Annotated in this window: 48 protein-coding genes, 2 tRNA genes and 2 other RNA genes (2 of these 52 only partly in view); 33 read left to right on the top strand and 19 right to left on the bottom strand. The window is 58.0% G+C overall.

The features are described 5' to 3' along the window. Both ispE and lolB read right to left on the bottom strand, forming a co-directional pair. A protein-coding gene (ispE, locus tag KFZ77_RS11035; RefSeq protein ID WP_264384204.1) for a 4-(cytidine 5'-diphospho)-2-C-methyl-D-erythritol kinase crosses the window boundary here: on the bottom strand, positions 1-792 show its 5' portion. It extends 78 nt beyond the left edge of the window; 792 of the gene's 870 nt are visible here — the first part of the coding sequence; the start codon lies at positions 790-792; its stop codon lies off the left edge, out of view. Next, entirely contained in the window at positions 789-1,412 is a 624-nt protein-coding gene (gene lolB / locus KFZ77_RS11030) for a lipoprotein insertase outer membrane protein LolB (RefSeq protein ID WP_264386180.1), read from the bottom strand. Before lolB ends, ispE begins: the two co-directional genes overlap by 4 nt. 200 nt (positions 1,413-1,612) lie before the next feature. On the opposite strand from lolB, the gene hemA reads away from it, so the two are divergent. Genes hemA through kdsA form a run of 6 tightly spaced genes read left to right on the top strand, consistent with a single transcriptional unit; the run spans position 1,613 to position 6,931 of the window. Then, the gene (gene hemA, locus KFZ77_RS11025; protein WP_264384203.1) at positions 1,613-2,869 is read left to right on the top strand and encodes a glutamyl-tRNA reductase; all 1,257 of its coding nucleotides are present in this window, start codon (positions 1,613-1,615) and stop codon (positions 2,867-2,869) included. Between the two features lie 44 nt (positions 2,870-2,913). Next, positions 2,914-3,996 carry a peptide chain release factor 1 gene (gene prfA / locus KFZ77_RS11020; RefSeq protein ID WP_264384202.1) on the top strand — a complete coding sequence of 361 codons (1,083 nt, stop codon included), beginning with the start codon at positions 2,914-2,916 and terminating at the stop codon, positions 3,994-3,996. After that, positions 3,996-4,841 (top strand): peptide chain release factor N(5)-glutamine methyltransferase, encoded by an 846-nt coding sequence (gene prmC / locus KFZ77_RS11015; RefSeq protein ID WP_264384201.1) that lies wholly within the window; start codon positions 3,996-3,998, stop codon positions 4,839-4,841. The genes prfA and prmC overlap by 1 nt, the downstream gene beginning before the upstream one ends. A gap of 3 nt (positions 4,842-4,844) precedes the next feature. Continuing rightward, the gene (locus KFZ77_RS11010) at positions 4,845-5,234 is read left to right on the top strand and encodes a SirB2 family protein (protein WP_264384200.1); all 390 of its coding nucleotides are present in this window, start codon (positions 4,845-4,847) and stop codon (positions 5,232-5,234) included. A 3-nt stretch (positions 5,235-5,237) separates the two neighbouring features. Then, on the top strand, positions 5,238-6,047 hold the full coding sequence (gene sirB1 / locus KFZ77_RS11005) for an invasion regulator SirB1 (protein ID WP_264384199.1): 810 nt from the start codon (positions 5,238-5,240) through the stop codon (positions 6,045-6,047). Positions 6,048-6,076: 29 nt separating this feature from the next. Further along, positions 6,077-6,931, top strand: coding sequence for a 3-deoxy-8-phosphooctulonate synthase (gene kdsA, locus KFZ77_RS11000; protein ID WP_031523606.1), 855 nt, complete (start codon positions 6,077-6,079; stop codon positions 6,929-6,931). 49 nt (positions 6,932-6,980) lie between these two features. Here kdsA and chaA read toward each other — a convergent pair whose 3' ends face one another. Further along, positions 6,981-8,075, bottom strand: coding sequence for a sodium-potassium/proton antiporter ChaA (gene chaA, locus KFZ77_RS10995; protein ID WP_264384198.1), 1,095 nt, complete (start codon positions 8,073-8,075; stop codon positions 6,981-6,983). A 272-nt stretch (positions 8,076-8,347) separates the two neighbouring features. Here chaA and chaB point away from each other — a divergent pair, with 272 nt between their 5' ends. The 8 genes from chaB (at position 8,348) to KFZ77_RS10955 (ending at position 20,639) form a co-directional block, all read left to right on the top strand. Beyond that, entirely contained in the window at positions 8,348-8,578 is a 231-nt protein-coding gene (gene chaB, locus KFZ77_RS10990) for a putative cation transport regulator ChaB (protein ID WP_031523610.1), read from the top strand. A gap of 199 nt (positions 8,579-8,777) precedes the next feature. Then, positions 8,778-9,437, top strand: coding sequence for a gamma-glutamylcyclotransferase (locus tag KFZ77_RS10985; RefSeq protein ID WP_031523612.1), 660 nt, complete (start codon positions 8,778-8,780; stop codon positions 9,435-9,437). Positions 9,438-9,599: 162 nt separating this feature from the next. Beyond that, positions 9,600-10,799: a nitrate regulatory protein gene (locus tag KFZ77_RS10980; RefSeq protein WP_406678772.1), complete on the top strand. Its 1,200-nt coding sequence runs from the start codon at positions 9,600-9,602 to the stop codon at positions 10,797-10,799. Positions 10,800-11,022: 223 nt separating this feature from the next. Beyond that, a complete protein-coding gene (locus KFZ77_RS10975; protein WP_264384196.1) occupies positions 11,023-12,288 on the top strand; it encodes a CmpA/NrtA family ABC transporter substrate-binding protein in 1,266 nt (421 codons plus the stop codon). Continuing rightward, positions 12,285-13,169 carry a nitrate ABC transporter permease gene (gene ntrB, locus KFZ77_RS10970; protein ID WP_264384195.1) on the top strand — a complete coding sequence of 295 codons (885 nt, stop codon included), beginning with the start codon at positions 12,285-12,287 and terminating at the stop codon, positions 13,167-13,169. Before KFZ77_RS10975 ends, ntrB begins: the two co-directional genes overlap by 4 nt. A gap of 10 nt (positions 13,170-13,179) precedes the next feature. Then, a complete protein-coding gene (locus tag KFZ77_RS10965) occupies positions 13,180-13,968 on the top strand; it encodes an ABC transporter ATP-binding protein (protein WP_264384194.1) in 789 nt (262 codons plus the stop codon). Between the two features lie 9 nt (positions 13,969-13,977). Next, positions 13,978-18,036, top strand: a complete 4,059-nt coding sequence (gene nirB / locus KFZ77_RS10960; protein WP_264384193.1) for a nitrite reductase large subunit NirB — start codon at positions 13,978-13,980, stop codon at positions 18,034-18,036. Further along, a complete protein-coding gene (locus KFZ77_RS10955; protein WP_264384192.1) occupies positions 18,033-20,639 on the top strand; it encodes a nitrate reductase in 2,607 nt (868 codons plus the stop codon). The genes nirB and KFZ77_RS10955 overlap by 4 nt, the downstream gene beginning before the upstream one ends. On the opposite strand, the gene KFZ77_RS10950 is transcribed toward KFZ77_RS10955, so the two are convergent. Further along, complete coding sequence (locus KFZ77_RS10950; RefSeq protein ID WP_264384191.1) at positions 20,640-21,191, bottom strand: YbhB/YbcL family Raf kinase inhibitor-like protein; 552 nt, start codon at positions 21,189-21,191, stop codon at positions 20,640-20,642. It lies immediately after the preceding gene. A gap of 178 nt (positions 21,192-21,369) precedes the next feature. On the opposite strand from KFZ77_RS10950, the gene KFZ77_RS10945 reads away from it, so the two are divergent. Then, on the top strand, positions 21,370-22,779 hold the full coding sequence (locus tag KFZ77_RS10945) for a YchO/YchP family invasin (protein WP_264384190.1): 1,410 nt from the start codon (positions 21,370-21,372) through the stop codon (positions 22,777-22,779). Position 22,780: 1 nt separating this feature from the next. On the opposite strand, the gene narL is transcribed toward KFZ77_RS10945, so the two are convergent. Together narL and narX are read right to left on the bottom strand one after the other, a co-directional pair. Further along, complete coding sequence (gene narL / locus KFZ77_RS10940; RefSeq protein WP_031523625.1) at positions 22,781-23,431, bottom strand: two-component system response regulator NarL; 651 nt, start codon at positions 23,429-23,431, stop codon at positions 22,781-22,783. Beyond that, positions 23,424-25,220, bottom strand: coding sequence for a nitrate/nitrite two-component system sensor histidine kinase NarX (gene narX / locus KFZ77_RS10935; RefSeq protein WP_264384189.1), 1,797 nt, complete (start codon positions 25,218-25,220; stop codon positions 23,424-23,426). The genes narL and narX overlap by 8 nt, the downstream gene beginning before the upstream one ends. A gap of 313 nt (positions 25,221-25,533) precedes the next feature. Here narX and KFZ77_RS10930 point away from each other — a divergent pair, with 313 nt between their 5' ends. The 5 genes from KFZ77_RS10930 to narI all read left to right on the top strand — a co-directional run bounded on the left by KFZ77_RS10930 (position 25,534) and on the right by narI (position 33,996). Then, positions 25,534-26,922, top strand: a complete 1,389-nt coding sequence (locus tag KFZ77_RS10930; RefSeq protein ID WP_264384188.1) for a NarK family nitrate/nitrite MFS transporter — start codon at positions 25,534-25,536, stop codon at positions 26,920-26,922. Positions 26,923-27,333: 411 nt separating this feature from the next. Next, entirely contained in the window at positions 27,334-31,080 is a 3,747-nt protein-coding gene (locus tag KFZ77_RS10925) for a nitrate reductase subunit alpha (protein ID WP_031523631.1), read from the top strand. Beyond that, positions 31,077-32,612 (top strand): nitrate reductase subunit beta, encoded by a 1,536-nt coding sequence (narH, locus tag KFZ77_RS10920; protein ID WP_031523633.1) that lies wholly within the window; start codon positions 31,077-31,079, stop codon positions 32,610-32,612. The genes KFZ77_RS10925 and narH overlap by 4 nt, the downstream gene beginning before the upstream one ends. Then, positions 32,609-33,319, top strand: coding sequence for a nitrate reductase molybdenum cofactor assembly chaperone (gene narJ, locus KFZ77_RS10915; RefSeq protein WP_264384187.1), 711 nt, complete (start codon positions 32,609-32,611; stop codon positions 33,317-33,319). The genes narH and narJ overlap by 4 nt, the downstream gene beginning before the upstream one ends. Further along, a complete protein-coding gene (narI, locus tag KFZ77_RS10910; RefSeq protein WP_031523636.1) occupies positions 33,319-33,996 on the top strand; it encodes a respiratory nitrate reductase subunit gamma in 678 nt (225 codons plus the stop codon). The genes narJ and narI overlap by 1 nt, the downstream gene beginning before the upstream one ends. A 168-nt stretch (positions 33,997-34,164) precedes the next feature. On the opposite strand, the gene KFZ77_RS10905 is transcribed toward narI, so the two are convergent. The 6 genes from KFZ77_RS10905 to KFZ77_RS10880 form a co-directional block, all read right to left on the bottom strand. Next, a non-coding RNA gene (locus KFZ77_RS10905) (RtT sRNA) lies at positions 34,165-34,295 on the bottom strand. A 46-nt stretch (positions 34,296-34,341) separates the two neighbouring features. Next, positions 34,342-34,426 (bottom strand) — tRNA-Tyr (locus tag KFZ77_RS10900). Positions 34,427-34,479: 53 nt separating this feature from the next. Beyond that, positions 34,480-34,610, bottom strand: a non-coding RNA gene (locus tag KFZ77_RS10895) — RtT sRNA. Positions 34,611-34,652: 42 nt separating this feature from the next. Further along, positions 34,653-34,737, bottom strand: a tRNA-Tyr gene (locus KFZ77_RS10890). 161 nt (positions 34,738-34,898) lie between these two features. After that, positions 34,899-35,741: a formyltetrahydrofolate deformylase gene (purU, locus tag KFZ77_RS10885; protein WP_031523638.1), complete on the bottom strand. Its 843-nt coding sequence runs from the start codon at positions 35,739-35,741 to the stop codon at positions 34,899-34,901. A gap of 54 nt (positions 35,742-35,795) precedes the next feature. Beyond that, on the bottom strand, positions 35,796-36,254 hold the full coding sequence (locus KFZ77_RS10880) for a YchJ family protein (protein WP_264384186.1): 459 nt from the start codon (positions 36,252-36,254) through the stop codon (positions 35,796-35,798). A gap of 368 nt (positions 36,255-36,622) precedes the next feature. On the opposite strand from KFZ77_RS10880, the gene rssB reads away from it, so the two are divergent. The 3 genes from rssB (at position 36,623) to KFZ77_RS10865 (ending at position 40,109) form a co-directional block, all read left to right on the top strand. Next, a complete protein-coding gene (gene rssB, locus KFZ77_RS10875) occupies positions 36,623-37,636 on the top strand; it encodes a two-component system response regulator RssB (RefSeq protein WP_031523641.1) in 1,014 nt (337 codons plus the stop codon). Positions 37,637-37,835: 199 nt separating this feature from the next. Then, complete coding sequence (galU, locus tag KFZ77_RS10870) at positions 37,836-38,744, top strand: UTP--glucose-1-phosphate uridylyltransferase GalU (protein WP_031523643.1); 909 nt, start codon at positions 37,836-37,838, stop codon at positions 38,742-38,744. 24 nt (positions 38,745-38,768) lie between these two features. After that, positions 38,769-40,109, top strand: coding sequence for a UDP-glucose dehydrogenase family protein (locus tag KFZ77_RS10865; RefSeq protein ID WP_031523645.1), 1,341 nt, complete (start codon positions 38,769-38,771; stop codon positions 40,107-40,109). 420 nt (positions 40,110-40,529) lie between these two features. Here KFZ77_RS10865 and hns read toward each other — a convergent pair whose 3' ends face one another. After that, the gene (gene hns, locus KFZ77_RS10860; RefSeq protein ID WP_031523647.1) at positions 40,530-40,943 is read right to left on the bottom strand and encodes a histone-like nucleoid-structuring protein H-NS; all 414 of its coding nucleotides are present in this window, start codon (positions 40,941-40,943) and stop codon (positions 40,530-40,532) included. 545 nt (positions 40,944-41,488) lie between these two features. Here hns and tdk point away from each other — a divergent pair. Beyond that, entirely contained in the window at positions 41,489-42,091 is a 603-nt protein-coding gene (tdk, locus tag KFZ77_RS10855; RefSeq protein ID WP_264384185.1) for a thymidine kinase, read from the top strand. Between the two features lie 64 nt (positions 42,092-42,155). Here the strand turns inward: tdk and adhE are convergent, their stop codons facing one another. Further along, positions 42,156-44,834, bottom strand: a complete 2,679-nt coding sequence (adhE, locus tag KFZ77_RS10850) for a bifunctional acetaldehyde-CoA/alcohol dehydrogenase (RefSeq protein WP_264384184.1) — start codon at positions 44,832-44,834, stop codon at positions 42,156-42,158. A 480-nt stretch (positions 44,835-45,314) separates the two neighbouring features. Here adhE and KFZ77_RS10845 point away from each other — a divergent pair, with 480 nt between their 5' ends. From KFZ77_RS10845 to KFZ77_RS10815, 7 genes are all read left to right on the top strand, one after another. Then, positions 45,315-45,962, top strand: coding sequence for a YchE family NAAT transporter (locus KFZ77_RS10845; protein WP_031524033.1), 648 nt, complete (start codon positions 45,315-45,317; stop codon positions 45,960-45,962). 780 nt (positions 45,963-46,742) lie between these two features. After that, positions 46,743-48,374: an oligopeptide ABC transporter substrate-binding protein OppA gene (oppA, locus tag KFZ77_RS10840; RefSeq protein ID WP_264384183.1), complete on the top strand. Its 1,632-nt coding sequence runs from the start codon at positions 46,743-46,745 to the stop codon at positions 48,372-48,374. 111 nt (positions 48,375-48,485) lie between these two features. Next, positions 48,486-49,406, top strand: coding sequence for an oligopeptide ABC transporter permease OppB (gene oppB, locus KFZ77_RS10835; RefSeq protein ID WP_264384182.1), 921 nt, complete (start codon positions 48,486-48,488; stop codon positions 49,404-49,406). 13 nt (positions 49,407-49,419) lie between these two features. Continuing rightward, positions 49,420-50,328: an oligopeptide ABC transporter permease OppC gene (gene oppC, locus KFZ77_RS10830; RefSeq protein ID WP_264384181.1), complete on the top strand. Its 909-nt coding sequence runs from the start codon at positions 49,420-49,422 to the stop codon at positions 50,326-50,328. An 11-nt stretch (positions 50,329-50,339) separates the two neighbouring features. Further along, a complete protein-coding gene (oppD, locus tag KFZ77_RS10825; protein WP_031524041.1) occupies positions 50,340-51,353 on the top strand; it encodes an ABC transporter ATP-binding protein in 1,014 nt (337 codons plus the stop codon). After that, positions 51,350-52,354, top strand: coding sequence for a murein tripeptide/oligopeptide ABC transporter ATP-binding protein OppF (gene oppF, locus KFZ77_RS10820; protein ID WP_264384180.1), 1,005 nt, complete (start codon positions 51,350-51,352; stop codon positions 52,352-52,354). Before oppD ends, oppF begins: the two co-directional genes overlap by 4 nt. A gap of 17 nt (positions 52,355-52,371) precedes the next feature. Next, positions 52,372-53,244, top strand: coding sequence for an ion transporter (locus tag KFZ77_RS10815; RefSeq protein ID WP_264386179.1), 873 nt, complete (start codon positions 52,372-52,374; stop codon positions 53,242-53,244). 21 nt (positions 53,245-53,265) lie between these two features. On the opposite strand, the gene KFZ77_RS10810 is transcribed toward KFZ77_RS10815, so the two are convergent. Both KFZ77_RS10810 and cls read right to left on the bottom strand, forming a co-directional pair. Next, positions 53,266-53,595, bottom strand: a complete 330-nt coding sequence (locus KFZ77_RS10810) for an HI1450 family dsDNA-mimic protein (protein WP_031524046.1) — start codon at positions 53,593-53,595, stop codon at positions 53,266-53,268. Between the two features lie 36 nt (positions 53,596-53,631). Next, entirely contained in the window at positions 53,632-55,092 is a 1,461-nt protein-coding gene (cls, locus tag KFZ77_RS10805; RefSeq protein ID WP_264384179.1) for a cardiolipin synthase, read from the bottom strand. Positions 55,093-55,236: 144 nt separating this feature from the next. Between cls and KFZ77_RS10800 the strand changes: the two genes are divergently transcribed. Next, positions 55,237-55,410 (top strand): YciY family protein, encoded by a 174-nt coding sequence (locus KFZ77_RS10800; RefSeq protein WP_152548411.1) that lies wholly within the window; start codon positions 55,237-55,239, stop codon positions 55,408-55,410. Positions 55,411-55,477: 67 nt separating this feature from the next. On the opposite strand, the gene KFZ77_RS10795 is transcribed toward KFZ77_RS10800, so the two are convergent. Then, complete coding sequence (locus tag KFZ77_RS10795; RefSeq protein WP_031524050.1) at positions 55,478-55,774, bottom strand: YciI family protein; 297 nt, start codon at positions 55,772-55,774, stop codon at positions 55,478-55,480. Between the two features lie 212 nt (positions 55,775-55,986). Here KFZ77_RS10795 and tonB point away from each other — a divergent pair, with 212 nt between their 5' ends. Further along, a complete protein-coding gene (tonB, locus tag KFZ77_RS10790; protein WP_264386178.1) occupies positions 55,987-56,715 on the top strand; it encodes a TonB system transport protein TonB in 729 nt (242 codons plus the stop codon). A gap of 31 nt (positions 56,716-56,746) precedes the next feature. On the opposite strand, the gene yciA is transcribed toward tonB, so the two are convergent. After that, positions 56,747-57,148, bottom strand: a complete 402-nt coding sequence (yciA, locus tag KFZ77_RS10785) for an acyl-CoA thioester hydrolase YciA (RefSeq protein ID WP_264384178.1) — start codon at positions 57,146-57,148, stop codon at positions 56,747-56,749. Positions 57,149-57,286: 138 nt separating this feature from the next. Continuing rightward, on the bottom strand, positions 57,287-57,671 hold the 3' portion of the coding sequence (locus KFZ77_RS10780) for a DUF6056 family protein (protein WP_264384177.1). The gene runs 1,169 nt beyond the window's last position; only the last 385 of its 1,554 coding nucleotides appear in the window; its start codon lies beyond the right edge, outside the window; its stop codon occupies positions 57,287-57,289.

Raw genomic sequence — 57,671 nt, 5'->3', positions numbered from 1 at the left:
CCACTCCGGGACTTGCTCAAGCACCTGTCGGGCAGCGGACTCGGTGTCAAATTCAGCAAACACACAGGCTCCGGTGCCGGTCAGGCGCGACGGCGCGTATTCTAACAGCCAGGAAAGCGCGGCATCAACCTCACGAAAACGTTTTCTTGCGATAACCTCGCAATCGTTGGCAAATTCACAATTTAGTAACGTTTCAATTGACCTCACCGGCGTGTTACGCGGCAGGTCGGGATCGTTGAAGATGAGCGGCGTGGCGATACTGACGCCGGGGTGTGCGACCAGATACCATTTTTCCGGCGGCGCAACCGGGCTCAGCACTTCACCCACCCCTTCCGCAAAGGCGGCGTGGCCGCGCACGAACACCGGTACGTCAGCACCGAGGCGCAGACCGAACGCTGCCAGCTCATCGACGCTAAAACCGCATTTCCAGAGGTGGTTGAGCGCTACCAGCACCGTGGCCGCGTTAGACGAACCACCGCCCAGCCCGCCACCCATCGGCAAGCGTTTCTCAATGCCAATGTCTGCGCCCCAGGCCTCGGTATCCATCCCGCGCTCGCACCCTTTGCTGATTAACAGCCGCGCCGCGCGAACAATAAGATTGTCTTCATCTGCGACACCTGCCACCGGATTCAGCAGCTGCAGCACGCCATCAGCGCGCGGCTCAATATCAATATCGTCCCCGTAATCGAGAAACTGAAACAGCGTCTGCAGGTTGTGATAGCCGTCTTCACGACGGCCAGTGATATAGAGAAACAGGTTCAGTTTTGCCGGAGAGGGCCAGCGCGTCATCATTTAACGTTCCAGTTATCCATCTTCAGCTTGATGCGCTGGTCGCCCTGGCGCAGTTCCATGTTGGATGGCAGGGCCGGCTTAACCTGGGTGTTGTAGTCGCTGTAGGTCACCGTCCAGTCTTTACCGCCCTGGGTGTAGTTCACTTCGCTCAGGCGATAGTTACTATCGAGCTTATAATCCGTGGCATCGCCCGGCAGACCCAGCATCCACTGGCGCAGGCTGTTGATCGGGATCGGCATACCGGTCAGCTTGCCGATCATCTCTTCGGCATCGGTAGCGGTGTAGCGCTGGCCTTTGTTGTCCACCAGCTGCACGTGGCCCGGCGCGGCATCAAGCTGCAATTCGGTGCTGCCCAACGGGTTGGTCAGCAGCAGACGGTAGCGCTCCGGCGAGGTTTGCTGCCAGTTGAAGCGGGCATACACCTTTTGCTTGTCGGAAAGATAAGCGAAAGCGCCGCGGGTATCGTACTGGGAAATGCGCGCCACCTCAGCCTGGTGCTGACGCCACTGCGGGCTGTCCGGACTCTGACCTGGCCCTTTCGGCGCAGTGGTGGTACAGGCGGTAAGCACAAGTGCTGCCAGCGGCAACAGGCGGAGCAGTCGGGTATCGGCAATGGTCATAATGACAGCAAATCCTTGAAATACGTTGCGGTTGTAACCTTTCATGCTAGCGTCCGGGCGGGCGGGCGTCTATGTTCTCATTGTCCTAAATCATTAAATTAACGATTACTCCAAAAGGGGTGATTACCTTTTATTGACGCAACGCATCCTGTATGATGCCCCGGTCTAACCTTATCAACGCTGGTACTATTCCCGCTCACATGACTCTTTTAGCACTCGGTATCAACCACAAAACGGCTCCTGTCGCACTGCGAGAACGCGTTACGTTTTCGCCGGACACGCTCGACCAGGCGCTGGAAAGCCTGCAGGCGCTGCCGATGGTGCAGGGTGGGGTCGTGCTGTCGACCTGTAACCGCACCGAGCTGTATCTGAGCGTTGAAGAGCAGGATAATCTCCATGACCAGCTGGTGCGCTGGCTGTGCGATTATCACAATCTTGATGAAGAAGATGTGCGCAACAGCCTGTACTGGCACCACGATAACGACGCCGTCAGCCACCTGATGCGCGTTGCCAGCGGTCTGGATTCCCTGGTGCTCGGCGAGCCGCAGATTTTGGGCCAGGTTAAAAAAGCCTACGCCGACTCCCAGCGCGGCCACAGCGGTGCCAGCGAGCTGGAGCGCATGTTCCAGAAGTCATTCTCCGTCGCCAAGCGCGTGCGGACCGAAACTGACATTGGGGCCAGCGCGGTCTCGGTGGCCTTTGCCGCCTGCACCCTGGCGCGCCAGATTTTTGAATCACTCTCTACCGTCACGGTGCTGCTGGTCGGGGCCGGTGAAACCATTGAGTTGGCTGCCCGCCACCTGCGCGAGCACAACGTGAAGCGCATGATCATCGCCAACCGCACCCGCGAGCGCGCTCAGCGTCTGGCGGATGAAGTGGGGGCCGACGTGATTGGCCTGGGCGAGATCGACGAGCATCTGAAAGACGCCGACATTATTATCAGTTCCACCGCCAGCCCGCTACCGATCATTGGTAAAGGCATGGTTGAACGCGCCCTGAAAGCGCGCCGCAACCAGCCCATGCTGCTGGTGGATATCGCCGTGCCACGCGACGTTGAGCCGGAAGTCGGCAAGCTGACCAGCGCCTATCTCTACAGCGTCGATGACCTGCAGGCGATCATTTCCCATAACCTTGCCCAGCGCAAAGCCGCCGCGATTCAGGCGGAAACCATTGTTGCGCAGGAAGCGAGCGAGTTTATGGCCTGGGTTCGCGCCCAGAGCGCCACCGACACCATTCGCGAGTATCGCAGCCACGCGAACCTGGTGCAGGAAGAATTAACAGCCAAAGCGCTGGCCGCTCTGCAACAGGGCGGCGACGCGCAAGCCATTATGCAGGATCTGGCGCGTAAACTGACCAATCGCCTGATCCATGCCCCAACCAAAGCGCTTCAGCAAGCCGCCCGCGACGGCGACGACGAACGCCTGCACATTCTGCGTAACAGCCTCGGGCTGGATTAGCACTTTCCCACTTTCATACTAATAACAAGGGTGATTTACCGCCTATGAAGCCTTCTATCGTTGCCAAACTGGAAGCCTTGCAGGAACGCCATGAAGAAGTTCAGGCGCTGCTGGGCGATGCCGCCACGATTGCCGATCAGGACCGTTTCCGTGCGCTCTCTCGCGAGTACGCGCAGCTGAGCGACGTATCGGCCTGCTTCCTGCAGTGGCGTCAGAGCCAGGAAGACATCGACACCGCGCAGATGCTGCTGGACGATCCGGAAATGCGCGACATGGCGCAGGAAGAGCTGCGCGATGCGAAAGCAAAAAGTGAAGCGCTGGAGCAGCAGCTTCAGGTGCTGCTGCTGCCCAAAGATCCCGACGACGAGCGTAATGCCTTTATTGAAGTACGCGCCGGGACCGGCGGCGACGAGGCCGCGCTGTTTGCCGGCGATCTGTTCCGCATGTACAGCCGTTACGCGGAATCCCGCCGCTGGCGCGTCGAAATCATGAGCGCCAACGAAGGCGAGCACGGCGGCTATAAAGAAGTGATTGCCAAAATCAGCGGCGAAGGCGTTTATGGCCGACTGAAGTTTGAATCCGGCGGCCACCGCGTGCAGCGCGTGCCGGCGACCGAATCTCAGGGTCGCATCCACACCTCCGCCTGCACCGTGGCGCTGATGCCGGAGCTGCCGGAAGCCGAGCTGCCGGACATTAACCCGGCGGACCTGCGCATCGATACCTTCCGCTCCTCGGGCGCGGGTGGGCAGCACGTTAACACCACCGACTCCGCGATCCGTATTACCCACCTGCCGACCGGCATCGTGGTGGAGTGTCAGGATGAGCGCTCCCAGCACAAAAACAAAGCCAAAGCGCTGGCGGTACTCGGGGCGCGCATTCGCGCCGCTGAAGTGGCAAAGCGTCAGCAGGAAGAGGCGTCTACCCGTCGCAACCTGCTGGGCAGCGGCGATCGCAGCGATCGCAACCGCACCTACAACTTCCCGCAGGGGCGCGTTACCGACCACCGCATCAACCTGACGCTCTACCGTCTGGATGAAGTGATGGAAGGCAAGCTGGATGCGCTGATTGAGCCGATTGTGCAGGAGCATCAGGCAGACCTGCTGGCAGCGCTGTCTGACCAGGAATAATGGACTACCAACGCTGGCTACAGTCCGCGGTCGCGGCGCTGGCGGGCGGTGAAAGCCCGAAGCGCGATGCCGAAATTTTGCTGGGATTCGTTACCGGCAGGGCGCGCACCTTTATTCTCGCTTTCGGGGAAACCGAACTCGACGCCGACCAGCTGACGCAGCTCAATGCGCTGCTGGTGCGGCGCGTTACCGGTGAACCGGTGGCGCACCTGACCGGCATGCGCGAGTTCTGGTCACTGCCGCTGTTCGTCTCGCCCGTAACCTTGATCCCCCGTCCCGATACCGAATGCCTGGTTGAGCAGGCGCTGGCGCGTCTGCCCGCTACGCCTTGCCGTATCCTCGATGCCGGCACCGGCACCGGGGCGATTGCGCTGGCGCTGGCCTCGGAACGCCCTGACTGCGCCATTACCGGCGTGGATCGCATTCCCGAGGCGGTGGCGCTCGCGCAGCGCAACGCGGAAAACCTGCACATTGCCAATGCCACCTTTTTGCAAAGTGACTGGTTTGGCGCACTTTTTTCCCAACGATTTGATATGATCGTCAGCAATCCGCCCTATATCGACGCGCAGGATCCCCATCTGCAACAGGGCGACGTGCGCTTTGAGCCGCTCAGCGCGCTGGTGGCGGAGGACGACGGGCTGGCGGATCTGGCGCGGCTGGTCGACGAAGCGCGCGCCATGCTCACCCCCCGCGGCTGGCTGCTGCTGGAGCACGGCTGGCAGCAGGGCGCGGCGGTGCGGCAGCTGCTTAACGATGCCGGATACGATGAAGTAGTCACCTGCCGGGATTACGGCGGGAATGAGCGTCTCAGCGCGGGGCGCCGGGCCGATCAACAGGGAGTCTGAGTAATGTCGACGTTTTTGGCCGTAAAATATCTGCATATCGCCACGGTGGCGATCTCCATCAGCCTGTTCGTGTTGCGTTACTGGTGGCAGTACCGCGACTCGCCGCTGCGCTTACAGCGCTGGGTGCGCATCGCGCCGCACCTCAATGACACCATCCTGCTTCTCACCGGCGTAGTGCTGGTCATCTGGACCCGCTACTACCCGTTCACCGCGCACGGCGCATGGCTGACGGAGAAGCTATTTGGCGTTATCATCTACATCGTTTTAGGTTTTATTGCACTTGGCAAAGGCAAACGCCGCCAGCAGACGCGCTGGTTTGCCTTCCTGCTGGCGCTGGTGGTGCTCTATATCATCCTTAAACTCGCCATCACGCAAATACCGTTACTGGGGTAAGTAATGAAGTCGTTAGCTGATTTCGAATTCAATCAAGCACCGCTCTGCGAGGGCATGATCCTGATTTCACAGCTTGTCAGGGAGGATTTTCCGTCCCATGAGGTCTTTGACGAGCTGGAGAAGCTGGTGAAGCTCGCGCGGGAAGAGATCTGCGAAGGGCAGCATCAGGACCTGCAGCTCGAAAAACTGCTGTCGCTGTTTTACGGCGCCTGGGGCTTCAAGGATGCCCGGGGCGTGTACCGCCTCTCCGACGCGCTGTGGCTCGATCAGGTGCTGAAAAACCGTCAGGGCAGCGCGGTGTCGCTGGGCGCTATTTTATTGTGGATTGCCGGGCGGCTGGAGATCCCGCTGATGCCGGTGATTTTCCCCACCCAGATGATCCTGCGCGCTGACTGGATGGACGGTGAAATGTGGCTGATCAACCCGTTCAACGGCGATACGCTCGACGAGCACACGCTGGAAGTGTGGCTGCGCGGTAACATCAACCCGGTCGCCCAGCTGTACGATGAAGATCTCGACGAAGCAGAAAACGCGGAAGTGATCCGCAAAATGCTCGACACGCTTAAATCCGCGCTGATGGAAGAGCGGCAGATGGAGCTGGCCCTGCGCGCCAGCGAAGCGCTGTTGCAGTTCAACCCGGAAGACCCGTATGAAATCCGCGACCGCGGGCTGATTTATGCCCAGCTCGAATGCGAGCATGTGGCGATTAACGATCTGAACTATTTTATTGAGCAGTGTCCGGAAGACCCGATCAGCGAGATGATTCGGGCGCAGATCACCACTATTGCGAATAAGTCCATCACGCTCCACTAATTACCGGTTACATCTGATAAGGCGATTTTATGACACAGAAAGTGGTTAGCATTGGCGACATCAAGGTCGCAAACGACCTGCCGTTCGTCCTGTTTGGCGGTATGAACGTGCTGGAGTCTCGCGACCTGGCGATGCGCATCTGCGAGCATTACGTTACCGTCACCCAGAAGCTGGGCATTCCTTACGTATTCAAAGCGTCCTTTGATAAAGCCAACCGCTCCTCCATTCACTCCTATCGTGGCCCGGGCCTCGAAGAGGGGATGAAGATTTTCCAGGAGCTGAAGCAGACCTTCGGCGTGAAAATCATCACCGACGTGCACACTGCTGAGCAGGCGCAGCCGGTTGCCGACGTGGTGGACGTGATCCAGCTTCCGGCCTTCCTTGCGCGTCAGACCGATCTGGTGGAAGCGATGGCGAAAACCGGCGCGGTGATCAACGTTAAGAAACCGCAGTTCGTCAGCCCGGGCCAGATGGGTAATATCGTCGATAAGTTCAAAGAAGGCGGTAACGAGAAAGTGATCCTGTGCGATCGCGGCAGCAACTTCGGTTACGACAACCTCGTCGTCGATATGCTGGGCTTCAGCGTGATGAAGAAAGTGTCCGGCAATTCTCCGGTGATTTTCGACGTAACCCACGCCCTGCAGTGCCGCGACCCGTTTGGCGCTGCCTCCAGCGGTCGTCGTGCGCAGGTCACCGAGCTGGCGCGTGCCGGCATGGCAACCGGCCTGGCCGGTCTGTTTATCGAAGCGCATCCGGACCCGGAAAACGCCATGTGCGATGGTCCGTCCGCACTGCCGCTGGCGAAGCTTGAACCGTTCCTGAAACAGATCAAAGCCATTGACGATCTGGTGAAAAACTTCGACGAGTTAGATACCTCGAAGTAATAAAAACCCCGCCGCGGCGGGGTTTTTTTATGGCCTCAGTAAACTGCCGTCAGGCGAAAATTGTCATCAGATAAGCAATAAACAGCGCCAGATGTGCCGCCCCGTTCAGCACGTTAGTGCGTCCGGTGGAGAACGAGATGTGGCACAGCAGCAGCGAGGCCAGCATCACAATCATCTCCGGCGCGCCGAGCGCAAAGATAAGCTCGTTGCCGGTGAGCATCGCAATCAGCGTAACCGCCGGAACGGTGAGGGAGATCGTCGCCAGCACCGAACCGAAAAACAGGTTCATTGCGCGCTGCACCTGGTTGTTCAGTACCGCCCGTAGCGCGCCAAGCCCTTCCGGGGAAAGAATTAACAGCGCCACCAGGAAACCGGTGAAGGAGACCGGCGCATTCGCCCAGCCCAGCAGCGACTCCAGCGGATTCGCATTCATCTTAGTCACGGTGATCACCGCAATCAGATGCACCACCAGCCACGCCGAGTGCCAGAGGTTGCTGTGCGCCGACGGCTTGCCGTGATGCGGGTCGTCGCCCTCGTCCTCATGCTCATACACAAACAGGCTCTGATGGGTGCGGGTCTGGATCAGCAGGAACACGCCGTACATCACCGCGGAAATCAGCGCTACCAGCAGCGCCTGGCCCATAGAAAAATTACCGCCCGGCAGCGCCATCGGGAACACCAGCACAATAATCGCCAGCGGGAACAGGGCAATCAGGTACTGCTTGATGCCGAACAGGTTCATGTACTGGGTCGCAAACTTACGCCCGCCGAGCAGCAGCGCGAAACCTACCAGACCGCCGGTGACGATCATGATGATGGAGTAGAGGGTGTCGCGCATCAGCGTCGGCGCGGCGTCGCCGGTCGCCATCAGTGCGGAAATGAGGCTGACCTCAAGAATAACCACGGAAAGGCTTAAGATCAGGGAGCCATAAGGTTCACCCAGACGATGCGCCAGCACGTCGGCATGGCGCACCACGCTGAAGGCGCTGCTCAAAATCGCCACCAGCGCCAGAATATTAATCCCGATCACCACTGGCAGTGACTGGCTGGATCCCCACAGCGCCAGCACCACCAGTGCCAGAACCGGGAAGAGGAGGGTAGTCTCCTTATGACGGGTTTTCACCGCCTCGTGTGTTGTTGGCATCCTGTTTCTCCATATGCGCAGGTTTCAATCAGTATAGTCAGTCCTGTAAACCCCTTTACAATAGCAAACTGACACATTTTACCCGTTAATATTTACAGATTTTTACGGGTTACGTTTGCTTTTCGTTTAAAGGGCGCATAATGGTGAGTATCAGGAAAATTAACATTATAAATCATCATATTAAAATAATATTTCAGTCATAAATCACTTGCGTTGGCGGGGCGCTGCTTCCTGTACCACACTTAACCTTTACCCCACAAAAGGAGGCTGTCATGCCCTATAAATCGAAAAGCGACCTGCCGGACAATGTCACTCACGTTCTGCCTGCCCATGCCCAGGAAATTTATAAAGAAGCGTTTAACAGCGCCTGGGACCAGTATAAAGACGAGGAGGACCGCCGTGGTGATGCCAGCCGGGAAGAGACCGCCCATCGCGTCGCCTGGGCGGCGGTAAAGCATGACTATGAAAAAGGCGACGACGACAAGTGGCATAAAAAGAAATAGGCAGTGAAACGGGCGGTAATCGTCCGTTATGCAGCCATTGCAAAATGTGATGATAAAAAGTGCTAACGGAGGGGTGCGGTCTTATTGCCAGCGCCCCGTTAATTGCATAAGGTCATCAGATACCGCGCAGTGTGCGGTATCTCAGCCTGGAAGGCGCATTACGGTAATTGCAGGGAAGCCGCAGTGGCGGAGGTGTAAAATGTTAACGCGTGATTTTTTAATGAAGGCCGACTGTAAAACGGCATTTGGTGCCATCGAAGAGTCCCTGCTCTGGTCATCCGAGCAGCGCGCGGCGTCAATGAGCGCCACCCTGGCCTGTCGCCCTGACAGCTCCCCGGTCTGGATCTTTGGCTACGGCTCGCTGATGTGGAACCCGGCGCTGGAGTTCGACGATTCCTGCACCGCCACGCTGGTGGGCTGGCACCGCGCGTTCTGTTTACGTCTCACCGCCGGACGCGGTACTGCCTGCAAGCCCGGGCGCATGCTGGCGCTGAAAGAGGGCGGGCGCACCACCGGCATCGCCTACCGCATCCCGGAAAGCGCGCTGGAGGATGAACTGACGCTGCTGTGGAAGCGGGAGATGATCACCGGCTGCTATCTTCCTACCTGGTGCAGGCTGGAACTCGACGATGGCCGCACGGTGAACGCCCTGGTGTTCATCATGGACCCGCGTCATCCGCAGTATGAAGCCGATACCCGCGCCCAGGTTATCGCTCCGCTGATCGCCGCGGCGAGCGGGCCGCTCGGCACCAACGCCCAGTATCTGTTTTCGCTCGACACAGCGCTCAGGCAGCTTGGCATGCAGGATGCCTCGCTGGACGATCTCATCGGCCACGTGCGGGCATTGCACCAGGCGTAATCTCGCCTGCCAGCCCTCTCTGTTACGGAGAGGGCGTCCGGCACTGCACCCGAAATGCCCTGCCCAAAACACGATCTTCCCGCAGCGTATCACTCTTACTTAGCCTGCCCCGGCACGCCTTTTGCTTGTCTGTAGCTCTGATCCCTACTGAGCGACCCGACGATGACCCATACGGCACCCCCGATGACCGACGCGCTGGCCTGGTTTCATGCTGCCCGCCAGCGGCAACGCGCCACGCTGCATCAGCTGCGCCTTGTCGCAGAGTGGTCCGGACAGATAAGCCACCTGGTGCACATGCTGCAGCGCGAGCGCGGAGCGTCCAACGTCTGGCTCTGCTCCGGCGGCACGCTCTATCAGCAGGAGCGCCGCCTTTGTGCCGAGCTGACCGAAACCCGGCGTCAGGCATTTCTCATGCTGCTGAATGACGATACGCCGCCGTTCAGCAGCGTGCTTTGCACCTCGCTGGCCTGCGCCCTCTGGTATCTCGACACGCTGCCCGCGCTGCGTGAACGTATTCTGACTCAGGACATTGCCCCGGCCGCGGCGATGGCTGGCTTCAGCCGTGTGATCCGCCACCTGCTCAATTTCATCGTACAGGCCAACGATACCGTCGATAACCCGCCGATCGCCCGGCAGCTCACGGCGCTCTACAGCCTGATGCAGGGCAAGGAGCTGGCCGGGCAGGAGCGGGCGCTGGGGGCCATTGGTTTTACCCGGGGCGAGTTTGACGATGCCCTGCGCCAGCAGCTGGTGGATCGCATTGACGGTCAGCAGCGCTGCTTCGATACCTTCCTGACTCTGACCACGCCGGGCCAGGCCAGCGCCTTTCAGGCATACTGTACTGCGTCCCGGGAAACCGAACGGCTGCGGCGTCTTGCCTGTACCCGTTTACCCGGCGGGAACAACCCGGCGGATCTGGCGCTGCGCTGGTTCGCGTTGCAAACCGAGCGGCTGGACAGCCTGCGCCAGCGGGAAGAAGCCCTGATTGCCGGACTGGTGCGGGAAACGGAAGCCCTGCTGCGCGATGAATCGCAGGAGGAGAGCTTCGCGCACTGGCTGGAGCAGCACGCCGATGATGAGGTGCAGACCCCGCCGGGCGGCGACCTGATTGCCCTGGTCCGGGACCAGGCGCGGCAGATTGCGGCGCTGTCGCACCAGCTCGCCTCGCTGGAGGCCACCCTGAGCGAGCGTAAAACCATCGACAAAGCCAAAAGCCTGCTGATGCAGCACCGGGGCGTCAGCGAGGAGCAGGCCTGGCAGCAGCTGCGCAAGCTGGCGATGGACCAGAACCGGCGCATGGTGGAGATCGCCACCGCGATGCTCAGCGTCGGGTCGCTGCTCGACGTACCCCGTAAGGAGTAGTTGCACAATCAGTGGGCATTTCGTGAACGCTGATAGTGCACTGAAGGCCTGAGCCCGCCGTCACCCCGCCATAAACGGCGGCCCGCATTCTGGCACAGCCATTGCATTACCTCTGTACAACATAATTTCTGCGCCTGGCCAACGGCGGTCGGGCGCAGAAACGGATAACGGCGTCCTGCGGTGAACTTCACCGCCGGGCGCTTTTTTGTTTTCAGGGGGCTGTATGGACCATTCGCCACGAGGATTCACCCGCCGCCGGCTGTTACAGGCTGGCGCGGCGCTGGGCGGCGCGATGCTGCTGCCCGGTGCCATCACCCACGCCTGGGCTGCCGGATCGGATGCCCCGGAACTGACCACGGTGCGGGTCGGCTTTATTCCGCTCACCGATTGTGCACCGGTGATCATGGCGGCGCTCAAAGGCTTCGATAAGAAGTATGGGATCAGCATTGTGCCGAGCAAAGAAGCGAGCTGGGCCGCGGTGCGCGATAAGCTGGTCTCCGGCGAGCTGGACGCGGCGCACATGCTGTACGGCATGCTGTATGGTCTTGAGCTGGGTATCGCCGGGAAAACGCACCCGATGGCTAACCTGATGACCCTCAATCAGAACGGGCAGGCGATCACGCTCTCCACCGACCTGCTGGACAAGGGGGTAAAAGATGCCGAAGGACTGGCGCGCTACGTCGCGGCCAGCGCGCCGGGCACCCACACCTTCGCCCACACCTTTCCGACCGGCACTCACGCTATGTGGCTCTACTACTGGCTGGCGGCAGCGGGTATCCATCCGTTCAACGATGTGCGCACCGTGGTGGTTCCGCCGCCGCAGATGGTGATGAACATGCGTATTGGCAACATGGTGGGGTTCTGCGTCGGCGAGCCGTGGAATGCCCGCGCTATCAACGACCGCATCGGTTTTACCGCCGCCACGTCCCAGGCGGTGTTCCCGGATCATCCGGAAAAAATCCTCGGCACCCGTGCAGCCTGGGTGGAGCAGCATCCGCACACCGCCAGGGCGCTGGTGGCCGCGGTGATGGAAGCCGCGCGCTGGATCGATGCCAGCCCGCAGAACCGCCGGGAAACCGCCCGCGTGCTGGCAAAGCGCGCCTGGCTCAATACCAAAGAGCAGTATCTCACCGGACGCATGCTCGGGGAGTACGACAACGGGGCCGGCGCGCGCTGGCAGGATCAGCACCCGATGCGTTTCTTCAACGACGGCGAGGTGAGCTTCCCGTGGCACTCGGACGGGATGTGGTTCCTGACGCAGTTTCGCCGCTGGGGATTGCTCAGGTCCGACCCCGACTATCAGGCCATCGCAGCGCGCATTAACCGCAACGACATCTGGCAGCAGGCGGCGAGCGCCGTGGGCGGCATCGCCACGCCGTCCGGCCTGCTGCGCACCAGCACTCTGATGGACGGCAGCCGCTGGGACGGAACCCGTCCCGCCGAGTACGCCGCCCGCTTCGCCCTTAACCGTCGAGGAGATACCGCATGAACCCGGCCCCGCATATCGTGACTGACACCGACACGCCCGCTGCCCGCGCAGAGGTGATCGCCATCCCCGCCGTGAAGGTCAGACGCCGCGCGCCGCGCTGGCAGACGCGCCTCAACGGCGTACTCCAGCGCGTCATCCCGGCGCTGCTTGGCCTGCTGCTGCTCGGCGTTGCCTGGCAGTTCGCTGCCATGTACAGCAAAGGCTTCCCGACGCCGCTCAGCACCCTGGAGTCGGCGCTGACGCTGTTTGCCGACCCGTTCTACAACGAAGGGCCGAACGACCAGGGCATCGGCTGGAACGTGCTGGCCTCGCTCACCCGTGTCGGCATCGGCTTTGGTCTGGCGGCGCTGGTGGGTATTCCACTGGGCTTTCTGATCGGCCGCTTTCTGTTTGTCGCCCGCATGTTCAACCCGCTGATCGCGCTGCTGCGCCCGGTCAGCCCGCTGGCCTGGCTGCCGATAGGCCTGCTGCTGTTTCAGAAGGCGGAACCGGCCTCCAGCTGGACCATTTTTATCTGCTCGATCTGGCCGATGGTGATCAACACCGCCGACGGCGTGAAGCGCGTACCCCAGGACTATCTCAACGTGGCGCGGGTGTTGCGCCTCTCCGAATGGACGGTAATGCGCCGCATTCTGTTCCCGGCGGTGCTGCCGGCAGTGCTTACCGGGGTGCGGCTGTCGGTGGGGATCGCCTGGCTGGTGATCGTCGCCGCCGAGATGCTCACCGGGGGGCTGGGGATTGGCTTCTGGATCTGGAACGAGTGGAACAACCTCAACGTGGAAAACATCATCATCGCCATTCTGATCATTGGCGTGGTGGGACTGCTGCTGGAGCAGGCGCTGATGTTACTGGCGCGTCGTGTGAGCTGGCAGGACAACTAAGGAGCGCAGCATGAAACCGATTATTCAGGTCCAGAACGTCAGTCAGCGTTTCACCACCGCAGGCGGTGAGTTTCTCGCCCTCAGCAACGTCTCGTTCGACATCGCCGCCGGGGAGACCGTCAGCCTGATCGGCCACTCCGGCTGCGGCAAATCGACGCTGCTCAACCTGATCGCCGGTATCACCGCCCCGAGCGAGGGCGGGCTGCTGTGCGATAACCGTGAGATAGCTGGCCCCGGCCCGGAGCGGGCAGTGGTATTCCAGAACCACTCCCTGCTGCCGTGGCTCACCTGTTTCGAGAACGTGGCGCTGGCGGTGGATCAGGTGTTTAAGCGTCGCATGTCGAAGGCCGAGCGCCGGGCGTGGATCGTGCATAACCTCGAACGCGTGCAGATGGGGCACGCGCTGGACAAGCGCCCGTCGGAGATCTCCGGTGGCATGAAGCAGCGCGTCGGCATTGCCCGGGCGCTGGCGATGGAGCCGCGGGTGTTGCTGATGGATGAGCCGTTTGGGGCGCTGGACGCGCTGACCCGCGCCCATCTGCAGGATGCGGTAATGCATATCCAGCAGGAGCTGAATACCACCATCGTGCTCATCACCCACGACGTGGACGAAGCGGTACTGCTCAGCGACCGGGTGCTGATGATGACCAACGGCCCGGCGGCAACGGTGGGCGAGGTGCTGACCGTCGATCTGCCGCGTCCGCGCAGCCGCGTACAGCTGGCGGACGACAACCGCTACCACGCGATGCGCCAGCAGATCCTGCGGTTCCTCTACGAAAAACAGCCGAAGGCGGCGTAAGGAGCGAGCATGGCGCAACGACTGGTGATCATCGGCAACGGCATCGCCGCGGTGCGGCTGGTGGAGGAGCTGCTGGCGCGTGACGCCGGGCGCTACGCCATCACGCTAATCGGCGACGAGCCGCAGGCGGCCTACAACCGCATTCAGCTCTCCCCGGTGCTGAGCGGCGAAAAACCGGCGCACGCCATTCAGCTGCACGCTGCCGACTGGTATCAGCAGCAGGGCGTCACGCTGCACACTGGCGAACGGGTGGAGCGCGTAAACCTCACCGGGCGCACCCTGAGCACCACGCAGCGTGAGCTGGTCTGGGATGAGCTGGTGTTTGCCACTGGCTCGCTGCCTGCATTCCCGCCGCTGCCGGGCAGCGATCGGCCGCACGTTATCGGCTTTCGCACGCTACGTGACGTGGAAACCATGCTGGCACTGGACGGCCCGGCGGTGGTGCTTGGCGGCGGGCTGCTGGGGGTGGAAGCCGCAGCAGCGCTGCGGCTACGCGGTGTGGAGGTGACGCTGGTGCATCGCCATCCGTGGCTGATGGAGCAGCAGCTGGATGAACGGGCAGGCGGCCTGCTGGCGGACTCGCTGCGCGCGCGCGGCATTCGCTGTGAGCTGGCGAGCGGCCTGACGGGCATTGAGGCGCAGCACGTCACGCTGGTGGACGGGCGTCAGCTGCCAGCCGGGCGCGTGGTGATCGCCACCGGCGTGCGTCCGAACGCGGCTCTCGCTGCGCAGAGCGGGCTGCTGTGCCAGCGCGGCGTGGTGGTGGATGGCTGGCTGCGTACCGCTGAACCCGGCGTCAGCGCGCTCGGCGAGTGCTGTGAAATTGACGGCCAGACCTGGGGACTGGTTGCTCCCTGTCTGCAGCAGGCCGGGGTGCTGGCCGCCCGGCTGTCCGGGGAAAACGTGCCGCCGTTTCACTATACCGATCGCGGCACCCGGCTGAAGGTCACCGGCATCGACCTGTTCAGCGCCGGGCAGGTGCAGAGCGATCCCGGCTGTGAATCACTTACCACCTTCGATCCACTTTCCCGCCACTACCGCCGCCTGCTGCTGCGCGACGGCGAACTGGTCGGAGCGCTGCTGTTTGGCGATGTCACCCCGGCCAGCGCCTGGCTTGATGCATTACACCACCCCGTAAACGGTCCGGCGCTGCTGTTTGATGCGCCGCTGTCCGACGACTCCGGAGAAAACACAATGACCAAACCCGTACTCATTCTGGTCGGCCACGGCATGGTGGGCCACCATTTCCTTGAACAGTGCGTGGCGCAGGATCTGCATCAGCGCTATCAGATTATTGTCTTTGGTGAAGAGCGCTACCCGGCGTATGACCGGGTGCATCTCTCGGAGTATTTCGCCGGGCGCAGCGCGGAATCGCTCTCGATGGTGGCGGGGGATTTCTTCAGCCAACACGGGATTGAACTGCGCACCGACAGCCGCATTGAGGCCATCGATCGCGACCGCCGGGTGGTGCGCGACAGCCACGGCCAGGAGACCGCCTGGGATTCGCTGGTGCTGGCTACCGGATCGTATCCCTTTGTACCGCCGGTGCCGGGTCATAACCAGCCGGGCTGCTTTGTATACCGCACGCTGGACGATCTGGATGCCATTCGCGCTCGCGCGCAACGGGCTACCCGCGGGGTAGTGATTGGCGGCGGGCTGCTGGGACTTGAAGCGGCGAACGCCCTGAAACAGCTGGGGCTGGAAACCCACGTGGTGGAGTTTGCCCCCTCGCTGATGGCGGTGCAGCTGGATGCCGCCGGCGCGGCGATGTTGCGTGAAAAGATCACCGATCTTGGCGTCGGGGTGCACACCTCAAAAGCGACCAGCGAAATAGCCGCCGCGGGGGAAGGATTGCAGCTGCGCTTCGCCGACGGCGGCACGCTCGATACGGACCTGGTGGTGTTCTCAGCTGGCATCCGTCCGCAGGATGCGCTGGCGCGCGAGGCGCGGCTGGCGGTGGGAGAGCGCGGCGGGATCGTCATTGATGATTGCTGTCAGACCAGCGATCCGCACATTTTTGCTATTGGCGAATGCGCCCTGTGGCAGGGCAAAATTTTTGGTCTGGTGGCGCCGGGCTACCAGATGGCGCGCGTGGCGGCAGCGCAGCTCAGCCAGGGGGATTTGCGTTTCACCGGCGCGGACATGAGCACGAAGCTGAAGCTGCTCGGCGTTGAAGTGGCCTCGTTTGGCGATGCGCACGGGACGACGCCGGGCTGCCAGAGCTACCAGTGGACCCACGGCCCGCAGCAGATCTACAAAAAGATCGTGGTGGCTGCCGACGGCAAAACGCTGCTGGGCGGCGTACTGATCGGCGACAGCAGCGACTACAGCACCCTGGTACAGATGATGCTCAACGGCATACCGCTCCCGGCCCAGCCGGAGAGCCTGATCCTGCCGTCACTCAGCGGTGCCGCGCCAAAAGGCCTCGGCGTCGCGGCGCTGCCGGACAGCGCGCAGATCTGCTCCTGTCACAACGTCAGCAAAGCCGACATCTGCAGCGCGGTCAGCAGCGGGGCGGGGGATATGGCAGCGATCAAGCAGTGCACCAAAGCCGCCACCGGCTGCGGCGGGTGCAGCGCACTGGTAAAACAGGTTATGGAGCACCAGCTGGCGGCCCAGGGGGTGGAGGTGAAGCGCGACGTCTGCGACCACTTCGCGTACTCGCGCCAGCAGCTCTATCATCTGGTGCGCGTCAACCATATCCGCAGCTTTGACCAGCTCATCAGCCGCTACGGCCAGGGGCACGGGTGTGAAATCTGTAAGCCGCTGGTGGGATCGATTCTCGCCTCGTGCTGGAACGAATACCTGCTGAAACCGGCGCACCTGCCGCTGCAGGATACCAACGACCGCTATTTCGCCAATATCCAGAAGGACGGCACCTACTCCATCGTGCCGCGCATGGCCGCCGGCGAAGTCACGCCGGATGGCCTGATCGCCATCGGCCAGATCGCCAAACGCTATCAGCTCTACAGCAAAGTCACCGGCGGGCAGCGCATCGATCTGTTTGGCGCGCGGCTGGAGCAGTTGCCTGCCATCTGGGCCGAACTGGTGGCTGCCGGGTTTGAGACCGGGCACGCCTACGGTAAATCGCTGCGTACCGTGAAATCCTGCGTCGGCTCCACCTGGTGCCGCTACGGCGTGCAGGACTCCACCGGGCTGGCGGTGACGCTGGAGAACCGCTACAAGGGGCTGCGCGCCCCGCACAAAATCAAGATGGCGGTGTCGGGGTGCACCCGCGAATGTGCCGAAGCCCAGGGCAAAGATGTCGGCGTCATCGCCACCGATCGCGGCTGGAACCTTTATCTGTGCGGCAATGGAGGCATGAAACCGCGTCACGCCGATCTGTTTGCCAGCGATCTCGACAGCGACACGCTGATTCGCTACATCGACCGCTTCCTGATGTTCTACATCCGCACCGCCGATCGCTTACAGCGCACCAGCACCTGGATGGACAACCTGGAGGGCGGGCTGGATTACCTGCGCGAGGTGGTGATCGACGACAGTCTGGGGATCAATGCCGAGCTGGAGCAGGAGATGGCTCAGGTGGTGGAGACGTATCAGTGCGAGTGGCAGACCACGCTGGCCAGCCCGGACCGGCTGGCGCTGTTCCGCTCTTACGTTAACAGCGAGGCGCCGGATGAGGCCGTTCAGCGTCAGATGCTGCGCGGGCAGCCGCAGCCGGTAGCCGCGCGGGCAATGAGCGAGCCGGTCGCCAGCCCGCGCCCGTGGGAAGCGGTGTGCCAGCTCAACGACATTCCCCGGGATGCCGGGATCGGGGCGCGCCTCGGCGAGCGGCAGATCGCGCTGTTCCGCTTTGGCGAACAGGTATACGCCCTGGATAACCGTGAACCCGGCAGCGAGGCCAATGTGTTGTCGCGCGGTCTGCTCGGCGATGCGGCGGGGGAACCGGTGGTGATCTCGCCGCTCTACAAACAGCGTATCCGCCTGCGCGACGGCTGCTACCCGGAGAGCGGCGAGATGGCGGTCCGTGCCTGGCCGGTGAAGGTGGAAGCCGGCCAGGTGCTGGTGGGTAGCCAGGCGCTGCTGCTGCGGGCGGTGGCATCATGAACGCAGTCAGGACCACCTGTCCCTACTGCGGCGTCGGCTGCGGGCTGATCGCCACTGCACAGCCGGACGGTACGGTCACCGTGGCGGCTGATCCGCACCATCCCGCGAATCTGGGGCGGATTTGCGTTAAGGGTGCAGCGCTCGGCGAGACGCTGGGGCTTGAAGGGCGGCAGCTCCATCCGCAGCTGCACGGGGAGCGCGTCAGCTGGGACCGGGCGCTTGACTACGCCGGGCAACGCCTCAGGGCGATTATTCACGAGCACGGCCCGCAGGCGGTGGCGTTTTATGCCTCGGGCCAGCTGCTGACCGAGGATTACTACGCCGCCAACAAGCTGATGAAGGGATTTATCGGCGCGGCAAATATCGATACCAACTCCCGGCTCTGCATGTCTTCGGCGGTGGTGGGCTACAAGCGCGCCTTCGGTGCCGATGCGGTGCCGTGCAGCTATCGCGATCTGGAGCAGACCGATCTGATTATGCTGGTCGGCTCCAACGCCGCCTGGACCCATCCGGTACTCTATCAGCGTATTGTGCAGGCGAAACAGGACAACCCGGCGCTGAAGGTGGTGGTCATCGACCCGCGCCGCACCGCGACCTGTGATATCGCCGATCTGCATTTGCGCCTCAGGCCGGGGAGCGATGCCGGCCTGTATAACGGCTTGCTACGCGCCATCGCTGAGCATCAGCCGATCGCCGCTGCGTCTTTTAGCGGTCAGTTGGATGCGCTGGCACAGGCAGAAGCGTGGACACCGGAAAAGGTAGCGCAGTTCTGCGATCTAAGTCGTGACGTTGTCACGGAATTTTATCACCTGTTCTGCACCGCCCCGCGTGCCATGACGCTGTATACCATGGGCATCAACCAGTCCACGTCCGGGAGCGACAAGTGCAACGCCATCATCAACGTGCATCTGGCGAGCGGCAAGACGGGGCGCATCGGCAGCGGCCCGTTTTCCCTGACCGGTCAACCGAATGCGATGGGCGGGCGTGAAGTGGGCGGCCTGGCAAACCAGCTCGCCTGCCATATGAACTTTGTGCCGGAGGATATCGCCCGTCTCGCTCGTTTCTGGGGCAGCGATCGCATCGCCGCCACGCCGGGTCTGATGGCGGTGGAGCTGTTCGACGCTATCGGCCGTGGCGAGATAAAAGCGGTCTGGATCATGGGCACCAATCCGGCGGTCTCGCTGCCGGACAGCGAGCGGGTGAACCGGGTGCTGGCCGCGTGCCCGCTGGTGATTGTCTCAGAGGTGAGCGCCGGAACCGACACCAGCCGCCATGCTCATGTGCGCTTCCCCGCCCAGGCATGGGGGGAGAAGAACGGCACCGTCACTAACTCTGAACGGCGCATCTCGCGTCAGCGTCCGTTTATGCCCGTTCCCGGCGAGGCGCGGCCGGACTGGTGGATTGTGGCCCGCGTCGCCGGGGCGCTCGGCTACGGCGACGCGTTTGCCTGGCAGCATCCGCACGAGGTGTTCTGCGAGCACGCCGCGCTGTCGGGCTATGAAAATGACGGCCAGCGCGCGTTTGATATCAGCGGCCTTGCGACGCTCAGCCGGGAGGCGTATGACAGCCTGGCACCGATCCAGTGGCCGGTGAACGCCGCGCATCCCCAGGGTTGCGAGCGGCTGCTTAGCGACGGACGCGGCTGGGGGCGCGACGCGCGGCTCAGGATGGTGCCGGTGACGCCGCGGCTGCCGCACAGTGCCGACCAGCCGGGACTGGTGCTCAATACCGGACGCTACCGCGATCAGTGGCACACCATGACCCGCACCGGAACGGTGCCGCGCCTGATGCAGCACAACCCGTTGCCGCGGGTGGAGATGCATCCCGAAGACGCCCGCCGGTATGGGGTCGAGGATAGCGCACTGGTCCGGCTCGTCACACCGCGCGGAGAGATGACCGGTTTTGCGCGGCTGACCCGCGATCAGGCACCCGGTACGCTGTTTGCGCCGATGCACTGGAACCACCAGTTTGCCAGCCGCTCGGGAGTCAACAGCCTGGTGGCAGCGCACTGCGATCCCCTTTCCGGGCAGCCGGAGAGCAAGCAGACGGCGGTGAGCCTGGCGGTCTGGCAGCCGGTGTGGCAGGGCTGGCTGTTCAGCCGGGGCGCGCCCGTGCTGCCAGAAGCGGTCGTGCGCTGGGATGTGGCGCAGGCGGGCGTTCATCAGCTGCGGCTGGCAAGCGACACGCCGGACAGCAGCGGCATACAGGCCTGGGCGGCGGCGCAGGGCTGGCAGGTGCAGATTGCTGAGGGGGCGGGTATCATCCATTTACTGGCCTGGCACGACGGCACACTTCAGCTGGCGTTTTATGCGGGCAGGCGCTGCCCTGAGGTGAATGTGGAGGCCGTGCTGGCGGCGTTTGCGCATCCTCCGGCATGTGCGGCGACGCGCCATGCGCTGCTGGCAGGCCGGGCGGCGTCAACCGGGCCCGTGCAGGGGAAAATTATCTGCAGCTGCTTTAACGTGGGCGAAACGGCTATTCGTGCGGCGATCACGGCGGGTTGCGACTCGACCGCCGCGCTGGGGAAAGCGCTGCGCTGCGGTACCAACTGTGGCTCCTGTCTTCCGGAGCTGCGGGCGTTGCTGCCGCAGCGCGTCTCGTAGCTACTGCCCGAAGCGGCCAATCAGCCCGGTAGCGGCGAGGGCGTGGCCCTTCAGTTCCTCCATCAGCGCCTCGCGGGTTAAGCCTTCCGGCAGATCCGGGGTTAAATCGGTGGCGATGAGGGTGTAGACGTAGTGGTGCGCGCCGCTTCCCGGAGGTGGGCAGGGGCCGTGATAGCGCATGTTGCCGGGGGTATTTTTACCCCCGGTGTAGCCTTTGCCATCGCGCAGATCGTTGGCAGCAAAACCGGTACGGGTGGGCGGAATGTTATAGGCCACCAGATGGGTAACCCCGAGGCCTTTGGCACCTTCGGGATCGTGCATCACCAGCGCATAGCTTTTGGTGCCCTGCGGGGCATGACTCCAGACCAGCGTCGGGGAGTTATTCTCCCCGGTACAATTCGGATTATTTTCCGCATTGCCGGCGAAGCGCTTCTCCAGCATCGCGTTGTCGGCAAAATCCGGCGACTGCAGCATAAAGATTTCCTGGGCGGCGACCTGACCGGTCACCAGCACCGACAGGCCGCACAGCGCCGCTAACAGGGTTTTATTCATCGTGTGATCTCACAGGGACGGGATGCTTAAAGCGTAGCGTAGCCGGGCCATGCGCGCGTGAGGATATTCCTGAAAACGGCAGGTGTGGTTAAAAAATAATCAAAACTGAGTATGTTATACTTTTGCTTTCGTCCGGCATGGCCGGTTTATCTGACTGTGAGATAACGCTAACCCACTGATGTTGAGTTCTCTTTTCCCTCAATCCCGTTTACTGCTGCTGACGCTAATGCTGTCTGCCGCTGGCGCGAACGCGCAGCAAAGCTGGTCACAAAAAGCCGCTAACCCCTTTGATAATGACGGTGACGCTCTGCCGGATCTTGGCATTGCGCCGGAAAACGATGATTATGAAAAGCATCTCGCCACGATGGCAAAAGCCTTTGGTGAAGAGAGCATGGTGGATAACGATCTGGATGCCGGCGAGCAGGCGCGCGTGTTTGCCCTCAGCCATCTGCGTGATGCGGTGACCGGGCGCGTCAGCGATGAGGTACAGTCGCTGCTCTCGCCGCTGGGTACGGCAAATATGAATCTGCTGGTGGATGACGAAGGCAACTTCACCGGCAGCAGCGGCTCGCTGTTTACCCCGTGGCAGGATAACAATCGCTACCTGACATGGACGCAGTTTGGCGTCAGCCAGCAGGATGATGGCCTGGTCGGCAATGCCGGAGTCGGGCAACGCTGGGTGGCCGGTGACTGGCTGCTCGGCTACAACACCTTCTACGATACCCGCTTCGATGACCATCTGCAGCGCGCCGGCTTTGGTGCCGAGGCCTGGGGCGAATACCTGCGTTTTTCAGCCAACTACTATTCTCCGTTCGGCGACTGGCAGCGTACGTCCGCAACCGTTGAGCAGCGGCTGGCGCGCGGCTATGACGTTACGGCCCAGGCATGGCTGCCGTTTTATCGCCATATCAATACCAGCCTGAGCGTAGAGCAGTATTTTGGCGACAGCGTGGATCTGTTTGACAGCGGAACCGGGTATCACGACCCGATGGCAGTGAAGCTCGGGCTGAATTACACCCCGGTGCCGCTGGTCACCCTGACTGCGCAGCACAAACAAGGGGAGGCCGGGGAGAGCCAGAACAACCTCGGCTTAACGCTCAACTACCGCTTCGGCGTGCCGCTGGCAAAACAGCTCTCTGCTGCCGAAGTGGCAAATACCAGCTCGCTGCGCGGCAGCCGCTACGATCGGGTCGAGCGTAACGCGGTGCCGGAGGTGAACTTCCGCCAGCGTAAAACCCTGTCGGTGTTTCTCGCCACGCCACCCTGGGATCTTCAGCCTGGCGAAGCGGTGATGTTGAAACTGCAGGTGCGCAGCGTCAACGGTATCCGCAGCCTGACCTGGCAGGGAGATACCCATGCCCTGAGCCTGACGCCGCCGGTGAATAATGACTCGACCGAGGGCTGGACGGTGATCGTTCCGGCGTGGGACAGCAGCCCGGATGCCAGCAACAGCTGGCGGCTGTCGGTCACGGTGGAGGACAATCGCGGCCAGCGTGTGACGTCGAACGTAATTACGCTGGAAGCCACCGCGCCGCTGGCAGCGATGCCGGAAGGGGATACGCGCTTCCAGCTGCTGCCGGAGGAGTAAGTTAAAACACGCGTTCCTGATGCACCCAGACCGCCGCTTCGACGCGGGACTTGAGTTTCATCTTTTTGAGCAGGTGCTTAACGTGCACCTTAACAGTGGACTCGGTAATGTCGAGGCGGCGGGCAATCATCTTGTTCGGCAGGCCCTGGGCGATAAGCTTGAGAATGTCGCGCTCGCGCGGCGTGAGCTGGGTGATGTCGCGATCAGAGGGCGCACGGTTGGCGCGCAGGCTCGCCGCGAGCACCGGGGTCAACGCTTCGCTTAACACCATTTCACCCGCCGCGGCCTGATGCAGCGCCTTCAGCAGATCTTCCGGCTCCATATCTTTGAGCAGATAGCCATCTGCGCCGCGCTTTAACGCCGTCACCACATCCTCTTCATGGTTCGAAACGCTGAATACCACGATGCGCCCGGAGAGGGATTTCTCACGCAGACGGTCCAGCGTTTCCAGCCCGTTAAGCCCCGGCATGTTGAGGTCGAGCAGGATCAGATCCGGGTCCAGCGCTTCGGCCAGCTCAATGCCCTGTTCGCCGTTGCCCGCTTCGCCCGTCACGGCAAGGTCCGGGGCCATACTGATAAGCTGTTTTACCCCGGTGCGCAGCATCGGGTGGTCATCAATCAGCAAGATAGTTGCTGCATCCGGATTACTCATAGGTGTCTCCCTGGAATGAAGGTGAAGGGGTATCGGGAATAAAGGTGACGATAACCTCGGTGCCGCCAGCCTCGCGGCGGCGAACCTGGCAGTCACCGCGCAGGCTCTGGGCGCGATCCCGCATGATAATCAAACCGTAATGATTGCTGCGCTCGGCGTTTTCCGCCACGCCGCGGCCGTTATCCTGCACCGACAGCGTGACCTGACGGTTGTGCCAGGTGACGCTCACGCGAATGGCGCTGGCCCCGGCGTGCTTCTGGGCGTTATTTAACGCTTCGCGGGCGATATGCAGGACGTGAATCGCCTGATGAGGGGGGATCAGCCGCGGCGGCAGCTGGTAGTTCAGCTCGACCGGAAAGCCCAGCCGCGCGCTGAATTCCTGGCAGCTGGCTTCCAGCGCCGGACGCAGGCCCGGCTCGGTCAGCTGCAGGCGGAAGGTGGTGAGCAGCTCGCGCAGTTGCACCCAGGACGAATTGAGTTCGTTCCGCATCTGGGAAAGCAGCGTGCGCACGCTCTCCGGCAGGGTGTCGCCCTGCATCTGCAGGCAGCTGACCTGCATTTTCAGGCAGGAGAGCGACTGGGCGATAGAATCATGCAACTCGCGGGCAATGGCGGCACGCTCCTCCATCACCACCAGCTGCTGCTGGTGATCCTGCTGACGGTCAATCGCCAGCGAGGCGGTGATCTGCTCCACCAGGGTATCCACCATCTGCTGCTGATCCTGACTCAGATGGCAGCCCTTCGGCAGTTTGGCGAGCATGAGGCCGTACTGGTTATGGGTATCGGTGAGACGCCATTTCAGGGTGGTGGAGCTGGCATCGGGCGGCGTGGGCTGACGCGGGCAGAGGTGGCAGCCCTTTTCATCGCATGCGGCATTGGCCTGCCAGGTAAACTCCTGCGTGTTCTCTTCGTCGTCGAACTCATAGACCCGCAGTTCGATCTCGCGCAGCAGGGTTAACTGCTGCAGTTCATTGAGCACCGGTGCCAGCCGCTCGCACAGCGGGGCAGAGGAGTGCAGCCGCCGGCTGGCCTGCCAGAGAAACGCCAGCATTTCATTTTTATGCGCCAGCACCGCTGTTTTCTCGGCGACGCGCTCTTCGAGCACGCTGTAGCTGGCAGCCAGTTCAGACGACATGCTGTTGAGCGACTGTCCGAGGGTGGCCATTTCATCGCGCCCGCTGATGGTGACGCGCTGGGAAAAATCGCGATGGCCAACGGCGGTTGCCATCGCCATCAGCTGACGCCACGGACGCAGCAGGCGCTGACGCAGCCAGATAACGGTGAACACCAGCAGCAGACCCATCAGCCCGGCGAGAGCGTGCTGCAGCATCACAATGCGTTCGATACGCAGCTCGGTGGTGTGGTCGAATGCGGTAACCAGCACATCGATCTGGTGGACAAAATCCTCGACGTTCATCCGCACTGCATCCGGGTGCCTGGCCTGACGTAGCGCCGGTTCGAGCGTTTCACGCCAGTAGCGCTGCAGCGCTTCAAGCCGAGCCGTTTCGCCGTCGCGCTGAGCCGCCTGCGCCAGCTCCTGACTGAACGTGGTGCGCTCCATATCAGCAATCAGGCGCGTATCGCTGGCCTGCAGCGGCACCGCCGACAGCAAACGATAGCTCTGCATACGCATCGATCCGGCTTTGTTTATCGCATGGGCGCTGCCCTGAATACCCTGACCCAACCAGCCTGCCACCGCCATGCCTGTAATACCAATAGCCGCCGACAGCAGCACGATGAGCGTCAGCTGGTTAATAAGCGTCAGGGGTGAAAACAGGCGTTTAAACATGGACGGGCAGGCTCCGCGCGTGGTGGCACCAGAAAATGACATGGCGCTATTGTCAGGTATCACCAGGAGTATACACATACCCCGAAAGGATTAACCCTCAATTGCCACCGGAGCGGTTAAGCGTGGTCATAAGAGGTAAATGGCCCTCAGCACCGTGAAAAACCACACCTTTTGTCTGCCGGTCTGCTACTCATTTGGGATGAGGATGATTTTTTGCACAGTTTCGTGTCGCAATATCCTTTGATTTACATCAACTTACCCGACGCCTTAAACCCTATGGTGAGTGCAGTTATTTCATCTGTCTGAGGTGTCTATGAGTCACTCTTCCGCCCCGCAGCGCGCTGAAGGCGCGCTTCTTACTGACTGGCGTCCGGACGATCCGGCGTTCTGGCAGCAGAAAGGGCATCGTATCGCCAGCCGTAACCTGTGGATCTCCGTTCCCAGCCTGCTGCTGGCTTTCTGCGTCTGGATGTTATTCAGTGCCGTAGCGGTAAACCTGAATAAGGTCGGGTTTAACTTCACCACCGATCAGCTGTTTATGCTGACCGCGCTGCCGTCGGTTTCCGGTGCGCTGCTGCGCGTCCCGTATTCCTTTATGGTACCGCTGTTTGGTGGACGTCGCTGGACCGCATTCAGCACCGGCATCCTGATTATTCCCTGCCTGTGGCTGGGCTTTGCCGTGCAGGACAGCACTACGCCGTTCAGCACCTTCATCATCATTTCACTGCTGTGCGGCTTCGCCGGGGCGAACTTTGCCTCCAGCATGGCGAACATCAGCTTCTTCTTCCCGAAAGAGAAGCAGGGCGGCGCGCTTGGCATTAACGGCGGCATGGGCAACCTGGGTGTCAGCGTGATGCAGCTGCTGGCGCCGCTGGCTATCTCTATGTCAATTTTCGCGGCGTTTGGCGGTGACGGCGTGGTGCAGGAGAACGGCTCGCGCCTGTATCTGGAAAACGCAGCCTGGATCTGGGTGCCGCTGCTGGCGGTGTTTACCCTCGCGGCCTGGTTTGGCATGAATGACCTGGCGACCAGCAAAGCGTCCATTCGCGATCAGCTTCCGGTACTGCTGCGGGGTCACCTGTGGATCATGAGCTTCCTCTATCTGGCGACCTTCGGTTCCTTCATCGGCTTCTCTGCCGGCTTCGCAATGCTGGCGAAAACCCAGTTCCCGGATGTGGACATCATGCATTACGCCTTCTTTGGGCCGCTGTTTGGCGCGCTGGCGCGTACTGCGGGAGGGGCGATCTCTGACCGTTGGGGCGGCACTCGCGTGACGCTGGTGAACTTCATCATGATGGCGCTCTTCAGCGCGCTGCTGTTCACCACGCTGCCGTCAGCAAGCAGCGAAGGTAATCTCATCGCGTTCTTCGGCGTATTCCTGATGCTGTTCCTGACAGCCGGGCTGGGTAGCGGTTCATCGTTCCAGATGATTTCCGTTATCTTCCGTAAGCTGACCATGGATCGCGTGAAGGCCCAGGGCGGCAGCGAAGCCCAGGCCATGCGTGAAGCGGCGACCGACACGGCGGCGGCGCTTGGCTTTATCTCCGCGATCGGCGCTATCGGTGGGTTCTTCATCCCGAAAGCCTTTGGTACCTCGCTGGCGTTAACCGGTTCACCTGCCGGGGCAATGAAAGTCTTTTTAGTGTTTTATGTAATTTGCGTGGTCGTCACCTGGCTGGTGTACGGTCGCAAAGCGAAATAATGATAACGATAAAGTAAGTCGGCACTATTTGATGCGCGGGGTTGCCCGCGCTTTTTTTTAGTCCGGAGTTAATTACAACATACTAATAAATGTACATTTCCGTTCCAGAAAGTAGCGCGTCAGAATGTGAGAGCGCTCTCACCGGCAGGCTACCTACCCCTAATGCGTCAGGGCTATAAATTTCACCGCTCGTTTATCGGCTCGTTGAAAAATAAAGCATATAAATCAATGTCATAGCCAAATTTGCGATCTTATCCTTTGGTGGTATCTCTGCTAAAGAGCCTTTTTTCAAAGGCTTACCCGCTTGATCGTTATCAATTCCCCCTCCTGCCGTAAGGGCTACTTTGCCGTCAATTCCAGCAATGTCGATTTACCAGAAGAGCCTGAAGGCTCCATACAGGAGAAACGCTGATGAGCAAATTTCTGGACCGGTTCCGCTACTTCAAGCAGAAGGGCGAAACCTTTGCCGAGGGGCACGGCCAGTTATTAAACACCAACCGCGACTGGGAGGAGGGTTACCGCCAGCGCTGGCAGCACGACAAAATCGTGCGCTCCACCCACGGCGTAAACTGCACCGGCTCCTGTAGCTGGAAAATTTACGTCAAAAACGGTCTGGTCACCTGGGAAACCCAACAGACTGACTATCCGCGCACCCGGCCGGATATGCCTAACCATGAGCCACGCGGCTGTCCACGCGGTGCCAGCTACTCCTGGTATCTCTACAGCGCTAACCGCCTGAAATATCCGCTGATGCGTAAACGCCTGATTAAACTCTGGCGCGAAGCGAAAACCCGCCACAGCGATCCGGTTGATGCCTGGGCTTCCATTATCGAAGACAGCGATAAAGCGAAAAGCTTCAAGCAGGCCCGCGGTCGCGGCGGCTTTGTCCGTTCTTCGTGGCAGGAAGTGAACGAGCTGATCGCGGCGTCTAACGTCTATACCGCGAAAACCTACGGCCCGGACCGTATCGCTGGCTTCTCGCCGATCCCGGCGATGTCGATGGTGTCCTATGCTTCCGGGGCGCGTTATCTGTCGCTCATCGGCGGCACCTGCCTGAGCTTCTACGACTGGTACTGCGACCTGCCGCCGGCCTCACCGATGACCTGGGGCGAGCAGACCGACGTCCCGGAATCCGCGGACTGGTACAACTCCAGTTACATCATTGCCTGGGGCTCAAACGTTCCGCAGACCCGTACCCCGGATGCGCACTTCTTTACCGAAGTACGCTACAAAGGCACCAAAACCGTGGCGGTTACCCCGGACTACGCGGAAATCGCCAAGCTGTGCGACCTCTGGCTGGCACCGAAGCAGGGTACCGACAGCGCGATGGCGCTGGCGATGGGCCACGTCATGCTGCGCGAATTCCACCTCGACAACCCGAGCCAGTACTTCACTGATTACGTTCGCCGCTACACCGACATGCCGATGCTGGTGATGCTCGAAGAGCGCGACGGCATGTACGCGGCAGGCCGCATGCTGCGCGCCTCGGATCTGGTGGATGCGCTGGGCCAGGAGAACAATCCCGAGTGGAAAACCATCGCTTGCGATAACCGCAGCGGCGAGCTGGTTGCTCCGAACGGTTCAATTGGCTTCCGCTGGGGCGAGAAGGGCAAGTGGAACCTGGAGCAGCGTAACGGCACCAGCGGTGAAGAAGCCGAACTGCGCCTGAGCCTGCTCGGCAGCCATGATGAAATCGCCGATGTCGGCTTCCCGTACTTCGGCGGCGACGGCACCGAGCACTTCACCAACGTGGCGCTCGACAACGTGCTGGTGCATAAGCTGCCGGCGAAGCGCCTGCAGCTGGCAAATGGCGAAACCGCGCTGGTGACCACGGTCTACGATCTGACGCTGGCGAACTACGGTCTTGAGCGCGGGCTGGGGGATGCCAACGCGGCATCCAGCTATGACGAAGTGAAAGCCTATACTCCGGCCTGGGCCGAGCAGATCACCGGTGTGCCGCGCACGCAGATTATTCGTACCGCGCGTGAATTTGCGGATAACGCCGATAAAACCCATGGCCGTTCGATGATCATCGTCGGTGCCGGTATGAACCACTGGTTCCACATGGACATGAACTACCGTGGGCTTATCAACATGCTGGTGTTCTGCGGTTGCGTCGGCCAGAGCGGCGGCGGCTGGGCACACTATGTGGGCCAGGAAAAACTGCGTCCGCAGACCGGCTGGCAGCCGCTGGCGTTCGGCCTCGACTGGAGCCGTCCGCCGCGCCACATGAACAGCACTTCTTTCTTCTACAACCACTCCAGCCAGTGGCGCTATGAATCCCTGACTGCACAAGAACTGCTCTCCCCGCTGGCGGATAAATCGCGCTATACCGGTCACCTCATTGACTTCAACGTGCGCGCTGAACGTATGGGCTGGCTGCCGTCGGCGCCGCAGTTGGGCACCAACCCGCTGCGCATCAAGGCTGCGGCCGATGCCGCCGGGATGAATCCGGTGGATTACACCGTCAAGGCGCTGAAGTCCGGAGAGATCCGTTTCGCGGCAGAAGAGCCGGAAAACGGTAAGAACCATCCGCGTAATCTGTTTGTCTGGCGCTCCAACCTGCTTGGTTCCTCCGGGAAAGGGCATGAGTACATGCTCAAATACCTGCTCGGCACCGAGAATGGTATTCAGGGCAAGGATCTGGGTCAGCAGGGCGGCGTGAAGCCCGAAGAGATTGAATGGCAGGATAACGGCCTCGACGGGAAGCTCGACCTGGTCGTGACCCTCGACTTCCGTCTCTCCAGCACCTGTCTCTATTCCGATATCGTGCTGCCGACCGCCACCTGGTATGAGAAAGACGACATGAATACCTCGGATATGCATCCGTTTATTCATCCGCTTTCCGCCGCGGTAGACCCGGCTTGGGAATCAAAAAGCGACTGGGAAATCTACAAGGGCATCGCGAAGAAATTCTCCGAGGTGTGCGTCGGGCACCTGGGGACAGAAACTGACGTGGTGACCCTGCCGATTCAGCACGACTCGGCGGCCGAACTGGCTCAGCCGCTGGATGTGAAAGACTGGAAAAAAGGCGAATGCGACCTGATCCCGGGCAAAACCGCGCCGCACATTATGGTGGTGGAACGTGATTACCCGGCGACTTACGAGCGCTTCACCTCTATCGGTCCGCTGCTGGATAAGATCGGCAACGGGGGCAAGGGCATCGCCTGGAATACCCAGACCGAGATGGATCTGCTGCGCAAGCTCAATTACACCAAGGCAGAAGGTCCGGCCAAAGGCCAGCCGATGCTCAATACAGCTATCGATGCGGCGGAAATGATCCTCACCCTCGCGCCGGAAACCAACGGGCATGTGGCGGTGAAAGCATGGGCGGCGCTGAGCGAATTTACCGGGCGCGACCATACCCATCTGGCGACGAATAAAGAGGAAGAGAAAATCCGCTTCCGCGATATTCAGGCACAGCCGCGCAAAATCATCTCCAGCCCGACCTGGTCTGGCCTCGAGGATGAGCACGTTTCCTATAACGCGGGTTACACCAACGTCCACGAGCTGATCCCGTGGCGCACCCTGACCGGCCGTCAGCAGATTTATCAGGATCACCCGTGGATGCGTGACTTCGGCGAAAGTCTGCTGGTGTACCGTCCGCCGATTGATACCCGTTCCGTTAAAGCGGTGATGGGCCAGAAATCGAACGGCAATCCGGAGAAGGCGCTGAACTTCCTGACGCCGCACCAGAAATGGGGCATTCACTCCACCTACAGCGATAACCTGCTGATGCTGACCCTGTCGCGCGGCGGTCCGATTGTCTGGATGAGTGAAGTGGATGCCAAAGAGCTGGGGATTGAGGATAACGACTGGATCGAAGCGTTCAACGCCAATGGCGCGCTCACAGCCCGTGCGGTGGTCAGCCAGCGCGTGCCGGCGGGGATGACCATGATGTATCACGCTCAGGAACGCATCGTGAATATTCCGGGTTCGGAAATCACCGGCCAGCGCGGCGGGATCCACAACTCGGTGACCCGCATCAGCCCGAAACCGACCCATATGATCGGTGGCTACGCCCATCAGGCCTACGGCTTCAACTACTACGGCACCGTCGGGTCCAACCGCGATGAATTCGTCGTGGTACGTAAGATGAAAAATATCGACTGGTTAGATGGCGAAGGCAATGACCAGGTACAGGAGAGCGCAAAATGAAAATTCGTTCACAAGTCGGCATGGTGCTGAATCTGGACAAGTGCATCGGCTGCCACACCTGCTCAGTCACCTGTAAAAACGTGTGGACCAGCCGGGAAGGGATGGAGTACGCGTGGTTCAATAACGTGGAAAGTAAACCCGGCGTCGGCTTCCCCAACGACTGGGAGAACCAGGAGAAATGGAAGGGCGGCTGGATCCGTAAAATCAATGGCAAACTGCAGCCGCGCATGGGTGGCCGGGCGATGCTGCTCGGTAAAATCTTCGCTAACCCGCATCTGCCGGGCATCGATGACTACTACGAGCCGTTTGACTACGACTATCAGCATCTGCACAACGCGCCGGAAGGCAAACATCAGCCGATTGCGCGTCCGCGCTCGCTGATCACCGGTCAGCGCATGAAGAAAATCGAGACCGGCCCGAACTGGGAAGAGATCCTCGGCGGCGAGTTTGAAAAACGCGGTCACGATAAAAACTTCGACAATATGCAGAAGGCGATGTACGGCCAGTTTGAAAACACCTTCATGATGTACCTGCCGCGCCTGTGTGAGCACTGTCTCAACCCGGCATGCGTGGCTACCTGCCCGAGCGGTGCCATCTACAAGCGTGAAGAAGATGGCATCGTACTGATCGATCAGGACAAATGCCGCGGCTGGCGCATGTGCATTACCGGTTGCCCGTACAAAAAAATCTACTTCAACTGGAAGAGCGGTAAATCTGAGAAGTGCATTTTCTGCTACCCGCGTATCGAAGCCGGGATGCCAACCGTGTGTTCTGAGACCTGCGTTGGACGTATTCGCTACCTCGGCGTGTTGCTGTACGACGCGGACGCGATTGAGAACGCTGCCAGCACCGAGAGCGAGAAAGATCTCTATCAGCGCCAGCTGGACGTGTTCCTCGACCCGAACGATCCGGCAGTGATCGAACAGGCGCTGAAAGATGGCGTACCGCAGAGCGTGATCGACGCCGCACAGCAGTCGCCGGTGTGGAAACTGGCGATGGACTGGAAGCTTGCTCTGCCGCTGCATCCTGAATACCGCACCCTGCCGATGGTCTGGTACGTGCCGCCGCTGTCACCGATCCAGTCGGCTGCCGATGCAGGCGAGCTGGGTCGCAACGGGATCCTGCCGGACGTCGAAAGCCTGCGTATTCCGGTGCAGTATCTGGCTAACCTGCTGACCGCGGGTGACACTGCCCCGGTGCTGCTGGCGCTGAAACGTATGCTGGCAATGCGCCACTACAAACGTGCGGAAACCGTGGACGGCGTCAACGATCTGCGCGCGCTGGAAGAAGTCGGCCTGAGCGAAGCACAGGCGCAGGAGATGTACCGTTACCTGGCTATCGCCAACTACGAAGATCGTTTCGTGGTGCCGTCCAGCCATCGCGAACTGGCTGCGGATGCGTTCCCGGAACGCAACGGCTGCGGTTTCAGCTTCGGTGACGGCTGCCATGGTTCAGACGGCAAGTTCAACCTGTTCAACAGCCGCCGCATCGATGCTATTGACGTGACGGTGAAAACGGAGCCCCGCCCATGACTGAACTGTTGATTATCTCCCGCCTGCTGGAGTATCCGGATGCTGCCCTGTGGCAGCATCAGGGCGAGCTGTTTGAAGCCCTCGCGCAGGCAGAGCATCTGTCGCTGAAGCAGGCACATCAGCTTGGCGTATTTATTCGCGATCTGACGCAGCAGGATCTGCTGGACGCCCAGGCCAGCTACGGTGAACTGTTCGACCGTGGCCGCGCCACCTCCATGCTGTTATTCGAGCACGTGCACGGCGAATCCCGCGATCGCGGTCAGGCGATGGTCGATCTGCTCTCGCAGTATGAGCGCGCCGGGCTGATGCTCGACAGCCGCGAACTGCCGGATCACCTGCCACTCTATCTGGAGTACCTGGCCCAGCTGCCGCATCAGGAGGCGATTGCCGGTCTGCAGGACGTCGCGCCGATCCTGGCGCTGCTCGCGGCACGCCTCAACCAGCGTGAAAGCGCGTATGCAGTACTGTTTGAGCTGCTGCTGGGGCTGTGCGAGACCGCCGTGGACAGCCAACAGGTCGCGGAGAAGATCGCGAACGAAGCCCGCGACGATACGCCGCAGGCGCTGGATGCGGTGTGGGAAGAGGAGCAGGTGAAGTTCTACGCCGAGCAGGGGTGTGGCGATAACGCCATCGGTAACCATCAGCGTCGTTTTGCCGGTGCCGTCGCGCCGCAATATCTTACTATTCCAACGGGAGGGCATCAGTGATGGACTTTCTGAATACGTTTTTCTTCGGGATCTATCCCTACATCGCCGGCACCGTGTTCCTGGTCGGCAGCTGGCTGCGTTATGACTATGGCCAGTACACCTGGCGCGCGGGTTCAAGCCAGATGCTCGATCGCAAGGGCATGAACATGGCTTCCAACCTGTTTCACTTTGGTATCCTCGGGATTTTCTTCGGCCACCTGTTCGGGATGTTAACCCCGCACTGGATGTACGAAGCGTTTCTGCCGATTGCGATGAAACAAAAGCTGGCAATGATTGCCGGTGGGGTGTTTGGTGCCATGACGCTGGTGGGCGGGCTGCTGCTGCTCAAACGTCGTCTGCTTAATCCGCGCATACGCGCTACCTCTACCGGGGCGGATATTCTTATCCTGGTGCTGCTGATGACGCAGTGCACCCTGGGACTGATCACCATTCCGTTCTCGGCGCAGCACATGGACGGTTCGGAGATGATGAAGCTGGTGGGCTGGGCGCAGTCGGTGGTGACCTTCCGCGGCGGTGCTGCTGAGCATCTGGACGGCGTGGCGTTTATCTTCCGCATGCACCTCGTGCTGGGCATGACGCTGTTCCTGGTGTTCCCGTTCACCCGTCTGGTGCACGTCTGGAGCGCGCCGGTGGAGTATTTCACCCGTAAATATCAGGTAGTACGCGCCCGCCGTTAACGGCGCGGGTACGGCGACAAAACCCGGCTCTGGCCGGGTTTTTTTATGGGTGTAAGCGTGTAGGTAATACGCGGTGCTTTGAACGCGGCGGGTGCGCAGGCTTACCCGCCCTACGTTGAATCATGGCGCATCGGTTGGTGATTTTGTGTGAGTGAGTCATTCAGAAGATGGTGGTGGGGGAAGGATAACTCGCCGCGGTGCGACTCGCCCTTCGGGTCGTTGCCTGCGGCAACGCGTTCTCGCTACGCTCGAATCGAACCTTAATCGAAGCTTCTCATCCTTCCCCTGTACGGAGAATTGTGGCGCATCGGTTCGTAATATTGTATGAGTGGGTCATTCAGAAGATGGTGGTGGGGGAAGGATTCGAACCTTCGAAGTCGATGACGGCAGATTTACAGTCTGCTCCCTTTGGCCGCTCGGGAACCCCACCAGGGGTATTCATATTGTAGTGGCTTGCGCCGATTCACTGCGGAGGCATGAAGATGGTGGTGGGGGAAGGATTATTCGTCGCTTCGCTCCTCACCCTTCGGGCCATTGCCTTCGGCAATATACTTTCGCTTTCGCTCAAGTCGAACCTTAACGAAGGTTCTCACCCTTCCCGACAGTGCAAACCTCACGTCTGACTATCAGGTTTACCACATCGCTGTGGTCAATAATGGTGGTGGGGGAAGGATTCGAACCTTCGAAGTCGATGACGGCAGATTTACAGTCTGCTCCCTTTGGCCGCTCGGGAACCCCACCACGGGGCAATGCATGTTGCTATTGGCCTGCTTCCTTGTGGGAAGCGGGGCGCATCATATCAAATGAAGCGCCGCTGTAAAGCATTCCTTAAGGGAATCTATGTTGTTTGCGTACTTTTTACCCGTAACGCCGGAAAGCTAAGCAACAGATTCCCAAAAAGTTTAAAGAACAATCGTTCTGTTACCGTAGACGAAGACGCGTTGCGCCAGCACCTGATACAGCGCACGGCTTAAAACGTTTTTCTCAACGTCACGTCCGGCACGCATCATGTCTTCCGCGGTATAAGTATGATCAACGTGAATCACGTCCTGCATGATGATCGGGCCTTCATCCAGATTATCATTCACGTAGTGTGCCGTAGCGCCGATGATTTTCACGCCGCGCTCATAGGCCTGATGATAAGGACGCGCGCCGATAAAGGCCGGCAGGAACGAGTGGTGAATATTGATGATCTTGTTCGGGAAACGCGCCACAAACGACGGCGTGAGTACGCGCATGTATTTGGCCAGTACCACGTAATCCGGATCGTAGCTTTCAATCGCCTGTGCCATTAACGCGTCATGCTCTTCGCGGGTATGCCCTTCATGGCTTACCAGCTGGAACGGAATGTCGAAGCGCTCCACCAGCGTGCGCAGCGTGTCGTGGTTGCCGATCACGGCCGCGATCTCCACATCCAGCCCGCCGTAGTTCGCTTTCATCAGCAGATCGCCAAGGCAGTGCGCCTCTTTGGTCACCAGAATAACCACGCGACGACGTCCGGCCGGGTTGAGCTCACGTACCGAACCTTCCGGCAGCGCGCTGTCGAGATCGGCAAGCAGCGTGGCGTCGTTAAAAATGCCTTCCAGCTCGGTACGCATGAAAAAGCGCCCGGTGCGATGATCGACGAATTCATTGTTCTGCACGATGTTGAGCTCGTGCTTGTAACAGATATTGGTGATGCGTGCGATAAGCCCTTTCTGGTCAGGGCAGATGGTACGCAGAACTTTACGTTGAAGAGATTGCATCTCGGGGCAGATCCTGTTGAACAGTGTTTGCAATGAGCGTGTTGCTGAAGCCGGTTACTGGCCGCAACACTTTTTGAATTTTTTCCCGGAGCCGCAGGGGCAGGGATCGTTACGTCCAGACTGCGGACGCGTTCCGTCGATATAGTACCAGCGGGTGCCGTCACGCAGAAAACGCGAGCGCTCGATAATAGCACCACTTTTGCCGTTTTCCTGAAAACGTGCAACAAAGCTGACGAATCCTTCATCAGGCGTGTTGCCGTCAGCTTCCTCATAAACCGTCAGGCCAAGCCAGTGGGTTGCGGCAAAACCCGCCGCGATGTCAGCTTTGAACGTTTCAGCGTGGCAGGATGGGTGCCAGGTAGCCACCAGATAATCGGCGTTTTTCATTGCAAAAGCGCAGTAACGGGAGCGCATCAGCAGCGCAGGGGTAGCCGGGATGCGGTCAAAGGCCAGGTAAGGCCCGCAACATAAGCTATACTCCAGTGCGCTGCCACAGGGACAGGGTTGCGACACGACGGTCTCCTCAGGATGTTTTTAAATGCGCAAATGCATGTGAGACGCTTATGTTAACCGAGCGCCATCACTGATGCCATGCCACATCGCCGCCCAACCGGTCGGCTCCGGGTATGAACAAGGAAAGCAGTGAGGCGCATTATTCGCGTCAGGGCGCATCATTTTGTTTTACCGCTTCGCTTATTGTAAAACATCATGTTAACACCCTGAAAAAATGAGATTTCTTTGTTACTATCGACGATAACAGTAAGCTTTTGGTGCGATCGCTCGGTTTTGCACCCGTTTTTTGCCATACATCAGCCAATTCTGACAGGCGTTACCGGCTATAGCATGCCACTATTGAGATAACGCACGTCAGGGGAGAGAAAATGACGCAACCATTGACCGGAAAACAGATATTGATCGTTGAGGACGAGCCCGTTTTCCGCTCACTGCTGGATTCATGGTTAACGTCATTGGGTGCGACTACCCAGCTTGCATTCGATGGCGTAGAAGCGCTTGAAAGACTGGCGGAGTGGATACCGGATCTGATGATCTGCGATCTTGAGATGCCGCGTATGAACGGCCTGAAGCTGGTTGAACAGGTTCGGAATGAGGGTAACCAGACGCCGATTCTGGTGATTTCCGGCACCGATAATATGTCGGATATCGCTAAAGCACTGCGTCTCGGGGTGCAGGATGTGCTGCTTAAACCCGTGAAAGATTTTACCCGCCTGCGGGAAACCGTGTTCGCCTGCCTCTATCCAACGATGTTTAATTCCCGGGTTGAAGAAGAGGACCAGCTGTTTCAGGACTGGGATGCGCTGGTCGCCAACCCGAGCGCCGCGGCAAAGCTGTTGCAGGAGCTGCAGCCGCCGGTTCAGCAGGTGATGTCCAGCTGTCGTATTAACTATCGCCAGCTGGTGGCTGCCGATGAGCCTGGCCTGGTGCTGGATATCGCACCGCTCTCTGACCAGGATTTAGCCTTTTATTGTCTTGATGTAACCCGCGCCGGAGATAATGGCGTACTGGCTGCTTTATTATTGCGCGCTTTATTTAACGGGTTATTACAGGAGCAGCTTTCACGCCAGCGTCAGCGCTTACCGGAGTTGGGTAATTTACTTAAGCAGGTTAACCAACTGTTGCGCCAGGCAAATTTACCGGGGCAATTTCCGCTGCTGGTTGGTTATTACCATAGCGGGTTAAAAAATCTGATATTAGTTTCCGCAGGCCTTAACGCCACCCTCAATACCGGTGAGCATCAAATTCAGTTAAGTAACGGTGTTCCTCTTGGAACATTAGGAAATACTTACTTAAACCAAATCAGCCAGCGCAGCGACTCCTGGCAGTGCCAGATCTGGGGCGCTGGCGGGCGTCTGCGCCTGATGCTGTCTGCGGAATGAGCATTTGAACCGGGGATCTCAGATAGCTTTTCCGGGCTGTCTGAGCCGGTGGTAATATCTCGTCAGCTTTATTCGTATTAGTCCTAAATTGCCGCTGCGGCGGGTATTCGGGCGCGGATTTAATTTCTAACCTGATATACTCGAACGCGTTTTTAATTGACGTACAAGTGTAAAACTTGAAAGGTCCAGGAGAATTTACATGGCTGCCATTAATTCGAAAGTGAAAAAAGCAGTAATCCCTGTCGCGGGATTAGGAACCCGGATGTTGCCTGCTACTAAGGCGATCCCGAAAGAAATGCTGCCACTGGTTGATAAACCGTTAATTCAATATGTTGTTAACGAGTGTATCGCTGCCGGCATTACCGAAATTGTTCTGGTTACCCACTCTTCAAAAAACTCCATTGAAAACCACTTCGATACCAGCTTCGAACTGGAAGCCATGCTGGAAAAACGCGTGAAGCGTCAGCTGCTCGAAGAAGTTCAGTCTATTTGCCCGCCGCACGTGACCATCATGCAGGTGCGTCAGGGGCTGGCGAAAGGCCTCGGTCACGCGGTGATGTGTGCCCACCCGGTTGTGGGTGACGAGCCGGTCGCGGTGATCCTGCCTGACGTTATCCTTGATGAGTTTGAATCTGACCTCTCTCAGGACAACCTTGCCGAGATGATCAAGCGCTTCGATGAGACTGGCAACAGCCAGATCATGGTTGAGCCTGTAGAAGACGTGACCGCATACGGCGTGGTTGACTGCAAAGGCGTGGAGCTGAAAGCAGGAGACAGCGTGCCGATGGTCGGTATCGTTGAGAAACCTAAAGCCGATGTAGCGCCGTCCAATCTGGCTGTCGTAGGCCGTTACGTTCTCGGCGCTGATATCTGGCCTCTGCTGGCCAAAACCCCTCCGGGAGCCGGTGACGAGATCCAGCTGACTGACTCCATCGCAATGCTGATGGATAAAGAGACTGTTGAGGCTTACCACATGAAAGGCAAGAGCCACGACTGCGGTAACAAGCTGGGCTACATGCAGGCATTTGTTGAATACGGCGTTCGTCACAAAACTCTGGGCGCAGAATTCACTGCCTGGCTCAACGAGACTGTAGGCGACAAAAAGTAATCTCATTTATCGCAGGATAAAGCAATGAAAGTAACCGTGTTTGGTATTGGCTACGTAGGTCTGGTGCAGGCAGCCGTGCTTGCGGAAGTCGGGCATGACGTAATGTGCATCGACGTGGACGAGGCTAAAGTAGAGAACCTGAAGCAGGGGATCATCCCTATCTATGAACCTGGTCTGACTCCCTTAGTGAAGAAAAACTATGAAGAGGGTCGATTGCATTTCAGTACCAATCCGGAAGAAGGGGTTAATCACGGCGTGATGCAGTTTATCGCCGTTGGCACACCGCCGGATGAAGATGGTTCCGCCGATCTTAAATATGTTGTCGCCGTGGCGCAGACCATTGCGAAATACATGACTTCGCATAAAGTCGTTATCGACAAATCGACGGTACCGGTGGGCACCGCAGATAAAGTGCGCGGCGTGATGCTGGAAGCGCTTAAGCAACGCGGCGTGGAGCTGAACTTCGATGTGGTTTCCAACCCGGAATTCCTTAAAGAAGGTGCGGCGGTGGCCGACTGTATGCGCCCTGAGCGCATTGTCGTCGGTACTGATAACGAGGATGTGGTCGATCTGCTGCGCGAGCTGTATGAGCCGTTTAACCGCAATCACGACCGTATGATCCTGATGGATATCCGCAGCGCAGAGCTGACCAAATATGCGGCCAACTGCATGCTGGCGACCAAAATCAGCTTTATGAATGAAATCGCTAACCTTGCAGAGCGTCTGGGCGCGGATGTTGAGAAGGTGCGTCAGGGCATCGGCTCCGACTCCCGCATCGGCTACAGCTTCATCTATCCCGGTTGCGGCTATGGCGGCTCGTGCTTCCCGAAAGACGTGCAGGCGTTGATCCGTACCGCAGAGCATATCGGCTATGTGCCGCGTCTGCTCAAAGCGGTGGAAGACGTCAACGACGATCAGAAAATGAAGCTGCCTGATTTCATTCGCCGTCATTTCGGTGAGGATTTAAACGGCAAAACCTTCGCACTTTGGGGGCTGTCATTTAAACCCAATACCGATGATATGCGTGAAGCTTCCAGTCGCGTGCTGATGGAAGAACTGTGGAAACGCGGCGCCTCCGTGCAGGCCTACGATCCGGAAGCGATGGATGAGGCGCAGCGTATTTATGGTCACCGCACTGATTTACGTCTGATGGGTACCAAAGAAGCCGCCATGCAGGGCGCAGATGCGCTGGTTATTTGCACCGAGTGGCAGAGCTTTAAAGCGCCTGATTTCGATATCATCAAAAACGTTCTCAGAGAGCCGGTAATTTTCGACGGACGTAACCTGTTCGATCCGGAAAGATTGCGTAAACGCGGCTTCACCTATTACGGTATTGGCCGTGGGGCATCCCTCAATATTGCCTGATTGATCCCTTAAATAAGGGGCAGAAAGCGTACTGGCTTTCTGCCCCTTTTTCTTTGCCAGTACTCTGTCGCTGATGTTCCATTTCTTACGAGAGCTGCCTGCTGCCAGTCAGCTCTCACAAGGCTGTATCCACATCTGTACAAAATAAACCTGCTAAGGCTGGCAGAATTATCACCAGCTAAAATTTCATACGAGATAACAACAGCTGAGAGCTATAACGAAAATGTGCGGTGTCCGACATTAATTTTATATAGTTTATTTATCGTAACGCAGCGAAATCATCTGATGCGCCCGCACAATGGTGTGCAAAAATTAACCTTAACGCGGGGGGGAACTGAGCAGGGGCTATAACATGGTGTACCACAGAAACAAAAAATCCCGCCGGAGCGGGATTTTGGTTAACGAATTAACGCCTGAGCATTACTCGTTGATCAGGAAATCATCAAGCTGTTTACCCTGCTCATCCATGGCTTTCTTGATGACAGCCGGAGTACGGCCCTGGCCGGTCCAGGTTTTAGTTTCGCCATTCTCGTCAACGTAGCTGTATTTAGCCGGGCGAGCAGCGCGTTTGGATTTAGCGCCGGTTTTAGCTGCACCCATGCTGTTCAGCAGTTCGTTAGGATCGATGCCGTCAGCAATCAGCATTTCACGGTATTGCTGAAGTTTGCGAGTACGCTCTTCGATTTCCGCAGCAGCAGCGCTTTCTTCTTCGCGACGCTCATTAACAACAACTTCTAATTTTTCCAGCATTTCTTCAAGCGTTTCGAGAGTGCATTCTCTGGCCTGGGCACGAAGAGTACGGATGTTGTTCAGAATTTTAAGTGCTTCGCTCATTGTAGTAATCTCAAACTTTATATTGGGGGTGGTTTGTTCTGCTAATAATAGAGTCTTAATTTACGTTCTGCAATAGCTGAGAATGTAAGGAATTCAAAATACCTGAATTAATGACCCGTTTTTAAATAGCCGTTTCTTAATTTCAGCGCGCTCTGTCACACCGAAAAGGCGTTCCGCAAGGCAAATTCATATCCTGAAACAGCTGGCGACTGGCGCTCACTGACCCGCTAATATTGTGAGTATGGATAAATATCAACCTTAAGTATTAGCGCGTTGTATCCGCCTGAGTAAGTGTGAGCGTGATTATTATTTTACGCATTCTGTGCTTTCATTTTATATAAAACTGGCACCAGACCCTTTGCCTGCCGCCGGTAATGGTGGCGGGGGAACCCGCGTGGCGGCACGCCCGGTAATGCGCCAGCGCTATATATTTTATGGCCTCGCTTAACGTAAAACCCTGACAGCGCCGCGGGATTAGCGGCTGTTTATGACAATGTATATGCTACAATCGCGCGCATCGTAATATCCGAGGAGCGACGCTGTAAATGGCGCAACTATATTTCTATTACTCAGCAATGAATGCCGGTAAATCCACGGCGTTGCTGCAGTCTTCGTACAATTATCAGGAGCGGGGTATGCGCACCCTGGTCTACACCGCGGAAATTGACGACAGGTTTGGGGCGGGGAAAGTAAGTTCTCGTATCGGGCTGTCATCGCCCGCCAGCCTTTTTAACACGGATACCGCGCTGTTTGAGGATATTCGTTGTGAGCACGAGCGTAATCCCATTAATTGCGTGCTGGTGGATGAGAGCCAGTTTCTGACGCGTCAGCAGGTTCATGAACTGTCAGAAGTGGTGGATGTGCTGGATATCCCGGTATTGTGCTATGGGCTACGTACCGACTTCCGTGGGGAACTGTTTAGTGGCAGCCAGTATTTGCTGGCATGGTCGGATAAGCTGGTTGAATTAAAAACCGTGTGTTTCTGCGGCCGTAAAGCAAGCATGGTGCTGCGGCTTGACCAGACGGGTAAACCCTATGCTGAGGGCGAGCAGGTGGTTATAGGGGGGAATGAACGCTATGTCTCGGTGTGTCGTAAACATTATAAAGAAGCGCTCGCCAAAGGCTCGCTACAGGCGATTAACGCGTAACGTACAGGCATGTTCCAGCCATAAAAAAACCCGCCTTCCGGCGGGTTTTTTACGGGCATTACGGTTATGCCATTTTTTTCGCTTTCTTGTCTGCTTTTACCACTGGCAGCGCTTCCTGTTTAGCCGGGGTATCACCTTCGGTGAATTCACGGCCATAGAAGCTGTCGAGCAGGATCTGTTTCAGCTCGGCAATCAGCGGATAACGCGGGTTAGCGCCGGTGCACTGGTCATCGAAAGCATCCTCAGAAAGTTTATCCACGTGGGCCAGGAAGTCTGCTTCCTGCACGCCTGCTTCACGGATTGACTTCGGAATACCCAGTTCAGCTTTGATGCTCTCCAGCCATGCCAGCAGCTTCTCGATTTTCGCTGCGGTGCGATCGCCCGGTGCGCTCAGACCCAGGTGGTCTGCGATTTCAGCGTAGCGACGACGTGCCTGCGGACGGTCATACTGGCTGAATGCAGTCTGTTTGGTCGGGTTATCGTTAGCGTTGTAGCGAATCACGTTGGAGATAAGCAGGGCATTCGCCAGACCGTGAGGAATGTGGAACTGGGAGCCAAGTTTATGCGCCATTGAGTGACACACACCGAGGAAGGCGTTAGCAAACGCGATACCGGCGATAGTCGCTGCACTGTGAACACGCTCACGCGCCACCGGGTTTTTAGACCCTTCATGGTAAGACGCCGGCAGATTCTCTTTCAGCAGTTTCAGTGCCTGCAGAGCCTGACCGTCAGAGAATTCAGAGGCCAGTACCGATACGTAAGCTTCCAGAGCGTGAGTAACTGCATCAAGACCACCGAAGGCGCACAGCGATTTCGGCATGTCCATCACCAGATTTGCGTCAACTACCGCCATATCCGGAGTCAGCGCATAGTCTGCCAGCGGATATTTTTGCCCGGTTGCATCGTCGGTCACCACGGCAAACGGGGTGACTTCTGAACCGGTACCGGAGGTGGTGGTAACGGCGATCATTTTCGCTTTCACGCCCATTTTCGGGAACTTGTAGATACGTTTACGGATATCCATAAAGCGCAGCGCCAGCTCTTCGAAATGGGTTTCCGGATGCTCGTACATGACCCACATGATTTTCGCGGCGTCCATCGGGGAGCCACCGCCCAGCGCGATGATCACGTCCGGTTTAAAGGCGTTCATCAGCTCGGCACCTTTGCGCACCACGCTCAGGGTTGGGTCAGCTTCGACTTCGAAGAACACTTCTGTTTCGACGCCAGCGGCTTTCAGCACAGAGGTAATCTGGTCTGCATAGCCGTTGTTAAACAGGAAGCGGTCAGTGACGACGATGGCGCGTTTGTGACCATCAGTAATCACTTCATCCAGCGCAATCGGCAGCGAGCCGCGGCGGAAGTAGATTGATTTCGGAAGTTTATGCCACAACATGTTCTCAGCTCGCTTAGCAACGGTTTTCTTGTTGATCAAGTGCTTCGGACCAACGTTTTCAGAGATGGAGTTACCACCCCATGAACCACAACCCAGAGTCAGAGAAGGCGCAAGCTTGAAGTTATACAGGTCACCGATACCGCCCTGAGACGCCGGCGTATTGATGAGAATACGCGCGGTTTTCATCATCTGACCAAAGTAAGCGACGCGCTCCGGCTGGTTGTCCTGGTCAGTGTAGAGGCAGGATGTGTGGCCGATACCGCCCATTGCCACCAGTTTCTCCGCTTTTTCTACCGCATCGTCAAAGTCTTTGGCGCGATACATAGCGAGAGTAGGGGAGAGTTTTTCGTGTGCAAACGGCTCGCTCTCATCCACCAGTTTAACTTCGCCAATGAGAATTTTGGTGGTGGATGGCACGGTGAAACCGGCCAGCTCAGCAATTTTCGCCGCAGGCTGCCCTACGATACCGGCATTGAGCGCACCATTTTTCAGGATGATATCCTGAACCGCTTTCAGCTCATGACCCTGCAGCAGATAGCCGCCATGGCTGGCGAAGCGTTCGCGAACGGCGTCGTAGACGGAGTCAACCACGATAACTGACTGTTCAGAAGCACAGATCACACCGTTATCAAAGGTTTTGGACATCAGGATAGACGCCACAGCACGCTTAATATCAGCGGTTTCATCGATAACGACCGGGGTGTTACCTGCGCCCACACCGATGGCGGGTTTACCGGAGCTATAGGCCGCTTTCACCATGCCCGGGCCACCAGTGGCAAGGATGAGGTTGATGTCCGGGTGATGCATCAGAGCGTTAGACAGTTCAACCGAAGGCTGATCGATCCAGCCGATCAGATCTTTCGGCGCACCAGCGGCGATAGCTGCCTGCAGCACGATATCAGCGGCTTTGTTGGTAGCATCTTTTGCACGCGGATGCGGCGAGAAAATAATAGCGTTGCGGGTTTTCAGGCTAATCAGTGATTTGAAGATGGCGGTGGACGTTGGGTTAGTGGTCGGAACGATACCGCAGATAATACCGATTGGTTCAGCGATGGTGATAGTGCCGAAGGTGTCATCTTCAGATAACACACCACAGGTTTTCTCATCTTTATAGGCGTTGTAGATATATTCAGAGGCGAAGTGGTTTTTAATCACTTTGTCTTCGACGATACCCATGCCAGATTCGGCAACGGCCATTTTAGCGAGAGGGATACGAGCATCTGCGGCAGCCAGAGCGGCGGCGCGGAAGATTTTATCAACCTGTTCTTGGGTGAAGTTGGCATATTCACGCTGGGCTTTTTTTACACGCTCTACAAGTGCGTTAAGTTCAGCGACATTAGTAACAGCCATAATGCTCTCCTGATAATGTTAAACTCTTTTAGTAAATCAGCCGTTCAGTCGGACAGTATAGTCACCATGAAACAGCCGGCGTGTGAGCGACATTGCACGTTAAAAATGACAATTTGCGCATGTATTCCGCTGATTTACTAAAAGAGCCTTGCCTGAACATCAACCCGAGCCTGCGGTTACTCCCTGGCGGCAACACAACTCTACTCATATCTGAGTAGTCATTTTGTGATCTAAATCAATTTAGATCGATGCTGACACCATTCAGCACCGAAGTTTGTTAATTTGTTTCAATTGATTAAAGAGGTGGTCACAATGCGCAAAATTAAAACTATCATAAACACAACAATTATCTAACACGCGGGGAATATTCCGCACGATTAGATTTTGTCAGAAGTCCGTGCTGGTAAATGGCATGGCGTCAGTGGGGTTTTTACATTACATTACGCCGGCCTGTGCATTATTTATTTGCGGAGCTATCCCGTGACACATTCGCTGTTCGATTTTGCAGTGTATTTTAAATTCTTTATTGGCCTTTTCGCACTGGTTAACCCGGTAGGCATTATTCCGGTGTTTATCAGTATGACCAGTTATCAGACGCCTCCTGCGAGAAATAAAACTAACCTGACGGCCAACGTCTCGGTGGCAATTATTCTCTGGACCTCGCTGTTTTTAGGCGATGCGATCCTGCAGATCTTTGGCATTTCCATCGACTCGTTTCGCATTGCTGGTGGGATACTGGTTGTGACCATCGCCATGTCAATGATTAGCGGAAAACTCGGGGAAGATAAGCAAAACAAGCAGGAAAAATCAGAAACCGCAATTCGCGAAAGCATCGGGGTGGTTCCCCTGGCGCTTCCTTTAATGGCTGGCCCGGGTGCCATCAGCTCCACGATTGTCTGGGGCACGCGCTACCACAGCTGGGCGCATCTGCTCGGGTTTTCCATTGCCATTGCCCTGTTCGCGCTCTGCTGCTGGGGCGTATTCCGCATGGCGCCCTGGCTGGTGCGCTGGCTCGGCCAGACGGGTATCAACGTTATTACGCGTATCATGGGCCTGCTGTTGATGGCGCTGGGCATCGAGTTTATTGTGACCGGAATCAAATCGATATTTCCCGGTCTGGTGAGTTAGAGCCATTTCATATGAAAGCGGGAGCCTGATGGCTCCTTTTTTTATTACTATCAGCAAAACGTATAACCATTGCTGAAAATTGTCTGAAGCATAACAAAACCGAATTTCTGATAATCTAATTTTATTTCATGACGTTAGCGATGAGCGTATGGTGGTTCTGTTCATAATTAACGCGATCGGTCTGTTATTTTCTTAACATCTGACTGTGGGGCTTGCTGCAACATTACTGAGATGATATTAGTACTTTCAACCTTCCCGCAGAGGAATGTGCTAAAAAACGACCAGTTGTTAAATTTTTGTGGATAGCAAGCTCAGCGCATATCATGTCGTCCTGCCTGGCACTAAAAACGGACAAGTCTCTGACTTGTAATGTATTTGCCAGCGCTTCATGTTTGTCTGTCCCGCCAGTGTTGCGGCTCATTTCCCGCCAAAAGAGAAACGCTTAACAAATTTGCAAAATGTATTGGCGCAGGAAAGATGCTTTTGATACTTTCCGGCCAGACAAAACGCTATGAATCGCCCGTAAAAGCAAAATGATTTCCCGGCGAAATCATTAAACACATGCGGTTAATACATCAGATAACGACCTTCAGAACAGGGGAGGGTCGTCAAAGAATCGACGTCAAGGTCGCCGGATGAGCGGCCAGTAAAAATAAAGTCGGTGATAGCAGCAGTCAATAAATCCTGGCAGACGCGAATCGCTCCTGCGCTGTACAGGACCCTCACGGGAAAAACAGGCTGGCTCAGGCCAGTAATTATAATGAGTGGAGTATCAACACAATGTCCATCATCACAAAAAAAAGTCTGGTTGCAGCGGGTGTTTTTTCTGCGCTAATGGCGGGTAACGTGGCAATGGCTGCTAACGTACCGGCAGGCGTTCAGCTGGCAGAAAAGCAAACGCTGGTTCGTAACAATGGCTCTGAAGTTCAGTCACTCGACCCGCATAAAATCGAAGGCGTACCTGAATCCAACATCAACCGCGACCTGTTTGAAGGCCTGCTGGTCACGGATGTTGACGGTCACCCGAGCGCGGGCGTGGCTGAAAAATGGGAAAACAAAGATTTTAAAGTCTGGACGTTCCAGCTGCGTAAAGATGCGAAATGGTCTAACGGCGAGCCGGTAACGGCCCAGGACTTCGTCTACAGCTGGCAGCGTCTGGCCGATCCAAACACCGCGTCCCCGTACGAAAGCTATCTGCAGTACGGCCATATCGCGAATATCGATGACATCATTGCGGGTAAAAAACCTGCTACCGAACTCGGCGTAAAAGCCATTGACGACCACACGCTGGAAGTCACCCTGAGCGAGCCAGTTCCTTATTTCTACAAGCTGCTGGTGCACTCTTCCATGTCCCCGGTGCCTAAAGCCGTGGTGGAAAAATTCGGTGAGAAGTGGACGCAGCCTGCAAACCTCGTTTCTAACGGCGCCTACAAGCTGAAAAGCTGGGTGGTGAACGAGCGTATCGTGCTTGAGCGCAACACCAATTACTGGGATAACGCGAAAACCGTTATCAACCAGGTGACCTATCTGCCGATCTCTTCTGAAGTGACTGACGTTAACCGCTACCGCAGCGGCGAAATCGACATGACCTACAACAACATGCCGATTGAACTGTTCCAGAAGCTGAAAAAAGAGATCCCGCAGGAAGTGCACGTAGACCCGTATCTGTGCACCTACTATTACGAAATTAACAACCAGAAGCCGCCATTTAACGATCCGCGCGTGCGTGCTGCCCTGAAACTGGGTCTGGACCGTGACATTATCGTTAATAAGGTGAAAAACCAGGGCGACCTGCCGGCTTACAGCTTCACCCCGCCATACACCGACGGTGCCAAACTGACTGAACCGGCCTGGTTCAAAATGACCCAGGAACAGCGTAACGCCGAAGCGAAAAAACTGCTGGCGGAAGCGGGCTACACGGCTGATAAGCCGCTGACCTTCGATCTGCTGTATAACACTTCCGATCTGCACAAGAAACTGGCGATCGCCGTCTCTTCTATCTGGAAGAAAAACCTCGGCGTGAACGTGAAGCTCGAAAACCAGGAGTGGAAAACCTTCCTGGATACCCGTCATCAGGGTAACTTCGACGTGGCGCGTGCCGGCTGGTGTGCGGACTACAACGAGCCGACCTCCTTCCTGAACATGCTGCTGTCCGACAGCTCCAATAACACCGCGCACTATAAGAGCGAAACCTACGACAAGCTGGTTTCCGACACGCTGAAAGTGACCGATGAAGCGGAGCGCACCGCGCTGTATCAGAAAGCGGAAGAGCAGCTGGACAAAGACTCTGCGATCGTACCGGTTTACTACTACGTCAACGCCCGTCTGGTGAAACCGTGGGTGGGTGGTTATACCGGTAAAGACCCGATGGATAATATCTCGGTTAAAAACTTGTATATTATCAAACATTAATGGCAATACGCGGGGTAAGCACTTTTACCCCGCTGTGTCCCGGAGCCTCACGCCATACGGCACAGGCTCTTTTTATATTGCGTATATGACACACGCCAGAAGGTACGGGCAATGTTGAAATTTATTTTACGTCGCTGTCTGGAAGCGATTCCGACGCTGTTTATTCTTATAACAATCTCCTTCTTCATGATGCGCCTCGCCCCCGGGAGTCCGTTCACCGGTGAACGTGCGTTGCCGCCGGAAGTGATGGCGAACATCGAAGCCAAATACCATTTAAACGATCCGATCATGACCCAGTACTTCAGTTACCTGAAACAGCTGGCGCACGGTGATTTTGGACCGTCATTCAAATATAAAGATTATTCGGTAAACGACCTGGTCGCGTCCAGTTTCCCGGTTTCCGCGAAGCTCGGTGCCGCCGCGTTCTTCCTCGCTGTGGTGCTTGGCGTTACCGCAGGCGTTGTCTCCGCGCTAAACCAGAACAGCAAATGGGACTTCACCGTGATGGGGATTGCGATGACCGGGGTGGTAATACCCAGCTTCGTGGTCGCGCCGTTGCTGGTGATGATCTTCGCCATCACGCTGAGGTGGCTGCCGGGCGGCGGCTGGAACGGCGGGGCGATCCAGTACATGATCCTGCCGATGGTGGCGCTCTCACTGGCCTATATCGCCAGCATCGCGCGTATTACCCGCGGCTCGATGATCGAAGTGCTGCACTCTAACTTTATTCGTACCGCCCGCGCGAAAGGGTTGCCGATGCGCCGCATCATCATGCGCCACGCCCTGAAACCGGCGCTGTTACCGGTGCTCTCTTATATGGGCCCGGCGTTTGTCGGCATTATCACCGGCTCGATGGTCATCGAGACCATCTACGGTCTGCCGGGTATCGGTCAGCTGTTCGTTAACGGCGCGCTGAACCGTGACTATTCCCTGGTGCTGAGCCTCACCATTCTGGTAGGTGCCCTGACCATCGTATTTAACGCGATTGTCGATGTGCTGTATGCCGTTATCGACCCGAAAATTCGCTACTAAGGCTGGAGTCCCCATGATGTTGAGTAAGAAAAACAGCGAGGCGCTGGAGAATTTCAGCGAGAAGCTGGAAGTTGAGGGACGCAGCCTGTGGCAGGACGCGCGTCGCCGCTTTATGCACAACCGTGCCGCGGTCGCGAGCCTGATTGTGCTGGCGCTTATAGCCCTGTTCGTTACCTTCGCGCCGATGCTGGCGCAGTTCACCTATGACGATACCGACTGGGGCATGATGTCCAGCGCGCCGGATATGGAGTCCGGGCACTACTTTGGTACCGACTCCTCGGGGCGCGATCTGCTGGTGCGAGTGGCCATTGGCGGCCGTATCTCGCTGATGGTCGGCGTTGCGGCGGCGTTTGTGGCAGTGATTTTCGGAACGCTCTACGGGTCGCTCTCCGGCTATCTGGGCGGCAAAGTGGACTCGGTGATGATGCGTTTGCTGGAGATCCTGAACTCCTTCCCGTTCATGTTCTTCGTGATCCTGCTGGTGACCTTCTTTGGTCAGAACATCCTGCTGATCTTCGTGGCTATCGGCATGGTGTCATGGCTCGACATGGCGCGTATCGTGCGCGGCCAGACGCTCAGCCTGAAGCGTAAAGAGTTTATCGAAGCAGCCCAGGTGGGCGGCGTCTCTACCGCCAGTATCGTGGTGCGTCACATCGTGCCGAACGTGCTGGGAGTGGTAGTGGTTTACGCCTCGCTGCTGGTGCCGAGCATGATCCTTTTCGAATCTTTCCTGAGCTTCCTCGGCCTGGGCACCCAGGAGCCGTTAAGCAGCTGGGGCGCACTGCTCAGCGACGGCGCTAACTCAATGGAAGTCTCGCCGTGGCTGCTGCTGTTCCCGGCAGGTTTCCTGGTGATTACCCTGTTCTGTTTCAACTTTATCGGCGATGGCCTGCGTGATGCCCTCGACCCGAAAGATCGTTAAGGAGTGCCGCAATGAGTACGATTGATATCGCCCCGGCCGCCGTTGCGCCGGCACAGCGTGAGGCACTGCTGGAAGTAAAAGACCTCCGTGTTACCTTCGGCACCCCGGACGGGGATGTGACCGCGGTAAACGACCTCAACTTCAGCCTGCGCGCCGGTGAGACGCTGGGCATTGTCGGTGAGTCCGGCTCGGGTAAATCCCAGACCGCGTTTGCCCTGATGGGGCTGCTGGCGGCTAACGGTCGCATCGGCGGTTCGGCCACCTTCAACGGGCGCGAAATTCTCAATCTGCCCGAGGCGGAGCTGAACAAGCTGCGCGCCGAGCAGATCTCGATGATTTTCCAGGACCCGATGACCTCGCTCAACCCGTATATGCGCGTGGGCGAGCAGCTGATGGAAGTGCTGATGCTGCACAAAGGGCTTGGCAAAGCTGCTGCCTTTGAAGAGTCGGTACGCATGCTGGATGCGGTAAAAATGCCCGAAGCGCGTAAGCGTATGCGCATGTACCCGCACGAGTTCTCAGGCGGTATGCGCCAGCGCGTGATGATTGCGATGGCGCTGCTGTGCCGGCCGAAGCTGCTGATTGCCGATGAGCCAACCACCGCGCTGGACGTGACCGTTCAGGCGCAGATCATGACCCTGCTCAATGAGCTGAAGCGCGAATTCAATACCGCCATCATCATGATCACCCACGACCTCGGCGTAGTGGCCGGGATCTGCGATAAGGTGCTGGTGATGTATGCCGGACGTACGATGGAGTACGGCCAGGCGCGCGACGTGTTCTACCACCCGGCACAGCCGTACTCTATCGGCCTGCTGAATGCGGTGCCGCGTCTCGATGCTGAAGGGGAGTCGCTGCTGACCATCCCGGGCAACCCGCCAAATCTACTGCGCCTGCCAAAAGGCTGCCCGTTCCAGCCGCGTTGCCCTTACGCGATGGAGATCTGTAACAGCACGCCGCCGCTGGAGGAGTTCGCTCCTGGCCGCCTGCGCGCCTGCTTCAAGCCGGTGGAGGAGTTAGTATGACGACCGTAGCGGAAGAGAGAAAAGTACTGCTCGAAATTGCCGATCTGAAAGTGCATTTCGACATCAAAGATGGCAAACAGTGGTTCTGGCAGCCGCCTAAAACCCTGAAAGCGGTAGACGGCGTGACGCTGCGCCTGTACGAAGGGGAAACCCTCGGCGTGGTCGGCGAATCCGGCTGCGGTAAATCGACTTTTGCCCGTGCCATTATCGGCCTGGTGAAAGCCACCGACGGCAAAGTCGCCTGGCTTGGCAAAGATCTGCTCGGCATGAAGTCGGACGAGTGGCGCAACGTGCGCAGCGATATCCAGATGATTTTCCAGGATCCGCTGGCGTCTTTGAACCCGCGTATGAACATCGGCGACATTATCGCCGAGCCGCTGCGCACCTATCATCCCAACATGCCGCGTCAGGAAGTGAAGGACCGGGTGAAAGCGATGATGATGAAGGTGGGCCTGCTGCCTAACCTGATCAACCGCTATCCGCACGAGTTCTCCGGCGGTCAGTGTCAGCGTATCGGGATCGCGCGCGCACTGATCCTTGAGCCGAAGCTGATCATCTGTGATGAGCCGGTCTCGGCGCTGGACGTGTCGATTCAGGCGCAGGTGGTGAACCTGCTGCAGAAGCTGCAGCGCGAGATGGGGCTGTCGCTGATCTTTATCGCCCACGATCTGGCGGTGGTGAAACACATCTCCGACCGCGTGCTGGTGATGTATCTGGGTCATGCGGTGGAGCTGGGCACCTATGATGAGGTGTATCACAACCCGCTGCACCCTTATACCCGCGCGCTGATGTCGGCGGTGCCGATCCCGGACCCGGATCTGGAGAAGAACAAAACCATTCAGCTGCTGGAAGGGGAGCTGCCTTCGCCAATCAATCCGCCGTCGGGCTGCGTGTTCCGTACCCGCTGTCCGATTGCTGGCCCGGAATGCGCGAAAACGCGGCCGGTGCTGGAGGGCAGCTTCCGACACGCGGTTTCGTGTCTTAAGGTTGACCCGCTATAATCGCAGGGGCTGGCATGATGCCAGCCCCTTTTTTTGCGAGGTTTACCGTGTCAGGGATTACATTACGCCGTCGCCATCTGTTTCATCTGCTGTTTGACCAGCGTACCCGCAGCGCCCGGCGCGTGGAGGCTTTCTGCGGCCTGATGGCGCTGTTAAGCGTTATCGTGGTGTTTTTCGAATCCGCTTTGATGACGCGTCACGCCCCTGCGCCGCCTCATCCCGGCCTCTGGCTGGGCATAGAGATAGCATTCACGCTGTTTTTCACCCTCGAATATTTGCTGCGCCTGGTGCTTTCTCCCAAGCCGGCACGTTACGCGTTCAGCTTCTGGGGGATACTCGATCTTGCCACACTGCTTCCGCTCTACGTCTACTGGCTGTGGCCAGAAATTGCTGTCAGCTATCTGTTTATCTGGCGGGCAATGCGTGCCGTGCGTGCGCTACGCATCCTCAAGCTGCTGCGTTTTATGCCTTCCCTCAGGCTGGTGGGCGAGGCGGTAAGTAACGCCCGACATCAGCTGATTCTGTTTTATGCTTTTATCGCGATTGTGATGGTGGTTGCAGGTGCGCTGATGTACGGCATTGAGGGCGGGGAGAACGGTTTTGACAGTCTGGGCGCCTCGGTATACTGGGCGGTGGTAACCGTAACGACGGTGGGTTATGGCGATTTGACACCCCATACCGCTGCCGGGCGGGTAGTGGCATCTTTATTGATATTGATTGGCTACTCGGTGATTGCTATCCCGACCGGGATTTTGAGTTCACAGATGACGGAAAATCTCCAGCGAAGACGACAAGCGCGTCGTTGTATACACTGCCGCACGGCAGATCATAAACTGGATGCGATCTATTGCCATCATTGCGGTGCGGCGTTGCCGCGGCTGAAAAGATAGGGCGGCCGCAGCCGCACCGTCTTACTCACGCCACAGAATGTGGCACAGCTTGTGATCTTTGTCGCGGCACAGCAGCACCCGGGCGAAGACGTCGTTCAGCTCACCGCCTTCTTCGTCCGCCAGCCCAATCACCACTTCAGCAAAGAAATCCGGATTCAGATCGTAATCGACATGCTCCAGCCACTCTTCGGACGGATCAAACAGCTCGGCACCGCCACGCTCTTCAAACTGCAGGTTAAACAGAATGATATCTGCCGGATCGAGATTATCCGCTGCCAGCTCAAGGAAAATATCGTAGGCCTGTTCGAGGGTTTCATCTTCCGTCAGGCGGTTATTCAGATCCATTTCCATTGTTACTACCCGTAATAGAGAGAGGTTGGGCACGTTTTACAGCAACGGGCTGAAGAAGTAAAACAGTCGCTCGGTGATGCGCTGCCACAGGGGGCGTTTTACCCACAGGCGCGCATCCAGCAGGCGCGAGCGGGAGATATAATCGTCCTGCACCGCGGCCAGATCGGCACCGAAACCGGCGTCATCGATCACCAGCGTGATTTCGAAATTGAGCCACAGGCTGCGCATATCGAGATTTACCGTGCCCACCAGGCTTAGTTCGCCATCCACCAGCACGCTTTTGGTGTGCAGCAGGCCGCCTTCAAACTGGTAGATTTTCACCCCGGCCGCCAGCAGTTCACTGAAGAACGCCCGGCTCGCCCAGCCCACCAGCAGCGAGTCGTTCTTGCGCGGCAGAATAATGCTGACATCAACCCCGCGCTGCGCGGCGGTACAGATGGCATGCAGCAGGTCATCGCTCGGCACAAAGTAGGGCGTGGTCATGATCAGGTAGTTACGCGCTGCGTACACCGAGGTCAGCAGCGCCTGATGGATCAGATCTTCAGGAAAACCCGGCCCGGAGGCGATGGTGTGGATAGTGTGCCCGCTGGCTTCTTCGAACGGCATAATGTTGGCGTCTGGCGCGGGGGGGAGCAGGCGTTTACCGGTCTCGATTTCCCAGTCGCAGGAGTAGACGATGCCCATTGCCGTGGCGACCGGACCTTCCATACGCGCCATCAGGTCCACCCATTGGCCGACCCCGGCATCCTGCTTGAAGTAGCGCGGATCGACCATGTTCATGCTGCCGGTATAGGCGATGTAGTTATCAATCATTATCATTTTACGGTGCTGGCGCAGATCCATGCGGCGCAGGAATACGCGCATCAGATTCACCTTGAGCGCCTCAACCACTTCCACGCCAGCGTTGCGCATCATCGCCGCCCACGGGCTGCGGAAGAAATTGACGCTGCCGGCGGAGTCAAGCATCAGACGGCAGTGCACCCCGCGGCGTGCGGCGGCCATCAGCGATTCGGCAACCTGGTCCGCCATGCCGCCGGGATGCCAGATGTAAAACACCATCTCAATAGTATGACGCGCCAGCTGTATATCGCGGATCAGCGCCTGCATCACGTCATCTGAGCTGGTCAACAGCTGAAGCTGGTTGCCTTTCACCCCGGCAATGCCCTGGCGACGCTCGCAGAGCTGAAACAGGCTGCTGGCGACTGCGCTGTTCTCTTCGGCGAAGATATGCTTGCAGGCTTTGAGATCGTTAAGCCATTTGGCGGTGGAGGGCCACATCGCCCGCGCACGTTCGGCGCGGCGTTTACCAAGGTGCAGCTCTCCGAGCGACAGATAGGCAATCACGCCCACCAGCGGCAGAATATAAATAATCAGCAGCCAGGCCATGGCGGAAGGCACCGCGCGGCGCTTCATCAATATGCGCAGCGTGACGCCGGCGATCATCAGCCAGTAGCCCAGAATGACCAGCCAACTCACAAGCGTGTAGAAGGTCGTCATAGCGTAAAAAATCCTTTTGATTGCCTGTTGTTATGAGTGTATGCGTTATTTTGGCCCGCCGACCCTATCCTGACAGAAAAAGCACTACGGCATCGTGGTTAAGGGGTATAATCTGCTTTCTGTTTTAGTTATGAGTCGTAAAAAATGAGGCGTAGTCGAACGGAAGTTGGGCGCTGGCGGATGTTGCGTCAGTCTCAGCGACGAAAAGCGCGCTGGCTTGAGGCACAGTCTCGACGCAATATGCGTATCCACGCTATCAGAAAATGTATCGTGAATCGTCAACGTCACTCCCTGTTGTTCGCAAGTCAGATCAATTGAGCGCAGAACGGGCACCAACGCGGTGCCCGATAATTTTTTTAACGCCTTGCCGACATCCCGTCCCGCATCAAAATACTTTCTTGTACGGCTTTACCTGCACCGTTTTATACACGCCCGCCGCGATGTACGGATCGGCTTCAGCCCAGGCCTGCGCCTCTTCCAGCGATGTAAACTCTGCAATCACGGTAGAGCCGGTGAAACCCGCCGCCCCCGGATCGTTACTGTCCACAGCAGGCATTGGACCGGCGGTGAGCAGGCGGCCCTCGTCGCGCAGCAGCTGCAGGCGAGCGAGGTGCGCAGGACGCACAGACTGTCGTTTTTCGAGCGAATCAGCAACATCTTCAGCGTAAATCACATAAAGCACGGTATAGCTCCTGAGAGTAAGCAAAGGTGAAAATACGGTAAGTGAATACGTAACAGCCTGCAATGAAAAGATAATCTGAATGTTACAAACCGGAGAAACCCTGTAAGTATTCGCGCTTTTTCAGGGCGAAAGGGTATGCCGTTGTTGAATATGATTGCTATTTGCATTTAAAATTCAGGTCTCTTTTGATCACTGAAACGATTATGACTTCAATGACCCTTGATTTACCTCGCCGCTTTCCATGGCCTGCGCTGCTCTCAGTGGGGATCCACGGTGCCGTCGTGGCGGGCCTGCTTTATACGTCGGTACATCAGGTTGTTGAACTGCCAGCGCCTGCTGAGCCCGTTTCCGTCACGCTGGTCGCGCCGGCCGATCTCGAACCGCCGCAGCCGCAGGTGGTTGAGCCAGAGCCGGTGGTCGAGCCTGAGCCAGAACCGGAACCCGAGCCGGTTCCCGAGCCGCCAAAAGAGGCGCCGGTGGTGATCCATAAGCCGGAACCCAAACCGAAGCCAAAACCGAAGCCGAAACCAAAGCCGGAGAAAAAGGTCGAGCAGCCGAAGCGCGAAACCCGACCTGAGCCGCGTCCGGCCTCGCCGTTTGAGAACAATGCTCCGGCGCGCCCGGCGCCGACGTCGCGTCCGGCAACTGCCGCACCGGCCGTCAGCGCCCCGTCTGGCCCGCGTGCCCTGAGCCGTAACCAGCCGCAGTACCCGAGCCGCGCCTATGCGCTGCGCATGGAAGGGAACGTGCGCGTGCGTTTTGATGTCACCGCCGATGGCAGCGTCGAGAACATTGAAGTGCTCTCCGCCAAACCAGCCAACATGTTCGATCGCGAAGTGAAATCGGCGATGCGCAAATGGCGCTATGAACCCGGTAAGCCCGGCAAAGGGCTGGTGGTGAATATTGTGTTCCGCATGAACGGCGGCGCGAAAATGGAATAAAAAAAATCTCCCGTCAGGGAGATTTTTTTTATCACTCAACCACCGGAAGGGGGCGCGGTTTACCTTCCGGATCGACTGCGACGTAAACAAAAATCGCTTCGGTGGCGCGATAGCGCTGCCCGAGCGGTTCGGACGACACTTTCTTCACCCACACTTCCACATTGATGGTCACCGAAGTATTGCCGCGTTTAACGCAGCGTGCATAGCAGCACACCACGTCACCCACCGCGACCGGGCGCAGAAACGTCATTCCGTCCACGCGTACCGTTACCACACGACCATGCGCAATCTCTTTTGCCAGAATGGCCCCGCCCATATCCATCTGCGACATCAGCCAGCCGCCAAAGATATCGCCGTTGGCATTGGTATCAGCAGGCATCGCCAGCGTGCGCAGAACCAGTTCTCCCTGCGGAGTTTCGTTTGTTATTGTCATTGCTGTCTCATGCAAAAAGGGGCATCAGCAAGATGCTACTATGATTATCGGGTTTCTCACACACCGATATCAGCGCGAAGCGAATAAAAAAGCCAGACCTTATGGTCTGGCTTGATGCGGGCAGGACATAACTAAAATTCAGGGTACAAGCGCAATGGCTTTTATGGTTTTATCCGGCACGGAATGATAATACCAGTATGCCTGATTGATCGTTGCCTGTTTAAACTGCGCGACGGGCAGGGTATAACGCTTACTGTCGCTGCTAATCTCTACCGTACTTTCAACGGGCGCATCGCTGACCAATATAATATCGCCATCAGCATTAAACCATGCAGTAACAGCGTCGTTCAGGATCTGCTTATTTCCTGTGGCCAACACTGAATAATCAAAGCCAACCTTAACCTTGTCGATATTTTCCGCGCCAAAATATTCGCCATATACCAGCGGATCGTGGAAGAACCCGAAATGCCCGCCGCTGTTTTGTAATTTGCTGAAGTGGAAGTCCGGAATGGTAAATACGCGC

It is taken from the genome of Siccibacter colletis (genome assembly GCF_025914095.1).
GTDB lineage: Bacteria > Pseudomonadota > Gammaproteobacteria > Enterobacterales > Enterobacteriaceae > Siccibacter > Siccibacter colletis.
This window is presented reverse-complemented; position numbering and strand designations above follow the sequence as displayed.

Excerpts from the sequence above, each read along its gene's own strand:
- sirB1 (WP_264384199.1), top strand. The coding sequence starts at position 5,238 with ATGAAGTCGTTAGCTGATTTCGAATTCAATCAAGCACCGCTCTGCGAG.
- KFZ77_RS10810 (WP_031524046.1), bottom strand. The coding sequence starts at position 53,595 with ATGGAAATGGATCTGAATAACCGCCTGACGGAAGATGAAACCCTCGAA.
- KFZ77_RS10950 (WP_264384191.1), bottom strand. The coding sequence starts at position 21,191 with ATGAATAAAACCCTGTTAGCGGCGCTGTGCGGCCTGTCGGTGCTGGTG.
- KFZ77_RS10985 (WP_031523612.1), top strand. The coding sequence starts at position 8,778 with ATGTTAACGCGTGATTTTTTAATGAAGGCCGACTGTAAAACGGCATTT.
- yciA (WP_264384178.1), bottom strand. The coding sequence starts at position 57,148 with ATGACAATAACAAACGAAACTCCGCAGGGAGAACTGGTTCTGCGCACG.
- hemA (WP_264384203.1), top strand. The coding sequence starts at position 1,613 with ATGACTCTTTTAGCACTCGGTATCAACCACAAAACGGCTCCTGTCGCA.
- KFZ77_RS10955 (WP_264384192.1), top strand. The coding sequence starts at position 18,033 with ATGAACGCAGTCAGGACCACCTGTCCCTACTGCGGCGTCGGCTGCGGG.
- purU (WP_031523638.1), bottom strand. The coding sequence starts at position 35,741 with ATGCAATCTCTTCAACGTAAAGTTCTGCGTACCATCTGCCCTGACCAG.
- narX (WP_264384189.1), bottom strand. The coding sequence starts at position 25,220 with ATGTTTAAACGCCTGTTTTCACCCCTGACGCTTATTAACCAGCTGACG.
- KFZ77_RS10965 (WP_264384194.1), top strand. The coding sequence starts at position 13,180 with ATGAAACCGATTATTCAGGTCCAGAACGTCAGTCAGCGTTTCACCACC.
- KFZ77_RS10945 (WP_264384190.1), top strand. The coding sequence starts at position 21,370 with ATGTTGAGTTCTCTTTTCCCTCAATCCCGTTTACTGCTGCTGACGCTA.
- chaB (WP_031523610.1), top strand. The coding sequence starts at position 8,348 with ATGCCCTATAAATCGAAAAGCGACCTGCCGGACAATGTCACTCACGTT.
- narH (WP_031523633.1), top strand. The coding sequence starts at position 31,077 with ATGAAAATTCGTTCACAAGTCGGCATGGTGCTGAATCTGGACAAGTGC.
- oppF (WP_264384180.1), top strand. The coding sequence starts at position 51,350 with ATGACGACCGTAGCGGAAGAGAGAAAAGTACTGCTCGAAATTGCCGAT.
- KFZ77_RS10975 (WP_264384196.1), top strand. The coding sequence starts at position 11,023 with ATGGACCATTCGCCACGAGGATTCACCCGCCGCCGGCTGTTACAGGCT.
- chaA (WP_264384198.1), bottom strand. The coding sequence starts at position 8,075 with ATGCCAACAACACACGAGGCGGTGAAAACCCGTCATAAGGAGACTACC.
- KFZ77_RS10800 (WP_152548411.1), top strand. The coding sequence starts at position 55,237 with ATGAGGCGTAGTCGAACGGAAGTTGGGCGCTGGCGGATGTTGCGTCAG.
- oppD (WP_031524041.1), top strand. The coding sequence starts at position 50,340 with ATGAGTACGATTGATATCGCCCCGGCCGCCGTTGCGCCGGCACAGCGT.
- galU (WP_031523643.1), top strand. The coding sequence starts at position 37,836 with ATGGCTGCCATTAATTCGAAAGTGAAAAAAGCAGTAATCCCTGTCGCG.
- KFZ77_RS10930 (WP_264384188.1), top strand. The coding sequence starts at position 25,534 with ATGAGTCACTCTTCCGCCCCGCAGCGCGCTGAAGGCGCGCTTCTTACT.
- prmC (WP_264384201.1), top strand. The coding sequence starts at position 3,996 with ATGGACTACCAACGCTGGCTACAGTCCGCGGTCGCGGCGCTGGCGGGC.
- KFZ77_RS10815 (WP_264386179.1), top strand. The coding sequence starts at position 52,372 with ATGCCAGCCCCTTTTTTTGCGAGGTTTACCGTGTCAGGGATTACATTA.
- oppA (WP_264384183.1), top strand. The coding sequence starts at position 46,743 with ATGTCCATCATCACAAAAAAAAGTCTGGTTGCAGCGGGTGTTTTTTCT.
- adhE (WP_264384184.1), bottom strand. The coding sequence starts at position 44,834 with ATGGCTGTTACTAATGTCGCTGAACTTAACGCACTTGTAGAGCGTGTA.
- cls (WP_264384179.1), bottom strand. The coding sequence starts at position 55,092 with ATGACGACCTTCTACACGCTTGTGAGTTGGCTGGTCATTCTGGGCTAC.
- KFZ77_RS11010 (WP_264384200.1), top strand. The coding sequence starts at position 4,845 with ATGTCGACGTTTTTGGCCGTAAAATATCTGCATATCGCCACGGTGGCG.
- nirB (WP_264384193.1), top strand. The coding sequence starts at position 13,978 with ATGGCGCAACGACTGGTGATCATCGGCAACGGCATCGCCGCGGTGCGG.
- tdk (WP_264384185.1), top strand. The coding sequence starts at position 41,489 with ATGGCGCAACTATATTTCTATTACTCAGCAATGAATGCCGGTAAATCC.
- ntrB (WP_264384195.1), top strand. The coding sequence starts at position 12,285 with ATGAACCCGGCCCCGCATATCGTGACTGACACCGACACGCCCGCTGCC.
- KFZ77_RS10925 (WP_031523631.1), top strand. The coding sequence starts at position 27,334 with ATGAGCAAATTTCTGGACCGGTTCCGCTACTTCAAGCAGAAGGGCGAA.
- prfA (WP_264384202.1), top strand. The coding sequence starts at position 2,914 with ATGAAGCCTTCTATCGTTGCCAAACTGGAAGCCTTGCAGGAACGCCAT.
- narL (WP_031523625.1), bottom strand. The coding sequence starts at position 23,431 with ATGAGTAATCCGGATGCAGCAACTATCTTGCTGATTGATGACCACCCG.
- oppB (WP_264384182.1), top strand. The coding sequence starts at position 48,486 with ATGTTGAAATTTATTTTACGTCGCTGTCTGGAAGCGATTCCGACGCTG.
- oppC (WP_264384181.1), top strand. The coding sequence starts at position 49,420 with ATGATGTTGAGTAAGAAAAACAGCGAGGCGCTGGAGAATTTCAGCGAG.
- tonB (WP_264386178.1), top strand. The coding sequence starts at position 55,987 with ATGACCCTTGATTTACCTCGCCGCTTTCCATGGCCTGCGCTGCTCTCA.
- rssB (WP_031523641.1), top strand. The coding sequence starts at position 36,623 with ATGACGCAACCATTGACCGGAAAACAGATATTGATCGTTGAGGACGAG.
- narI (WP_031523636.1), top strand. The coding sequence starts at position 33,319 with ATGGACTTTCTGAATACGTTTTTCTTCGGGATCTATCCCTACATCGCC.
- kdsA (WP_031523606.1), top strand. The coding sequence starts at position 6,077 with ATGACACAGAAAGTGGTTAGCATTGGCGACATCAAGGTCGCAAACGAC.
- narJ (WP_264384187.1), top strand. The coding sequence starts at position 32,609 with ATGACTGAACTGTTGATTATCTCCCGCCTGCTGGAGTATCCGGATGCT.
- KFZ77_RS10980 (WP_406678772.1), top strand. The coding sequence starts at position 9,600 with ATGACCCATACGGCACCCCCGATGACCGACGCGCTGGCCTGGTTTCAT.
- KFZ77_RS10865 (WP_031523645.1), top strand. The coding sequence starts at position 38,769 with ATGAAAGTAACCGTGTTTGGTATTGGCTACGTAGGTCTGGTGCAGGCA.
- hns (WP_031523647.1), bottom strand. The coding sequence starts at position 40,943 with ATGAGCGAAGCACTTAAAATTCTGAACAACATCCGTACTCTTCGTGCC.
- lolB (WP_264386180.1), bottom strand. The coding sequence starts at position 1,412 with ATGACCATTGCCGATACCCGACTGCTCCGCCTGTTGCCGCTGGCAGCA.